We start from the raw sequence: 57,671 nt of genomic DNA on the forward strand, positions 1-57,671 counted from the left end.
CTTATTGAACATACTGACATTCAAAATGCCGCTAAATGCCGTTCTGATAAGGGTACTTTGTTACATATTTTTGGTAAAATCGCTACCGCTTTGTGCATTTACATCTTTTTCAACTCTTGATTCGCATAAATAGAGATAGTTTGGCTCAAGGTACTCCCCAAAGGCCAAACTTCTCTTTAGAGTAACTATTTACTTTTGTAGAAAACTCTTTATTTATATTTTGTAAAAATCAACCTAAAACCCCCAGCTATCTATTGATGAAAAGAAGAAGCTTTATAAAAAATTTGCCCTTGACTGCGATCGCCACAACCGCAGTGAGTAGCCCTAGTGCCAAAAAACCAGCTTTGACGATTGCGCACATTACGGATGTTCACATTCGACCCGATAGCAACGTTCCTGCACGTTTCATAAAATGCTTAGATGAAATCAAAACCAAAAAAATTGACTTTTTTCTTAATACAGGAGACTCTATCCATGCAGCCGACTATAAAGATATTACCAGAGAACGAGTTTTAGAACAATGGGCAACATGGGATGAATGTATCAAGCACCTTAGTGATTATGAGCTACATAGCTGCATCGGAAACCACGACCCTTGGTGGGCAGCGCCTTCTAAAGATGATGAAATGTATGGGGTAAAATACGCCGCCAAACGAGTTGGGATGCCTCATCGTTATTATAGTTTTGCCAAAAAGAATTGGCATTTTATGGTGTTGGACGGCAATAATCCGGGAGTGTCGCTTGATGAAGAGCAAATGCAATGGCTACGACAACAACTACAGGCTGTACCCACAGGTCACTATGTATTGCTGATGTCGCATTATCCTATTTTGACTGTCACTTCGGCCTGGGAAGGTGGGCAACATAAAGATCACGCGATTCTCAAAAAACTCTTTTATGAACACAAAGATAAAGTAAGAGTCTGCCTAAGTGGGCATCAGCATTTGTTAGATAGCTGTACTTACAACAATGTAAATTACTACTGCAATGGTGCCATGAGCGGGTTTTGGTGGGATAAAGGCGACACCAAATCTGCCCAACCTTATTATTATCAAGAGACGCCTCCTGGCTACGCAATCCTTAAATTATACGAAGATGGCAGGGTAGAGAACCAGTATTTTGAACATCATCACTGATTTCGCTTTTCTTTGACCATTTGGTCCATACTCACCCAAAAGCTTATTTCCCAGTTTGAGATAGCTTTTGGGTGAGTATTTTCATAACGTTGAGTATAGTTTTTATTCACTTTTTACCACTTTCAAAGTGGCTCTTTTGTCGTCGACTATCACTTGTATCAAGTAGGCCCCCGCACTCACCCCCTGCAACGAAATTCCTACCCGCTCCACTGACTCCTTCATCTTCAATTTATGACTACTCAATTCTTGCCCCCCTGCACTCAGCAAACGCCATTCAACCTCTTTGCCACTTTGCCCTTGAATCATCAACTCTGCTCGCTCCTTGATGATCGGATTCGGATATAAACTCACCCAGTCACCCTCTAACAACCCATCTGCATTTGATACTTTCTCTACACCTTCTCGCCCTGCACAGTTGCTCAACGTCACCGTTTTGGAACCACTCATCGTGCGGCTACATCCCGACAAGGCTTCTATACCCACAACCGTGTAAGTACCCACTGTAGTCTGATTGCCGAAGCTAAGGGCATTCCCCGTTCCCGCTACCACATCCCCCATGTTGACATTACTCCGACGTAGCTGATAATTGACCCCCACCTGTGAAGCACTCAAGCCAACAGCAACCCCCGTCCCACCACTGCAATAACTCCCGCCCCCACTTACAGAATAGGCTGTCGGCTGGCTGCCCATTACTACCGTACCCGACATACTACCACTTACATTATTACATTCTATTGTACCTACTACCGTGTAACTCCCCACTGACATTGGCACCACAAACGATAGTTTACTCCCCGTACCCAATAACGAATTGCCGATAGGATTACCATTTTTATGCAATTGATAGCTTACTCCCAACTGCGACCCAGATAATGATAAGGTCGCATTAGGAACATTGCCACCACCACTCAAGCACAAAGCAGTGGCACTACTCAATGTAAAGTTTGCCAAAGAAGTAATTACGCCCCACTCTGCCAAGGTCATATATTCGGTACCCATACAGGAAACGTCTCCACAATTGGCTCGGCGACCTTTGATGACGACCGAACTTGTGGCAGTGCTTCCTACCAAAGTACCTGCGGTATAAGCCACTGGACTACCCCCGTCGATAATCACTATAAAATCATCGCTACAGCCCACACCTCCACTGCCAGCTGTAAACGCAGCACTGACTGCCGTACCTATACATATCGTTGAGACATTAGGCGTCTTTGTATTCAAACTTGGTGCTACGGGCTGTGCATTTACTGTGACTGTTGCTGTGCCACCTTGGGTTTGGCTGCACTGAGTCAAGCTACCATCTTTAACACTCACTAAAGTATATATATAACCGCCTGTGTTGTTTGTACTTTGATTTACATCCACGCTATTACCATTAGTTGTTGCTACGGTCTGGTCGGTTCCATTATTGACTTTGTATGTAAATGTGTAGGGAGCTGTACCAGCAGCCCCTGTAAAGGTAATAGACCGCGAAGTTGCATTCTGGCAAACAGTGCCTCCGCCTGAAATAGTTGCTGTGGGCAAAGGGTTCACTGTAATCGTCCCCGTGGCGTTGACATTTCCACAACCACCTGTCAAGGGAATCGAATAGGTAAATATTCCCACTTCTGTCGGTGTGCCACTAATCGTAAGCATGTTCGACGCCCAAGCTGCCGAAACCCCAGAAGGCAAACCCGTAGCTGTGCCTATGCCCGTTGCACCCGTTGTAGTGTGAGTGATAGATGTTAAGCTTGTATTGATACACACAGTGGGCGTTGAAGATGCTGCACCATCTGTATTATTGGCTGCAACTGTAATACACACTGGCTCGCTGATGTCGTAACATTGCTCATCAAGACAAGCATCAATGATTTGTGCCAGAGTAAACCCAGCAACATTACCACAGCCATTATTTAACCCTAAATATGCTATGGTATAGACACAATACTGATTGGGAGCAGCAGTGAAAAAAAAAGCTTCTACTTCCTCTAGGGAGGCATAAGAGACGATTGCTACATTATTTTGAAAAATAAAAAAAGTGCTGGTACCTGTTTGTCCTACCTGCGTCATGTCCACACTTCCCCCCTGACAGATGCTTTCTACATTTGACGAGAGTGTACCAGCAGTGACATTGGGAGGCGAAGAAAGTACGACAGGATTGCTTCCGTAGCTTGTCTCGCAACTTGGGCTGCCCTGAGTACGTACCTTAATGTTGTAATCACCAGCAGAAAGACCGCTAAAAGTGCTGCCCACTTGCCAATCGGTGCCGTTGTTAATGCTGTATTCTAACGTACCAGTTCCTGTAGCGTTGACGACGACCGTCCCCGTGGGTGTGGCGCAGGTCGGCTGGGTGACCGAAGGAGCATTGATAGTAATAACTACAGGATCACTTTGACTCTCATACGCACCCAAATCTATCACTCCAAATTTGCGAGCATTGAAATCTAAATCGGCTGTAGTGTTATTATCGGCATCACTACCTGCATTGAGAGCGGGTGAACATGCCAACAAACGAAGATTTCCTGTAGAGGTAGGAGCAGCACTAAAATCAGGCTGAGTTACAAAACGTGGATTTTCTGTTCCCTCAAAACCTCCCACTGTCATTCCCTGTACAATCGTCTTTGTATAGGTAGGTGAGCTACTACTCAAGTTTTCAATCTGCGAATTATTTCCCCACAAAATACAGTTGGTCAAACTTGGATTTGACGCCCAGTTGGATATTCCACCTCCAGGATTACCATAATTTCCCGAAAAGCTGCAATTTTTCAGTGTCGGGAAAGAAGAATAATTGTGCATTCCGCCCCCAAATCCGTCTGCTTTATTTCCGAAGAAAATACAATTTGTTAGGGTAGGATTAGCATAATTCAAATTATGCATTCCACCTCCAGAACCTGAAGTAGAGTTTCCTATAAAAGCACAATTGGTCAAAATAGGGCTACAGGACGTGGGATTATACATTCCCCCTCCATAAAGAAGCCCGTAGTTACCCAAGAAATTACAATTCGTCACCGTGGGACTAGAAAACTCGTTATACATCCCTCCCCCAACGTTGTCATTACTTCCATTCGCATTTCCTGCCGTAATGGTAAAACCGTTAAGAATAGCAGTGTTGGTGAGAGTGGCACCCGAAGTGAATTTATTATAAACAACATGGTAGCTATTGCCATTGTCAAGGGTATTGTTTTGGTCAATATCACCACTAAGAGTGGTTTTGTTAGTCGTATGAATGAGTGTTAATACCCTGTCTGCCAAGGCTATCTCATTACCCGCAAAGCCTCCGTAGATGGCGAGATTGTTTTTCATCACAAAGGTTTTGGTACGTGGATCAGCAGGAGATAAACTACCCGAGGCATCAGCCGTGGGATGATACGTGCCGGCGGCCACCCAGATTTGAGTAATGTTGGAACAAGCATTGGCTGCCGAGAGGGCTTCTTGTAAGGTTTTGAAGGCGTTAGCCCAGCTTGTGCCATCGCCACTGCTGGCTATGGCTTGGTTGACGTACAAGGTAGGGGTAGGGCAACTCATGGTAAAGTTCAAACACCAGCCTCCAATGCTTCCTGTATTAGTAGCGGCATCATCTACTGCGTACAAATACCAAGTGCCATTTGGATTACTATTATTAAGAAGTGTTCCTAAAGATGTGGTGCTGGCGGAGTAATAAGGTCCCGCCGGAGCAGGGGCAGGAAAAACATCGGTATCTACCTCAAAATCGGTCGGTCTGAAAGTTCCGCTGACCAATGTCGTGTTGTCAGGTAATGCACTTGATGCACTTGAGTCGAAAATCAAATCAAGGTTTGTAACGGCATTTGTACCGCCAACATCAGACATAAAAACATATTTTTGACCGGTCGGAGAGTACAGCAGTAAGTCAATGTCATCAGGTGCAGTGTGCGTTAAGTTTTTCAGCGTAATCGTTACTTTCTGAATCGTACCCGTTAGACCCGATACAGAAATGCATGAGGGATAAGGCGTAGCCACCCCATTATCATTGATTGTAATGCCGCCTTCGTTACAAAAGGTAGTACCAGTGGTGACAGTACTACTTGAGCAATCCGCATCATCATTCGCTATTATTCCAATACCTTGGGCGTCCCTAACGTTTGCCCCCGTTACATTGGTAATATTGACAAAAAAAGATTCATCTGGTTTAAATTTCAAATCACCATTAACAGACACCGTAAAGGTATACGTAGAGTTACCTTCTGGAATCGTCTGACTTGTCAATGATTTTGCCGTATAATCATTATCCGCTGTGGTGGCTGTATTATCAGCCGTAGCAATATCGAAAGACACCCCACCTGCTGGTGCAGGTTCACTAAGAGTAACACTAAAAGTATAAATAGTATTTCCAGCATTGCCTTCCCATGTGCTGGTAAGATTGATACTAAGATTTGGGGTTGCCCTCCCCACATATTCAATCACCACTTGCCCGCTACTCCCTTTGCCATTTCCGGCACCTCCTCCCAGCAAACTCCCCTTGCCACCCGGTGCGCCAATCATTACAGCGCCAGCTCTGCCTACAGTTATACCTTCCTGAGCGCTTTTAGCAGCTATTTTAGTTCGGTATGGTCCACCGCTCGGCACCGTATAAATATCAGTAGAATAGGGGTTTGCACTCAAGATGTAAGGTGCAGGGCTTTGTATAACTGAGGTTTTAGCCCCGAACAGAACGCTACCAATTAAAAAAAAAGCAATCATATAGCTTTGTTGTAAATTTGCTATCATTGGAATAAAGTGATTAGGAAAAAATCTAAACTTGGAGGGGTAAAGAGAAAGGGCTTAAAACGGAACAAACAGTGCCTTCAAAAGTCGGAAGTATATCCCAAAAAGGCTTCGTGTATTGTGCCAAAAACTTAGTCTATTGTGTCAGGGCTTCGTGTATTGTGTCAAAATCGAATATTTTCTCCCAAAAATTCGCATTTTCATTATCCCAGCTCTGTGACTAGACGATTCTTGCTTTATGCTTGACTACGCTTTTTGAAAATGCAGCAGCTACCAATTTTGCCCTATTATCAAGTGAATAAAAGAACCATTTTTAGAAAAAAGCAATTGGATAAGCTGCCGAATATACTTTCTACGTTTTGGGCAAAAAAATTTCGCCTCACTGTCCGTAATCAATCCTTTTGGTGTCCGTTTACGGACATTTTCATTAGCACTAACAAAGACAACCATCTAAAAATCAGCTATCTAACAAAGTGGTACATAATTTGGGAGTTAAATTATTTTCGTTTGCATTACGTTCTCTCTCACTGAGCGCTTTGTCACAGGAGCGCTCAGTGAGAGAGTCGTCCAAGTTTATCATTGTCATCCTCCTTCCTAAACCTCATGCTACGAAATTATTTCAACGTTGCTTTAAGACAAATTCTTAAAAATAAGCTTTTCTCTTTTGTCAATTTTGCTGGATTAGCGGTAGGTCTTACTTTCTGCTTTCTTACCTTTATTTGGTATCGTTTCGAGCATTCTTATGACCAGCATTATCCTACGGCAAATAGGCTCTACCGAATGAATTATGAACTCAATTTTACGGGTTCGTCTTTTACACTTTCAAGAGCACCCGCTCCCTTTGCGCCTCTTCTTCAAAGTTATTTTCCTGAGATTGAGCAAGTAGCTCGTTTTTATACTCGTAGCTTAAGTGTCAAAATTCGTGACAAAAATCTTAATTTTGAGATTCCTGATGCCTTCTTCGTCGACTCTACCGCTATGCAGGTGTTTGGGTTCGAAGTGCTAGCTGGCAACCCAGACCGTGCTTTGCATACCCCTTTTTCAATAGTATTGACAGAAAAAAGCGCCTTACGATTTTTTGGCACCCAAGATTGTATTGGTAAGCAGCTTTTATTGGCCAATCGTGGCCCCTTCACTGTGAGAGGAATTGTACGTGCTCTACCTGAAAATGCTCATTTTCGGTTTGATTTTCTCGTTCCTTTCCGAAATATACCAGACGTTGAACCTGAATTTGCACGCATAAGCATCTTGGAAGCTATGGAAACTAATACCATAGCTTCTTACGCCTCTACCTATGTATTACTCAAACCAGGCACGCAACCTTCGTCGGTAAATACTCGATTTAAGGCATTTGTAATGAAATATGCCATGAGAGAAATGCGAGAAAAACAGAATTTGTCGCTATTTCCAATTAAAGATGTTCATCTCAAATCTACGGCTCAAGATGAGTTTATGCCCCCTGCCAATGCCGATTTCTTACGAATTTTTGCTCTGATAGGGGTATTGATTTTGACCATTGCTATTGTCAATTTTGTGAATCTCAGTACCGCTTCTCAATTGAGTCGTGTCAAGGAGATTGGAGTACGAAAAGCCCTTGGCTCGCAGTCTCAACAAATCATCAGGCAGCTTTTGGCCGAAACCTTCGTTTTGGGATTACCTGCCTTTTTGATAGCCTTGTTTGGGACTTCTTTGCTTTTAGACCAAATGAGCACTTTCTTTGGTAGAAGGCCTCACTTTTCTTGGGAACAGCACCTCGAAATGCTTCTGCTTTTTTTTGGGGTTTTTGTAGTAGCGTGTTTGCTAGCGGGGATTTATCCCGCACTTTTTGCTTCTCGTTTTAAAGCAACTGATATTTTCAGAGGAGCTGCCTCAGGCAAAGGGCAGGGCGGCAACTGGCTCACTAAAGGCCTTATTACCCTACAGTTTACAGTGACAGTCGCTTTACTAGCCGGAGCTGGCGTAGTATTTTGGCAAAACCACTTTATGAAAAATCGGCCCTTAGGATTTAATAGAGACATGGTTTTGAGAGTGCCATTATTTAGCCAAAATTTAAATAATCTTTTTTCACCTGGCAACCAAGAGCTTCGCAACCGTACCGATGCCTTTGAAGAAAAACTTCTCCAAAATCCGCATATCCAAGCTGTAACTTTGGCATCAAACTTGCCTGGTAGGGGCACTGTACGTTATCCCGTGGCTACCGACAAAATAAAAATGGAAGAAGGAGTAATGCTACCTGTAATTTCGGTCGATTATGATTTTGCCAAAACCTTCGGTCTTAACCTTATAGCAGGCCGAGACTTTGATAAAACGTATGGCACCGACCATATCGAAGGTTTTATAATCAATCGACAAGCCTTAAAGACCTTGCATTTTGGGTCAGCAGCTAATGCCATCGGAAAAATATTACATAGAGGAGGTAAAAAAGGGAAAGTGATAGGAGTAATAAATGATTTCCATACCGAAAATTTGAAATATGTCCTCACTCCTTTGATTATGGAAGTAAATACAGGGGCTTTTTCGGAGTTTGGCATCAAAATATCGAATGTCAACCCAACAGCTACGCTCGCTTTTATCGAAAAGGTATGGCAAGAGTTTTTTCCAGAAAAAGTATTTGAACATCGTTTCTTAGAAGATTCCATTTCCGATACTTACCTGGAAGAAACCCGCTTCGCCCTTCTTATTGGTTCGTTTGCGGGTGTTGCTATTTTTCTTTCCTGTTTCGGGTTGTTTGGGATGATTGCTTTTGTAGTACGCCAACGTACCAAAGAAATTGGTATTCGCAAAGTATTGGGGGCAAATGTAACTAGTGTAGTTACACTTCTCTCTAGCGATTTTATCAGGCTTATTCTTTTTGCCATTCTCTTGGCAAGTCCTATTGCCCATTATTTTCTTGATAAATGGCTAGCTGGATTTGCCTACCGTATCGAAATACAGTGGTGGATATACGCTTTGGCTGGATCAGTAACGATAGTAATTGCTTTGATAACCATCAGTTTTCATAGCATTAGAGCCGCATTGATGAATCCCGTAAAATCATTAAAAACAGAATAATTTGGTAGAGACGTTGCATGCGTGGAGACGTTGCATGCAACGTCTCTACCATTAATCAATTCAAAACCTATGTTGCGAAATTATCTTAAAATCGCTCTGCGAAATCTTTGGCGCCAAAAGATGTATAGCAGTCTAAACATAAGCGGGTTAGCAATAGGGCTAACGGCTTTTATCCTGATGTCGCTATATGCAAAGCATGAATTTACTTATGATGGCTTTTTCAAGGGAGCAGAGCGTATTGTCCGCATCACCTCTGAGCTCAAAACGCCAGAAGAGCCGATGCAGCTTGCCCTAAGTCCTGTGTTATTAACCGATGCCTTAAATCACGATTACCCCGCGATTCAGAAAGCGACTCGTCTTCAATCGATAGCGGCTACGGTCAAGTATGGCGACAAAATCTTCAACGAAGAGCATGTGTATTATACCGACCCTACCGTTTTTGAGGTATTTTCGTATCGCTTCAAAGAAGGAAGTAGTAAAGCGGCATTAGCTCATCCGAATACGATGATTGTGACAGAATCATTTGCCAAAAAATACGGAGGACAAACCCATATGCTTGGGCAAATCCTTTATATCAATCAAACCCCTTATACAATTACGGGAATCATTGAAGATTTACCTTCTAATACTGACCTAAAAATCAATGCTTTAGTATCACACAACTTTGCCACTACCAAAACATGGATAGAAGAAGACTTGTCGGTATTTACCTTTGCCCTTTTTAAAAATACCCCCAACCTGCGCTCACTAGAGCAACAACTCAATAAACTTAGCGAACAAAAAATAAGTCCAGAGTTAAAAAAAATGGGAGCTGAGGGATATTCCTTGGTTTTTCATGCTGAAATGCTGGCTGATGTTCATTATAGTCAGGGAAAACTAGAAGATACCCCTAAAGGCAATAAACAATACGGCTACTTATTCTTGTTTTTGGCCCTATTTGTATTAACGATTGCCTTGCTTAATTATATCAGTTTGCTCACAGCCCGCGCTGCCGAAAGAGCCAAAGAAGTAGGTGTTCGCAAAACCAACGGAGCACGGCGCAGTCAGATTATCCTTCAGTTTTTGTTTGAGGCCTTGCTTTTGAGCTTTTTTGCGGTCATTATCGGAATCGTAATGCTGGAGAGCTGCATTCCAGTAATCAATCAGTTGCTGGACATTCGCTTACAACTATCACTCAATGAAACGGTACTTTGGGCTATCTCTATTCTCATCTTTACAACCTTGCTTGGGGGCGGGTATCCGGCTCTCGTTTTATCAGACTTCAACCCTATCCAAGTACTGAAAGGGACTTTTAGTCAGTCAGGGCGGGCGTTAGGGTTTCGAAGATTCATCACTACTTTTCAGTTTACACTTACTGCTAGTATGATTGCGGGGGTATTGATTATTTATGCGCAAATGAATTTTCTCCAAAAACATCATTTAGGATTTGACAAAAACCAAGTGCTTGTGGTACAACTGCCGAGCGATTCAGCCTCGCGGGCCAAAGGGTACGTTTTGGCTGCTGCCTTACGGCAGCGCAGCGAAGTTAGCGACCTTACAGTTGGCACAGGGCTTCAGCCCGACGCTATGGGAAGTACTTCTTTCAAGGTAGAAGGCAAAGCAAGGGAGGTCATGACAAAGTATAGCTTTGTTGACCCCCGTTTTGTTCCGTTGTTGGATATGAAGCTCCTGACAGGACGCAACCTTTCTGATGATATTAGTACCGACAAAAAAGAAGCCTTTATCGTAAATGAAGCCTTCGTAAAAATGAGTGGATGGAAACAGCCTCTAGGCCAATCGATAAAAGGTTTTATGCACGATGGCAAAGTAGTAGGTGTTATAAAAAATTTCCATTATTACTCTCTCCACAATGCCGTCGAGCCGCTTGTTTTGGTGTATAGTCACATGGCTCCTAATAGCCTGATGCTTAAAATAAAGCCAGAACACTTGTCGGTGGTTAAGTCTCTTTGGCAAAATCACTATCCTGAATTTCCTTTCGAGTATTCGTTTTTAGACGCCACCCTCAATCTACAATACCAAAAAGAGGCTCTTATGATGAAACTATTCAATGCCTTTGCTTTTCTGACGATTTTAGTTTCTTGTTTAGGATTATTCAGTTTGGTGACATTCACCACTGAGCTACGAACCAAAGAAGTGGGCATTCGAAAAGTTTTAGGAGCTTCGGTAGGTAGTATTACGGCTTTGTTGACCCAAGACCTTTTAAAGCTGGTTTGCATTGCCATTGTTATGGCTACTCCTCTTAGTTTTTATGTAATGAGTAAGTGGCTAGAAGATTTTGCTTACCGCATCACAATTCCATACTGGATTTTTGGGGTTTCGGCTATCCTTACTTTTTCTATCGCTCTTTTTACGGTAAGTTTTCAGGTGATAAAGGCCGCACTGATGAATCCTGTAAAATCGTTAAAATCCGAATAATGTCCGTCGTCGAACAAAAAGTGTCCATATTCGGACAATGAATCACGACACCACATACACAACTCACTGATTATCAAAACCCCTATTAGTTGGTACAAGGTTTGAGGAGGTTTAGGTTTGAAGTTTGATAAAAGGATAAAAAACACAAAAGTATGGCACACATTGCGATTCCGATTCCGTCTCAACTAGGCAGACAAGACATCGAAATCGAGGTCTCTATCAACGGCCAAAAACAAATGCTACATTATAGAGTGGAGTTGTTTTATTGGAATGATTGTGGAATACCTACCGTCAACCGCGCCGAATGTTTGCGTCATATCCTTGCTACCTATGACCAAAATTGGCTCTTGTATTACATAGGTTCTCCCACGGAGCAATTTATCCCTATTACTTTTATCCGAAAAAAAGAAAACGTCTTGATATCTCCTTTTCTTTATTCGCTTCTAAACCTTTAAGAACATGGCACATATCGCTATTCCGATTCCGACCCAACTAGGCAAGCAAGACATCGAAATCGAAGTCACCATCAATGGCCAAAAGCAAGCGCTTCATTATAGAGTAGAATTGTTTTATTGGGATGACTGCGGCCTTCCAAGCGTAGATCGCGCCGATTGTTTGCGCCATATTTTATCCCAATACGACCACGATTGGACGTTGTATTATATTGGCTCTCCTACGGATGAGTTTGTGCCTATTACGTTTGTAAAAAAAGAAGACCTTATCAAACAGCGGCAACTCCTCACCAGCACTCCGACCTAATCATCTCACAATTAGCATTGGTTTAGAGAAAAAAAACCCAAATAATGGTTAATCGATAAACTATTAACTTAACATCCATGATACGCAATTATCTCAAAATAGCTTTCCGAAATTTGTGGAAAAACAAAACCTATTTGTTTATCAACCTCATTGGTCTTTCGGTCGCTTTTGGTGTCAGTATTTTATTGTTTTTGAGCGCTTACCTGTTATTGACTTATGATAATTTCCACGAACAAAACGGCGCTGTATATCGGGTATATCATAAGGTCAATTCGCCACAAGGTGAAGAGTACGGCAACTCCATGCCTTTGCCTATGCGCGGCGCTATGAAGGCCGAATACCCTGAAGTAAAGTTGGCCGTACGCGTGATGTCGGGCGCTGCTCAAATTCAGAAAAACGATAAGCTCATCAATCAAGGTATCATTTTTACTGACCCTGATTATCTGCAAGTTTTTGGGTATAAACTCCTAAAGGGCAACCCTCAAACCGCCCTCAATGATTTGAGCAGTGTGATATTGAGAGAAGATATTGCTAAAAATATTTTTGGAGAACAAGACCCCATCGGCAAAACCCTCAACATCAGCCACGGCGACAAAGAGGTTCCCTATGTTGTAAGCGGTATTATTGAAAAAGGGCCAGAAAATACCAGTATTCAGAATGAAATGTTGGTAAGAATCGAAACTGCAGGCGAATTTGCTGACAATAAAGACCGCTGGGACGCCGACCAACATGCTCTCTACGTAAAACTAGATGACCAAACAAATCCTGCTACTTTTGAAAAACGCTTAAAAGCATTTACGGCCAAATACTATAAAAGCAATATCGAACAACTCAAAAAAGAGGGGGCCAAAGCTGATGCTCAAGGTGATGTCATGAGCACTCGTATTATAGGGCTTTCAGAGAGTCACTTCGACAGTCGAATCGGCAATCAGGCTATCAGCAAAGTATATCCTTATACCCTACTGATTGTGGGAGTAATTATATTGCTCATTGCGGCCATCAATTTTATCAACTTGTCGATAGCTAAGTCTTTCACACGAGCCAAAGAAGTAGGAATGCGCAAAGCTTTAGGGGCTTTTAAAGGGCAAATTGTGGGGCAGTTTTGGGGTGAAGCTTTCTTGATATGTATAGCCGCCTTTGGTCTTGGGTTGTTTTTATCGTATGCATTGCTTCCTCATTACAATGCCATTTTTCGTTCTAGTTTATCTTTGAATCTGCTCCAAACACCGTCTTTGTTATTGAGCATTTTTGTATGTTTCGCCCTTGTAACCTTAGTAGCAGGGGGCTATCCTGCCTGGGCAGTGACGCGTTTTAATACCGTAGAAGTCCTCAAAGGCAAAGTAAAAGTCAGTGGTAGTTCGGGAGGGATTCGCAATACACTTATCATTTTTCAGTTTACAATGTCGGTACTGTTGATTGCGTGCACCCTGATTGTCTGGACTCAAATCAATTACTTACGCTCCAAACCACTCGGTTTTAATACAACCCAAGTGTATAGCATCCCTATTGGACATGAAGTATCGGGCAAGCGCCTTCTGAAACATTTCAGAAATCGTCTAGCCAATCAGCCTCGTATTTTGAGCATGACAGGCTCAGACGTAAATCTTGGACGAGGACTTGACGGTTCTTTTTCAAAATCGGTCTTAGGGTTTGAGCAAAATGGCAAAAGCTTAAAGACCAATATGCGCACCGCTGATTATGACTACACCAAAACCCTCGACCTCAAACTTTTACAAGGGCGGGAGTTTTCGGAGGCCTACGCCACCGACACAGCTTACTCAGTGATTATCAATGAAGCGATGGCAAAACAACTGGGTGTAAAAAATCCTTTAGGGGTGATTCTCAATACCGAGGAAAAACACAAAGTAATTGGAGTAGTTCAGGATTTTCATTTTGAATCCCTGCATCGACAGATAGAAGCCGTTTCATTCTTTATGAACGGGTTTTCTATCAATTATATTTTTGTAAAAATTGCCCCCGACCACGTTGATGAGACTATCGCATTGCTTAAGAAAACCTACGCAGAACTTGCTCCCAAATCTGAATTTCAGGGGTCATTTTTGGATGAAAACATCAATAAACAATATCAAAGAGAAGAACGCCTCTCAAAAATATTTTTTAGCGCCGCTACCCTAGCCATTATTCTTTCTTGTTTGGGCTTGTTTGCGATCGCCATCATGGTTATCTCCCAACGAACCAAAGAAATTGGGGTTCGCAAAGTACTTGGGGCTTCGGTTTTCAGCATTACGGCTTTATTATCTGCCGATTTCCTCAAAATGGTGGGAGTAGCTATTCTTATAGCCTCTCCGATAGCATGGTGGATTATGGATAAATGGCTCACCGATTTTGCGTATCGTACTTCTATCGAATGGTGGGTTTTTGTGGTGACTGCTCTCCTAGCGGTAGGAATTGCTATCGTTACCATAAGCTTCCAGGCTATCAAAGCAGCTCTTACCAACCCTACTTCTTCTTTGCGCTCGGAGTAGTTTTATTTGTAAATAAATGCCAAAAATCCCCCAGAAAATTTGCGAATTTTCTGGGGGATTTTTGTTTCATTCCAACTTTTCAAGAGCTACCTGCGTCTTATCCATACAAACGTTAACCTTTCTTAAAACAATGAAACCGATTATCTTTCTAAGTCTCTTTTTTGTCTTTGCCTCTGTTGCTTGTGATTCGAAGGTAAATCCAGAAGACACCAAAACTACTAAAGCTAAGTTGGTAAATGCTCTGCCAGTGGATGGTTGCGGGTGGCATTTTTCGATTGAATCTGACAAAGAAACCATCCAACTTTTGCCCAACAATGCTTCTAAAGAGAAAGTCAATACGCTCATTCAAAGTGCGGAAGCCACTCATGGAGTATATATGGTAGATGTAGAAATAACTTATCGATTGACAGGCCAAAAACAATCGGTACAATGTGGCTGGGGTAAAACTGGCGAGTTTGATGAAATCGATGTTCTCCAAATCAAATCTCTAAAATAGTCAAATGAAATCTTTGTTAGTAGTGATTTTACTGAGTGCTTTTTTGGGATGCGAAAAAGAAATCCCTAGTGATTGTATAGAAAAACCAACTCCCGATGTTGGGTGCACCTTTGAATATGCACCTGTATGCGGATGCAACGGCAAAACTTACGGAAACGCTTGTGCAGCTAGGATTGTCGGAATCAGGGTAGTGTATCAGGGTGAATGTAAAAGCAAATAAAAAGTTCTCAATAATAACATTTAATTAAAGTCATGAAATCATTATTTGTGGTGGTGTTTCTTGCCGTTTTAATAGGCTGTACCAAAGAAGAAACCATTGAAAACGATTGCGTAGAAAAGCCTAATCCAGACAGAGCATGTTATGCACTCTACGACCCCGTATGTGGATGCAATGGCAAAACCTACGGTAATGCTTGCGAGGCGGCCAATGTAGGTATTAGGGTGGTGTCGAAGGGAGAATGTAAAGCAAACTAAAAAGCTCAACATCAAACATTTAAGCTTTTTTAACAAACCCGACATGGGTTTTGTGCGTACCTTGCAAGGCCATTTTAAACGCACAAAACCATGCTTCAAAACTACTTCAAAATTGGTTGGCGCAACCTCCTTAAAAATAAGGTATTTACCCTTATCAATATCCTTGGCCTATCTGTTGGGCTTACTTTCGCGCTATTGATTGGCATTTTTATCTGGGATGAATCGCAGATAAATACTGATTTGAAAAATATCGACAATCAGTATGTACTACACAGCAAGTGGAAGCAGCCCAACATGGGTATGGAAATTACGACCTTAGCTCCTTTAGCCAAAACCCTTAAAGAGCAATATCCGAGTTTAGTCGAAAATTATTATCGTTTTGATGGCGTATCGACTACGGTTTCCAAAGCCAACAAAAACTTCAGAGAGGATATACAAATTGGAGATTCTACTTTGCTGACTATGTATGGCCTTCCGCTCTTGCACGGTGATGCGCGTACGGCTCTCAATAAGCCTTTTTCGGTCATTCTTTCTCAAAATACCGCCTTGAAATATTTTGGCAAAACGGATGTGGTAGGCCAAAACATTCAAATTGAATCTTTTTCAAGAGAAAGAAAAGATTTTATGGTAACAGGGGTGTTGGCTCCTATTCCTTACAACTCCGTGACCCAATTTGTAAGTACCGAAATACCCATCCTTCTACCAATGAGCAGTTTGGGGTATTTTGGACGTGATGCTTCTATTACCACTTGGGACAACGCCTACATCGTCAACTATGTAGAACTTAAAAAAGGAGTACGCCCTGCCGAACTTCAGAAACCGATTGCGCAGCTTATTGAGAGTCATGCGTCACCTTTGATAAAAGCTAATTTAGAAGTCACACTCAAACCCTTAAAGACGATATATCTCGATAGCAACAATGCCCTTATTCGCAAAACCTTGCTTACCCTGAGCCTCATAGCGGCGTTTATTGTCTTTATGGCCATTGTCAATTTTGTAAATATTTCCATAGGAAGCTCCTCGACCCGTCTCAAAGAAATTGGCGTTCGGAAAGTGTTGGGCAGTAAAAAAAATCAGGTAATGGGTCAATTTTTGACCGAATCCACCCTTCTGGCGCTTTTTAGTGCGTTTTTTTCCTTGGTACTATACCAACTTACACGCCCTATTTTTGGGGAAATTGTTGGTAAAGAAGTGCGTTCTATTTTCAGCGCTCTGCCCTTCTTTATGATAAGCGCTCTAGTACTCGGGCTCGTAGTGGGTCTGATAGCTGGTGCCTATCCTGCTTTTGTACTTTCTTCTTTGCCCTCGGTGGATTCTATAAAGGGAAAACTAAAAACTGTCAAAGAAAAACATTTCTTTAGGTATTCACTGATGAGTACCCAATTCTGCATTGCTTTGTTTGTGTTTGGGGCAGCGGTCATTATCTCTCAGCAAGTGAGTTATTTCTTCGACAAAGACTTGGGCTATTCAAAAGAGTCTATCATATGGGCAGCGGTACCGCGAGATTGGTCGGCGGCGGGAGTTGAAAAAATGCAAACCATTCGCAAAGAACTCACTCGCTTACCAGATGTACAGGAAGCAACTTTGTCTTTTGAGATTCCTAACGGAAGAGCAGGCTTTCAGGCAGGGCTTTTTCGAGTCGGGCAAGATTCTACCCAAGCCGCTTTTGTCCCTATTTTACAAACAGATGCCCATTTTGCAAGTACTTACCAAATTCCAATACTCAGTGGCTCTTTTTTTCGCCCTGTTGACTCCTCCAATCCTACCGACCACATTGTATTGAATGCCAAAGCTACCAAAGCCTTGAATTTTGCCTCTCCCGAAGCTGCCGTAGGGCAGCGAGTCAGGTTACAGGGATTTGCGCAGCCCTTCACAGTAATAGGCGTAAGCGACGACTTCCACTTCCAATCTATGCGCGACAATATCGCCCCTCTTGTTTTTATTCATCTCAATACTCTTAACAACTACCGCTATTTTTCATTCAAAATCAAATCGAAAGCCCTCAATAAGTCCATCGCTAGCATTCAAAAAAAGTGGAATGAATTGCTGCCTGGTGCGCCTTTTGAGTTTAGTTTTTTGGATAATATGCTTCAAAACTTATATCAGGCAGAAATAAGGCTAAAAAAAGCGGCGCAACTCTCCACTACGCTCGCTATTGTGATTGTGTTGTTAGGAGTCATCGGTATGGTATCGCTGAGTGTAGCTCGCCGCACCAAAGAACTCGGCATCCGCAAGGTATTGGGCGCCTCAAGCATCAGTTTGGTAATGTTGTTTTTGAAAGAATTTTTAATCGTCATTAGTATTGCCTCATTAGTGGCTTTGCCTTTGGTTTTTATTGTCATGAACCAATGGCTCCAAAACTACGCCTACCGCATCGATATTGGCTGGGTTTCTTTGATAAGCATTACGTCTACCTTAGGAATTTTGATTGTTTTTTTGGTAGTTCTTCAAACTTTCAAAAGTACTTTAATCAATCCTATAGAGTCTTTACGGTCAGAATAACAAACTTTTACATTTCGTTTACATTCTTTTACAGGGTATTTTCTTGTGTTTGGGAAGGGCAATCTATTTTTGTTTCGAACAAAATCAACCAACACAATGAAAACAATCAAAGCACTCATCGGAGGGATTTTTCTCTCTAGCCTGACCACCGTTTGGTGTCAGGGACAAAATCTTTTTAACAGCTGTTCGGCAGCTTTTTTGGACAACAAACTCGTCGTAAACGAATACTCTCCTACTGGTAAGTGTACACTTTCGCAAACCGCCAAAGGTACCCTTACCGTGGCTGAGGCTACCTACAAAAATAAGCAATGGCATCAAACTGCTCCTGTCGAATTTATGGTAGCAATCCGCGACAAAGACACCCACACCTTGACTAGCTTTTCAAAAGAGATTTATCGTTCGCTTGATATTCAAAACGTGATGAAACTCTGCCGGAAAGGTGACCGTATTGTACTTCTCACAACAAGTACTAAATATGCGCTGCCTCACAATGAAATTTTGGTTCAATAAATAAACTTTTATCTATATGAAATCATCCATGCATGCATGGGCTGTTGCGCTGTTAGTGACAATCACCCCTAGTGTTTTTGGCTTTACCGATGATTCAAACGACAATAAGCCTTTTGTAAGCTCGCTTGTTTTGAATGGAAAGCCCCTCGATTATGCCCATTTTTCGGTGATAAGCAAAGGCAAATTATCGCTTATCAAAGGCAACCCCTATGCTTTGGAATCCTCCACCAAAATTCCCTTTCGGATTTATCTCAAACGCGGCCATGAAAGTCTAAATGCGGGCTTATCGTCTACTACTCGTAAAGTATATGAGGTCGAAATAGCCCACATTTTAGATTTAGCCAGATTTGGTGATGAACTTGTCATCGAGCCCATTCATAAAAACCATCCTACTAAACATACGATTAAACTCACGCGTTTTTTTGCCAATGATATTTTTAGACCGCTTTTTTGGAAAAACAAAACAGGTGACGGTTGCTAAAAATTTCTGTTTTTGCTACATTTAACAAAGAATCAGATGTTGAGGGTCATAAAACTATGATGGATAAATTGGTAATAGTAGCTTCCTTTGTAGGGTTAAGTCTATTGTTTGGGGCCTCAATTTGGGATACTTCAAACAACCCAGCTCGGCTCGACGAAAAAGTAAATCTTGCCCTACGGCGTACGGGTCATTATCTATTGTTGGCTAGTGGCGATTCTACCTCCAAAATCCCTGTTGTAAAACAAACAAGTCCCACTGCTTTTGTTTTACAACTCAATAACACCTTCAATTACAATCAATTACCGTCTATTTTACAAGAATCTCTCAAGTTACATCAAATCTCGCTCAACTACGATGTAGTAGTGCGAGATTGTGACACGCAAGAGCTTCAATTAGGTTATAACTACCTAGACTATACCAAAAACCATGAAGTCCCTTGTGGCGGGCGCAACCAAGACAAGGGATGCTTTTATGTCCAAATAATTTTTGAAAATTCTAAACCTACCGCACCTGCGCCTCTAGCAAGCTGGTCGGCTCTAGGCTTAGGACTCATCATGCTAGGCGGCACTTATATGATTTGGCGAAAAAGACAACCTATACAGCCCTTTCTCTCTCCTATTGCTTCTTCTCTCACCTCTGAGCTTATCAATGTGGGTCAATCCACTTTTGATATTGAAAATCAAGTAATCTATACTAATGGCATTAAACATAATCTCACTTATAGAGAGGCCAAACTACTTCATTTGTTTGTGACCCACCCTAATCAAGTCCTAGAGCGAGATTTTATTCTCAAATCAGTATGGGAAGACGAAGGCATCATAGTAGGCCGTAGTATTGATGTCTTCGTATCGCGTTTGCGAAAATTGCTTCAAGAAGATACATCTCTCAAAATTGCGGCGGTCCACGGCGTAGGTTATCGATTCGAAACTACCTGACAATCTTCTCATTTCAACAATACACTTTCCTTAAAATAGGGAGGCGTGTATGTAAAAAGGTTTTTTTTAATGCGCAAATTTGCAACAATGTTGCAAAAACAAATTTTATCGTTTTATATTTGCAACATTGTTGCACAAATAAAACGTATCCATGAAAAAACATTTCTTACCTTATCTAACAGTCGCTTTAGCAAGTACACTTATCATAAGCTGTAACAAAACCAGCGAAGTAAATCCTTCTGATGATCCATTGGAATACAAACACTTGCGGGTAGTAGTCAATGATGAACTATCAAAAGAAGTCTTTTTGATAACTCCTCGAACGGGCGAAACCCAAAAATTTGAAACGGCATTTCCGAAAGCTTCACTTTATGTAACTGAGTCTGGACGGTATGCAAGTGTAGTACATCGGGAAAACAATCTTGTTCAATTCTTTGATTCAGGTCTTGAGTACCACGGTGACCACATTGATGTAAAAGGCACTCCTAAATGGGCTGCTATGACAGGAGAAAGTTTAGCACCTACTCATTTTAAAAGCAAAAGTGATGAAGTATTGCTCTTTAATGATGGCGACGGTACCTTGAGTGTAGGAAAAGAAACGGACTTCCATAACACGGGAGCCAAGCTCAAAACCATTAATGCTAGCAAAACGGCACACCATGGAGCGATGACCAAATTTAACAATGGCAACTATGCTGTTACCGAAAAAGACGGCTCTGTAGCTGGTGTTTTACCCGAAAGAGTACGCATTATCAATGCTTCTGGGCAGGAAATTTACAAATCTACTGTCCAGACAAAGGGAATCCACGGAAATGCTAGTGACGGCAATGTGTCAGTATTTGGTTCGGCTAGCGGAATTTTGGTAGTAACTCAAACTGGAGAGCAGCGCCTTATTGCACATCCTTCTGATTTTGGAACAGCCTGGTTTGGTACGATTTTAGAAGCCACCAAATCACAAAAATTCATTGGATATACCGCCGCCAAAGGGGCTTATGTGATTGACGTTGTTGCAAATACGGTAACTCCTATTGTACAAAGTACCGACATCATGCAATGCAAGGTGGATTATGCTGGCAATCGCCTTGTAGTATTGCTGCATAGCGGCGAAGTGCAGATTTTTAATTTGAGCAACAACACCTTGCTAAAAACAGGCAATGTGGTATCCGCCATCCAAAAAGACGAAGTACAAAAACCTCAATTGGAAGCAACTGATAAGTATTTGTATATCACTCAACCTAAAACAGGCGAGCTTCTACAAATTGAAATTGCCAATCTTACCAACAAAAAAACGATTAAAGTCTCCTCAACCCCTTACCGCCTCACGCTCCTCGGGCATGAAAGTAGTGAAGACCACTAATGTCCATGAAGCATAATCAATAAAAAAGCCACCTTCTTACGACAGGTGGCTTTTTTATTGATTATATTATTATCAACGGCCTAAACAGCAGGAGCAGAGTTCATCACTTCTGTTTGTTTACGAATAGAGGCCATGTGAATCAATTCAAACAATTCTTCCACAAAATCAGGATAAAGGTTCAATTGTTTTCCTAAATCTGCCCGATTTTTGCGAAGTTGACGCCAACGATCCATTTGTAAAACTGCTACGTTGTTGTCACGCTTGTACTCACCCAATTGCTCAACCAACGACATACGGTGGCTCAAAATTTCAAGCAACTCACGATCCAGATTATCAAGCTTGCCACGGAGGTTTTCCAAATTGCCTTGGTAATCAGTACCGTATTCAGCTTTACGAACGTGAAGTTCATGGAGCATTTCGCCTAGAGCGGCAGGGGTCAACTGTTGAGCAGCATCTGACCATGCTTTATCTGGATCGCGGTGCGATTCAATAATAAGCCCGTCGTAGTTCAAGTCTAAAGCACGTTGTGCTATTTCAAACAAGTAAGCGCGTTTTCCGGCCATGTGGCTAGGATCACCAATGATAGGCAATTCAGGAAACATCGTTTTCAATTCGATAGCGATATTCCACATGGGCGAGTTACGATACTTGGTTTCTTGGGCATTAGAAAACCCACGGTGAATCGCTCCCAGTTTTTTGATTCCAGCGCGATTGATACGCTCGAAAGCTCCAATCCAAAGAGCCAAGTCTGGATTGACAGGGTTTTTGATCAAAACAGGCACATCCACACCTTGCAACGCATCCGCTAAATCTTGAACATTGAAAGGATTAACGGTGGTACGAGCTCCTATCCACAGAATATCTATTCCATATTTGAGAGCTAGTTCTATATGTTGAGGGGTAGCTACTTCCACAGCCACAGGCAAACCTGTTTCTTTTTTTACAGCAGCGAGCCAAGGCAAAGCAGCCTCTCCCATACCTTCAAAACTTCCGGGGCGCGTGCGAGGTTTCCATACGCCTGCACGAATAACGTTTGCATACCCTTGAGCTTTGATTTGGGTTACGGTTTCCCAAACTTGCTCTTCGGTTTCGGCACTACATGGGCCGGCAATGACGAGCGGCTTACCTCCCGTATCAACCCACGTGCTCATCGGTAAAACTTCCAAGGTGGCACTCATAATAGAGAAAAATTAAAAGAATTAATTAAGTACAACAATCTGATATTAACAATTTGAATGCTAAGCACAACTTTTGTAATTTTGCATTTGTTTTATTGTTATAACAACAAACACAACTAAAAACTATGTCTATAAGTGTTGCTTCTCCCCAAAAGGGTGTTTCATTTGAAGACACTTCGGTAGCCTTTTCGTCTAAGTCAAATTTTCAGCTCAAAAAAACCTTTTGGCTATTTGCTTTGATGAATCGAACTTGGCTTGTAAAATTAGGAACTTTTTTTATAAAACTTGCTCTTTTATTACGACTTCCTATTAAAAATCTTATAAAATCAACTCTCTTTGGCCAATTTTGTGGAGGTGAAAATATAAAAGAGTGCGAAAAAACCATACAAAATTTGGCAAAATCCAAAATAGGCACTATTTTAGACTACTCTGTTGAAGGAGAAGACAATGAAAAGAGTTTTGATAAAACCACCAGCGAAATTCTGCTAACAATCGAAAAAGCCAGTCAATCAGACGCTATCCCTTTTTCTGTTTTTAAAGTAACGGGTATTGGCTCAACGGAGCTTCTTGAAAAAATCCAATCCGGTCATCCACTTAGCTCCGAAGAAGAGGCTGCTTACGACCGCCTCAAAGACAGGGTTGATTCTCTATGTAAAAAAGCGCATGATTTAAACGTCAAAATCTTCGTAGACGCCGAAGAAAGTTGGATACAGGGGGTGATTGATGACTTGACTTACAAGGCAATGGAAAAATATAACCTCGAAAAGCCCATTGTCTATAATACTTTCCAGATGTATCGTCACGATATGCTAGAAAACTTTCAGAAAGCTACTCGTGAAGCTAAATCCAATGGGTACTTTTTAGGAGCAAAACTAGTCAGAGGTGCTTATATCGAGAAAGAGCGCTTCCGCGCTCACGAAAATGAATACCAAGACCCTATCAATGCTACCAAAGCTGATACAGACGCAGACTATAACAAGGCTATTCTATTTTCTCTTGAAAATCGTGACACTGTTTCTATTTGCCTTGGCACTCATAATGAGTATAGCTGCTTGTATTGTATAGAATTGATGGATAAACTTAATATTCCACACAACGACCCACACGTATGGTTTGCCCAACTCCTCGGCATGAGTGACAACATCTCCTACAATCTCGCTCATGCTGGATATAATGTAGCAAAATACGTTCCTTATGGACCAGTGGAGGCCGTCATGCCCTATTTATTTCGCCGTGCAGCAGAGAATAAATCCATTGCAGGACAGAGTAGTAGAGAATTTTTGCTCATTAAACGCGAGGTACAACGTCGCCACCAACAGAAAGTTGTCCATTAACCAAAAGTCATGACTCAATCTCAGAAAAATCCTCTCAAGTATTTTTTATTTGCGCTCCTACTCATCGGATTAGACCAAGCCTCTAAACTGCTCGTTCATCATTATATGTCACCGGGCTTTGCTGGTCAAATCCGCCTCATTGGCGATTGGCTCAAGCTATATTATGTCACCAACCCTGGCATGGCATTTGGAATGCAAATCGACCACGAATATGGTAAACTTTTCCTGACGGTTTTTCGACTAGGGGCCATGGTCTTTATTGCATGGTATATGATTAAACTCGCTCAGAAGGGGGCATCTAGTGGTCTTCTTTGGGCAATGTCTATGATTTTGGCAGGTGCTATCGGCAACCTTGTAGATAGTATTTTTTATGGTGTTCTTATTGGAAATGCTCCTTATGGCTCGCCTACTCCTTGGTTTCATGGACAAGTAATCGATATGGTATTTGTAGACTTTTGGGAAGGATTTGTGCCAGAGTGGGTTCCTGTATGGGGCGGACAATACTATACTACACCTATCTTCAACTTTGCTGATGCTTGCATTTTTGTAGGGGTATGTATTATTTTGGTTTTTCAAGGCACTTTCTTCCCCAAATTGGAGGAAGAAGATGAAAAAGCCTCGACAGAAGACGAAATCACTTCAGAGGAGCCTTCTACCGAAAACACATCTGCTCATGTCTCATCTTCGGCAGAGCATGATATTTCTCTTGAATCTAATAAGTCGAGTCTGGCCTCGGAAACTCCAAAACCCGAAGAAATTTCTCATTTAGAAGAAAATAGTCCGGTCGTTTCCAATACTCCGCCACCCTTAACTGACGATACAAACAAGTAATATCTTAAGTATATACTGCTATTTCAAAAACCTGTATTACTGCTTAGGTAGAATACAGGTTTTTGGTATGGTTAATAGCATATTTTTGGGGGCAGCTTTTGATTTGTAGCTCAAAATCATTATCTATTTCTTCCCGTTTACGCTAGTTTTATGGCACTTCATCCCAATTTTATCTTATTTTTTTAAACAAAAAGGTAGGTTTGTATCGTTTTTATATAGAAAAAATACAAACTAATCAATTCTCCATGAGGGAACCATCAAAGTTAGATGTCATGAAATAGACCATCAAAAACTTTTATCATACAGCTATGAAACACTTATTATTCCTTTTTGCATTTTTTTCCACCACCCTTTTAGCCTACTCCCAAGAAAAAAAGACCATAAGTGGCTACATCAAAGATGCTACCAACGGAGAGAGTCTTATTGGCGTATCCGTATATGTCCGCGAAATTGGAAATGGTACCGTTGCCAATGATTACGGATATTATGCGCTCTCCCTCCCCTCAGGAAACTACACACTGATATTCAACTACTTAGGGTATGAAAAAGTAGAAAAGAAAATTGACTTAAAAAATGATTTGAAACTCAATATTGAGCTCAAAGATGAAAGCCTTAAACTTCAAGAAGTAGTAGTAAAAACGACCAAAGAAGACGAAAATGTAAAGAGTATAGAGATGTCGGTTAATAAAGTAGAGATGAAAACTATCCGACAAATGCCCGCTTTGCTCGGAGAAGTAGACATTATAAGAAGCATACAATTGTTGCCTGGTGTGACAAGTGTAGGAGAAGGAGCAAGTGGCTTCAATGTAAGAGGAGGAAATATCGACCAAAATCTAGTGTTGCTTGATGAAGCTCCCGTTTTTAACTCCTCTCACCTATTCGGCTTCTTTTCCGTTTTCAATCCTGATGCTATCAAAGATGTCAAACTTGTAAAAGGAGGAATCCCAGCCCAGTACGGTGGTCGCATCTCCTCTATTTTGGATGTACGACTCAAAGAAGGGAACGCCAAAACTAGGGAAATAAACGGTGGGATAGGGACTATTTTTTCAAGATTAAGCTATGAGCAGCCTTTTGCCAAAGGCAAAGGATCTTTTATTGTAGCGGGTCGCAGGTCTTACATAGACGTATTGGCAAAACCCTTTCTGAGTGGTGATTTAAAAAACTCTCGTTTTTATTTCTATGATCTCACCGCCAAAGCCAACTACCGTATCAATGATAAAAATACGATTTATGCGTCGGGCTATTTTGGGCGTGATGTATTCGGAGCAGACTTTGGGTTTGATTGGGGCAACCAAACAGCTACTGCCCGTTGGAATCACCTTTTTAATGACAAGCTCTTTCTCAACGCTACGACTTTTTATTCTAACTATGACTATGGATTGGAGTCAGATCGCAATAATACAAACACTTCTGGTGACAAATTCAAATGGAATTCCAATATCCAAACATGGAGTATAAAACCTGATTTTACGTATTATCTAACCCCCAACAATACAATCACTTTTGGAGGGCAGTATATCAACTATACCTCTAGGCCAGGTACAGCCCTTGCTCTTTCAAACGGGGAAGAGCGTACAATAACCCTAGACACTCGCTATGCCGACGAATCTGCGCTTTATGTTGGCAACGAGCAAAAAGTCAACAATTGGCTATCTTTCCAGTACGGCATTCGTTATTCCTATTTTCGTAATCTAGGCCCTGGCACCAGTTTTGAGTTTTTAGAAGTAGAAAAAGGCGAACGCAAAATTCCAATTTCAGAAAATAAATATGAAACAGGAGTTATCAATACTTATGGAAATTGGGAGCCTCGGTTTTCGGCCAAAATCGAAGTTTCACCAGCGGCTTCTATCAAAGTAAGTTACAACCGTACTGCTCAATATTTACATTTGCTCTCCAATACTGCTGCAAGTTCTCCGCTTGATGTATGGACCTTAAGTTCAAAAATCATCAAACCCCAAATTGCTGACCAAGTGGCATTAGGTTGGTTTCAAAACTTACAGGACAATATGTATGAGGCCTCATTAGAGATTTACTACAAAGATCTCCAAAATCAAATAGATTATGTCCGCAATTCGGACCTTTTATTGAATCGCTATCTTGAAGGGGATTTATTATTTGGCAATGGACGCGCTTATGGAACCGAATTTTATATAAAGAAAAATCGGGGTAAACTGACTGGCTGGCTTAGCTATACTTTGGCCCGCACTGAACGTAAAATAGAAGGCATCAACAGAAATGATTGGTTTCCGGCACGTTTTGACAAAACCCATAACCTATCCGTGGTGGGTCTATATCAACTTAATGACCGCTGGAGTTTTTCTACTAACTTTGCTTTTAATACAGGTACACCTGCTACTTTCCCTACCAATCGATTTGAATGGGGCGAGTGGGCTCTCCCACACAATGTCAACGATTCGCGAAATGCCGCCCGGATTCCATCTTATCATCGCCTTGACCTAGGTGCTACTCTCAAATCCAAAAAGAAACTTTTTGGAAAAGGCCAGGGTGAGTGGGTATTCAGTGTATATAATGTGTACAATCGCCGTAATCCTTTTTCGACTTACCTCCGCCAAAACGAAAATAATAATCTTCAAACCGAAGCAGTGCGGTATTCAATTATTGGAAGTGTAATACCCGCTGTTACCTATAATTTCAAATTTTAAGCAATCTTTCAAGATTTCAACCATATACATAGCCATGAAAAACAGACTCGCATCTCTCTTTATTTTATTGCTTGCTTTGGGGAGCCTCGCAAGCTGCGAAGATGTGATAGATTTAGATATCAAATCAGGTGACCCACAACTAGTTGTAGACGGATGGATTACGAATCAAGCAATCGAACACAGTATTCGCTTGACAGAATCAGCACCTTATTTTGACAATAGTCCAGCTAAACCAATCTTGAACGCCTCGGTGGTAGTCACTGATGATAAAGGGGGAATTTTTAATTTCAAAGATGCAAAAAACAATGGAGTTTATATATGGAAGCCAAGCACTTCTACCGATACTTTGGGCCATATAGGAAGGACATATACCCTCAATGTCAAGTTTGGCAATGAAGAATATACCGCAGTAAGTAAGCTAAATCGGGTTCCTAAGATTGATTCTTTAACCTACTTTTTTGATAAACTCCCTGTAGCGCCTTCAGATGGCAAGCCCCAACAAGGATATAAGCCTGAGTTTTTTGCCCGAGACCCCGTGGGAGCGGGTGATTGCTATTGGATCAAATCATTCAAAAACGGCAAGTATTTCAATAAAGCAAGTCAGATTTCTACAGCCTACGATGCGGGCTTTAGCCCCGGAGGCAATAGTGACGGATTGATTTTTGTTTTACCTATCCGCCAATCCATTGTTCCTTTTGATGAGTTTTTGGTAGAAAAAGACACTATAAAAGTAGAGCTTCATAGCTTAACGCTTGAAGGGTATTATTTTATCAATCAAATCAGGATAGAATCTACTAACGGCGGGCTGTTTGCGACACCACCTTCTAATATTTTTAGTAACATCAAAAATTCAAATCCGAATGGCCGTAAAGCCTTAGGTTTTTTTGGTGCTGCGGGCGTAAGTTCTTTTCAGACGGTAGTCGATCCCAAACAAGCGCGTCCTAATATTTATTAAACCACTTTGCCCTCTGCCAATCTCAAAGTGTGGGTAACACAGCTTGGAATTTCGTGAGGATAATGGGATACGTAAATCAACGTACGCTCAGAAGAAGCACAAATAGTATCTACGACGGTTTTGAAGTGTTCTACTGTGGCAAAATCTAAACCCTGACAAGGCTCATCTAAAATAAGAAGGGGGGGATTTTTGACCAGTGCTCTCGCCAACAACACCAACCGCTGTTGACCTTTAGAAAGATTTTTAAAAAGCTTTTCCAACAAATCTGCCACTTGGAGCCACTCCGCTACAAGGTGGGTTTGTTGGATCTGTTGTTCGGTCAGTTTACGAAAATAAATGCCCGTCGCATCAAAAAAACCTGAGGCAATGGTTTTAAAAACCGTCGTTTCTTGCGGAAAATAAAGGTGCAACTCTGGCGAAACATGCCCTATTTTACTTTTGACATCCCACATGGAGGGTCCACCGCGCTTTTGGTCAAACAAATCATAATCATTGGCAAAACGTTGAGGATTGTCGGCGGTGAGGATACTGAGTAAAGTAGATTTTCCCGAACCATTAGGCCCCACCAAAGCCCATTTTTCACCTTTCTTCACCTTCCAGTTTACATTATCTAGTACTTTTTGGGAGCCATAGGTCACGTTGATATTTCGGAGATTTACAGCATATTCAAAAGCTAAACTTTGAAGATTTAGAGTTGTGCTGCTGTGAAGTTGAGGGAGTTTGATTTCTGTGGCTTTAATCTCTTGTTTTTCAGAAGATTCATGGTTTTGGTTGTGCAGCTTCTGGGATTTTATTTTACCATGATCTAATTCCAAAATATGAGTTACGCTCTCAGGGATTTCAGATGTGGATGTTACAAAAATCACCAATACCCCCGCTTCCTTGAGTTGTTGTAAAGCACTTCGCAATACATCTCTAGAGTGCACATCAAGCCCCGCAAACGGATTATCTAAAAGCAGGATTTTGGGCATTTTGAGCAACGACCTACATAGCATCATCCGCCGGGTTTCGCCATTGGAAAGCGTCACAAAAGGGCGTTCTAATAAATGATTTATAGAGAGTAGCTCTGTCAATCGGAGCAATTCTAATTCACTTATTTCTGAAGGTGCTAATACGACCGACTGCTCATCGACCGTACCTACGGGTTTGAGTTGATTGGTGAGCACCTCTCTTACCGAAGGAGCTATGGCTGCTTCATAGCTATGAAAACGTTGTTGATAATATTGAGCAGCTGATTTTACAATTCGATTAAAAGAATAATCAGACGGAACCAACTCTGCTACTTTCGATAACAAAACACCTCCATAATCATGTGTAATTTTACCTCGCCATACGGGCCATTTACCAGCCAAAACCTCAATGAGCGAAGACTTACCACTGCCGTTGGGACCTATGATAGCCCATTGCTCACCCGTCTTAAAAGTCACCTCTAATTCTGAAAGCACCACTGTATCGTAGCGACGTACAAAAGCATTTTGAAGAGAAATAAACATCAGTACCTAACTTGAAATTAGGGGGTAAAATTAGGCCAAATACTTGATTATATCTTGCTAACTCAGATTTCTAGTAGCGTTTTTACGTAAATTTTGCCTTCAGTAGATTAAAGTATAAGGAATTCATTTGACCGATTTTTCTTCCTTTTTCCAACTATTTTATTTTTTATATTTGGAAAAATATTCGGCACGCATAATAAACCCTTGCCTTATCTATGGAACCAATTTTTGCGACGGAACGCACTCTGAAACTGTTGCCCCAAATCAAAGCCTTTATCGAAAACGAGCTTTATCCCTTAGAAACACCTCATTTTTTGACCCATAATTTTTCGGAGGTAGAGCCTATCCTCCAGCAAAAACGGCAATTGGTCAAAAAAGCAGGTCTATGGGGGCTTCATTTACCCAAAGAAGACGGCGGCCTTGAACTCACTCTCTGCGAATTTGGACAAATCAGCGAAGTGTTAGCAAGTTCTCCTTTCGGGCATTTTGTGTTTAACACCCAAGCGCCTGACATCGGCAATACCGAATTGATGCATAAGTACGCTCACCAGCACCTAAAAGAACGTTATCTCAAACCTCTCATGGAAGGCGAAATAAGGAGTTGTTTTAGCATGACCGAGCCCGAATTCGCAGGTTCGAATCCTACTCGTATGGGGACTACGGCTCTCAAAGAAGGGAGTGATTATGTCATCAATGGTCATAAATGGTTTACGAGTTCGGCAGACGGGGCGGCTTTTGCCGTAGTGATGGCCGTCACCAATCCTGACGCCGCTCCTCACAAACGGGCTAGTCAGATTTTGGTTCCTATGGATACCCCTGGCGTAACCCTCGTCAGAAACATTCCAATCATGGGTCATGCGGGAGATAGCTGGGCAAGTCATGCCGAAATGCTTTATGAAAACGTAAGAGTACCTCTAAACAATCTTATCGGAACCGAAGGAAGTGGTTTTTTACTGGCACAAGAGCGATTAGGACCTGGTCGGATTCACCACTGCATGCGTTTTATTGGAATAGCGGAGCGAAGTTTCGATTTGATGTGCCGCTATGCCGCCAAACGCGAACTCGAAGAAGGCAAAATGCTAGGCGATACCCAGTTTATACAAGGGTTTATTGCCGAAAGTCGTGCCGAAATCGATGCCGCGCGGCTACTTGTTTTGCGTACAGCCCACAATATCGATTTGTCGGGGGCAGCGTCGGTACGGGATGAAATCTCAATGATTAAGTTTTTTACGGCCAATATGATGCTCCGAGTTATTGACCGCGCTATCCAAACCCACGGAGGTTTGGGAATGACAAGCGATATTTTGCTTTCGTATTGGTACACCCACGAGCGCGCTGCTCGTATCTACGACGGAGCCGACGAAGTCCATAAATCAGCCCTTGCTAGAAGTATCCTCAAAAATTACGGTTTAGACGTTCGTCGTAAAGCATAAAAAGCCCAAGCGTTTTGGAAACGCTTGGGCTTTTTAAAAGATTATCTCAGTTATTTGATTCTAAAAGTAGCATTCATCCGGTAGCTGTACTTGATTTTTTGATATTCAAGGGCATCACCACCTTCAGGAGCAGCGTCAGCAGCCATTAAGCGTACGTTGTATTGGGCTTGTTTGTACATCGGATATACACTGCCTTCTTCTACTTCATGAATTTCAAGAACTTCGCCCAATTTTTCACCAATTGATTCTAACAAATAGCCCGCTTTTTCTTTGGCAGCTTTGAGTGCATTGATTTTCACTTGTTTGCGAAACTCCTCTTTCTTTGAATGCTCAACACGGCTCATGTTTACATACTCTACTCCACGGTCATCTACTTTGGCCATCAAGTCGTTGATGTTATTAGCATTTGAGAGCTTGAGTTGGAATTGTTTTGCTGCCAAAAAATGTTGGGGTTTCTTTTTACCCGTCCATTCGCGATAGCCCGTCACTCCACTCACCGATAGGTTTTCTTTGGGAAGACCCGCACTTTTGACGGCATCTATAAGCTGCTTCTCAAGCACTTCTAGTGCCACTTTATCTTTCTGATTTTTTTCGTCTTTAAAATACTCTTTCAGCGAAATCGTGAAATAAAGCTCGTCAGGTACGATTTCGAGTTCGGCGGTGCCAGTTACTTCAATTTTTTTGATAGGTTCTTTGTCCACGGCTGTAGTAGTTTGAGCAAAAATAGAAGTGCTATAGGCAATCAATAAAGCACTTAATACGAATCGTTTCATGGTAATTATAAAATTTGTTTGTGCGCTTTCAACGAAAAAATCAGTGCAAATCTTGCCTTTCTTTTGTTAATGATTCCTAACGCTTCAAAATAATCTTCGCCGTTTTTTGGGTTTCACCGGCCATCAGACGCGCATAATAAACGCCATCACTTAAAAACTGTCCATTGAACTTTACAGAATAAGTACCTGCTTGTTGGGGTTGGTTAACAACCAACGCCCCCACACGTGTGCCTCGGGTATCATACACATAAAGAGAGACTTCTGCGGCGGCGGGTAAGCGATAACGAATACCTATTTGTTGATTAAAGGGATTTGGAAATATTTGCAAAAACTCATCTTGAGTTTCATTTTCTTGAGAAGCCGCCGCAACAGTTTCTTTTTCATCAGTAGCTGCAAGTTCTTCGGGCTCTTCTGTTGCCTCTTCTTCTTCATCCATAACTGCGGCAGCTACCGACTCCATAGGTGCTTCTGTTTCGGTAGGTACTTGCAATTGAGTAGCTATAGGCAAAATTGGTTTTTGTGGTTCTTCCTCTATTTCTACTTCCCGCTGCCCTGTCATAATACTCACTACCTCTGTGGGAGGGCTTTCGTTGTGAAGACGATTAAACGCACTTACCGTATAATTATACTTAGTGCGAGGTTTGACATTTTTATCAACAAAACTAAAAGATGTTTTTCCTTCTTCTCTCACCACTATAGTCCGAATGGCCTGTGCTGTTCGGAGGTCAATAGAAGCGTGATTAGCACTGCGATAAATCACAAAATAGCGCGCTTTGTCGCGTTCGGAGTTGGTTTTATAAGGATAAGACCACTGCAATGTCACAGTATTATTGTCATTGAGAGAGGTAGTTACTTCTTCTGGTTTGGGGGGAGGAGTCGTATTTTTCCAAGGCATAGTTGGCACAAGGGCAGGTGCTTGGTACACATCTTCACACAAGGCATCACAAAAACGATTAGGGTTGTTGCGAAGGATTTTGGCACTAAACAAAATACTACCATGCACATTTTGAAATGTCCGATTGTATTTGATTTGGTTAGGGACTTCTTGGGGGCGGCGCCAATTGGCGTCACTATTGACTTTATACACCCCATGACCGATGTACAGGTGTTGGTCAGAAACGTTGTCGTTCCACCAAGGTACGATGTGAGTATAGTTAGCGGAGTTGTTGCCCATACTCCAGTATACCTGAGGTGCAATATAATCTACCCACCCTTCCTGAATCCACTTACGAGAATCGGAGAAATTGCCCGAATATGCTTCAAAACCGCGAGAATTAGAACCTTCAGAAGAACTACTACGATTGCGCCAAATTCCAAAGGGCGATACGCCGAATTTGACCCAAGGCTTGACCTGCTGAATACTATCTGCTACGGTTTTGATAAGCAGGTTGATATTGTCACGACGCCAATCGGCCTTATCTGTAAAACCACGATTGTATTCTTCAAAAGTAGCATCATCTTTGAGTTTGAGACCCGCTTGAGGATATGGGTAAAAATAATCGTCGAAGTGAATCCCGTCAATATCATAACGACGCACTACATCCATCACTACCTTGGTCACAAACGATCGCACTTCGGGTCTTCCTGGATCAAGAAGACGTAGAGGCCCATACGCCAGTAACACATCAGGGCGGGTTTTTGCGACGTGATTAGGCGCAATCGACGCCCTCCTAATGTCCGTAACCGCACGGTAGGGATTCATCCAAGCATGGATTTCGATATTACGCTTACGACATTCCTGAATGGCAAAAGCAAGTGGGTCATAGCCTGGGGAGCGCCCTTGCTGCCCCGTGAGCCACTCCGACCACGGTTCTAGTTTACTATCATAAACAGCGTCGCAAGCATTACGAATCTGAAAAAAAACAGCATTGAGTCCACGTCGCTGAATCATATCTAGCAAGTCTCGTAATTCTTGCTGTTGTTGAGCAGCTGGGAGTCCTTTGGCCGAAGGCCAATCTACATTGCCGACATTGGCAATCCACACACCTCTAAATTCCCTTTTAGGCTGCGCCCATAAAGAGAAACTTACCAAAAACAGAAGTAAAATCTTTTTCAACGGCATCGGTTCAACGTTCATACTGCACCTTTCCTCAGATTTTCTAAGAAACGAGTAACCCTTATTCTTTAGCAAAAATCGTACAAAAGTAACGTCCATCTTCTAAAATATAATACGTAGTTGATAACAAACCTCTATGAATAACCTTTTGAGAGGGCACTTCTATGCAAAGGATATTCGTAACAATCCCCAAAACATCATCAAATACGTAAGAAAACAACGGAAATGATATAATACTTTTGGCCGATAGTGTTATTTTTGGATTAGGTTACTACTTTTCTACTCACAATACTTTATGGCTCAAAAAAGCAAAACCACTGAACTCAAAAAGTACCTTGCCGAAATGAATGAGGAGGCACTTCGCGCAGAAATCTTGAAATTGTACCAAAAGCTGCCGCAAGTGAAGGATTACTATAACCAAGATTTGATGAGCGAATCAGAACGGCAAGCGATGCTAGACACTTACAAAAAGAAAATCTATCGTCAGTTTTGGACGCCTTCTGGCAACCCCAAAGACCCAAGCAACGCCGAAATCAAGACATTGGTGTCCGAATTTGAGAAAGTAGCCGCTTTTCCTTATGATATTATTGATTTGTTGCTGTATCGCGTAGAACTCACAACTGAGCACGCCAATGAATTTGGTGGAGCAGCCGATGCCAACTATAATGCTTCTACGACGATGTTTAAGAAAGCAATGAAACTCATTCAGGCAAACGGCTATTTGTCGTATTTCCAGCAGCGAATAGAAGCTCTTTTCCAGTTCGACAATCTTGATTACTGGTACATTATGGACTTGGAGAGTGTGTATGAGGAGTTGAAGGGGGAATAATTTTAATTAATCTATTGGGGTTTTTGTATTTCTTTCTTAAAATCAGCCCAAGTGCGTTTTGGTATCTTTCCCTCTTTCATTAGTTTTACCTGCTTTAGGCTTTCCTCAATCTCTTGCATAAGCGTGGGGGATTGGCCTTGACTGTCTTCGTTGATAATCAGCGCTTTGAGTTCTTCACGGACACGTTTGGGGAGAACTTTGTATTGTTCGTAAATAATTTGTGCAGTGCTCATGGTTTGTCTGTTTTATCTAAACAAAGATAATGGGAAATCTTTTAAATTTCTTCTGGATAGGTTACTCTTCCCAGCCTTTGGGAGCCAAATCAAAATAGGTAGGATAGCCGACGTGCTAATCGGCATTTCTTCCAACAAGTCCGCCGCTTTGGGGTCTTTGGTAATGTAGTAGCGCGTACCGCCTTTGGGAGTTGCTACCGCTCTGATATAGGCCGTAGAGCCTTGGCGGTTCGTGTGGGAGAGGTAGTGGGGCATGGCTAAATGGCTATTTCCAGAGTAAAGAAAGGGCAGAGAGCGAGTAATTAGGTTAGGAGTGGATTAGTAAGAGGAGCACCTATTTTAGTTGTGGAAGAATTACTAACAAGGCCTTTTATTGTCTCAAGCATTTGAGAGGCTATTTCTGACCACTTCGTATCATTATATATGCAAGCATGTGAATTTAAATTTAGAATTGTTGGGCTATTTAGTTTTACACTTCCATTTGCGTCAAAATAATTATTGAAAGAGTTTCCAGAAGTAATAAACTGACTGTTTGTTATAATTACCCTATCATGAAAATTTGACCTCGAATTTAATTTTATTACAGAAGCATTTTTTAAGGAGTCAAATTTTGAGTTTTTCAATAATTTTTCAATTTCATTACAAGTATGGATTTTTGGTATACTTTTTTTATCTTTATAGGAATCTTCAAAGTAAATAAATGTTATATCAACAGGATTGAATGGTAAGAGATTTTCAACCATAGAAATAGCTGATTTTGTTTGCCATGGATTTGCAAATAAATAATTATCAACAATCACTAATGAATGAAAAGGCAGTAACTTCTTTTTTAAGTATCTCCAACTATTAAGTCTATTGCTAAAATTTGGGTTATTTGTTACAGGAATTGCTTCATAACCAGTAATTTGTTTTAATGTTTGTGTATTTTTAAGCTGATAGCTTGGTAACCCTTTTTGATTGAGTTGAGTTTTTAAAGTGTTGTTGAGAGATGTTATAAAAAAGAAAGGAAAAGGTTTGGTATTTAATGGTAATTCTTCTTTTTCCCAGTTCTTAAATTTGATAGAGTCATCACCTTGAAGATATCTATCTATCAAATTCCTAACCAACCCATCTGTTTGTATTAAATCAATATAATCCTCTTTTTTCCCACTCAATGCCACATCGGTATGCCTATCTAAAAAACGATAAAGAGCTATACTCGCAAGGAACTCATCTGCAAAGAAGTCACGCGGAAAGGTTTCGATAAATTCTTTCAAAAAACCTTCAGACAAAAAAGAAGTAATATTAGCCATTAGTTTAAATATTCACCAGTTAGTAAACTTGCCATTAAGCGTCCTGCCTCATCTAAAAATCCTTTGCCAAACCCATCCGTTAAGCGACCATCTTTTTTAATTTCAATCTTTTTAACTAAGAATTCGTCGGAAGTATCATTTGGGTCTTTAAAATAATAAACTACAATATCTTCAGGTCTTACCTCACCCTTCAAAACCAAATACTGAAACTTACGAATCATGTATTCGCTGTGTGTTTCAATTAAAAATTGTGTATTGGTTTGCTTTGAAACGGATGAAAATAAATCAGCAAGCTTGCTTTGTAGATTAGGGTGTAGGTTTATTTCAGGTTCTTCTAACATTATTATTGAATCATTTTCAAAAATTTCCCCATTATAGCTTACTTGATTTTTATGAGTGTGAATCATCAGTTTAAAAAATAAAGATATAAGCTGTGTGTAACCATAACCAAAATTAGTAAGAGCAAAATCGTCGATATTAGGAAAATAACTACCTTGCTCCTGATTGAATAATGAACCAACTTTTCCCTGTATACCGAAGTATTTAGTAAACCCATCAAAAACATTTTTAACTTCTGTGTTTTGCGACGCTTTGTGGAAATCTATAAGCAGTTGTTTGAATTTTGAGTTGTCACTTTCGGTATATATTCTTTTTTGTTCATTTTGACTGCTTGACCAATAATCTATTCGTTTAAAGTAGTTTTCAATGGCTTTACAGGAATAACTATTGTCAATATTTTCATTAATACCCATAGTATGTAATACTCTATCAGCAAGTTTTTTAATGTCTCCTTCAAAGTGATTTTTTGAAAACCAGTATTGAAATGATACTCCAGCAAAGCTATGCACTTCATTTTTAAAGCCGTCGGGAATATTTTCAATTTTATCTCCATCCGACACAAGCTCATTATAAAATTCAACATTAAAAAATATAGAATCTGGATTAATTCTCAGAAGACTCTTTTTGGTAGAGATATTCGAGTCAAATATCTCTATTTTATGGCTTATATTTGCTTCATCTTTTTTCGAGTCAATTTTAAGTGTAAGCTTATAAATTAAAGTTTTTTTATTAATCTCATATGGAATCTCAAAACATATTTCATTGTTACTACTACCTCGAAATTTAGTACCTTTAGGGCTATTTAATCCATGTATATTTCCGTTAAATTCAAGATTTTTGGAATCAAACCTTTCGTGGTATGAAGGTCTAATAGTTGCTTCTGCAAAAATAAACCCATTTTCATTCTTATCTGTTACAATCCTATTGTCACTGTATCCATTGTAAGTGGAATCAAACTTTGGTGGGAGTAAATCCTTATCAAAGTTATCTTTTAATAATAAAAATGCTTTTAGTAAGGAACTCTTACCACTATTATTTGGCCCTGTCAGCACGGTAATAGGTGCAAAGTCAAACCATGTATAATCTTTAAATACGCGGAAGTTTTCTAATCCAAATCCTTTGAGGTAGGTTTCCATGATTTCTATATAAAGAATTCAAAATTGACGTGTTTATAAAAAATGCTATTTTGAGCTGCTTGGCACTCATTTATGTCAAAAAGGTCGGCAGCGAAACCTTCTTTTAAAATAGCCTCAAGGGCCGTTTTGAATGTTGGTAAGTCATTACTAACCACATCGAAAACCATTTCATAGTCTATTCCAGTGTAATCATGCGCTATTCGGTTGCGAAGACCACGAACTTGCCTCCAAGGAATAGACGAATACTTTGTTTTTATTTCATCTGATATTTTACCGACATACTCGCCAATGTTAGAGAGCAAAAGTAAACTGGCATTAAATCTCACTTGGTCGTCTGCCATGAAGAAATCTTGGGCATTGTGAAAATCTTTAGAATATACCGAAATTTTTCCTATTGATTCCAATATGACGAGTAGTGGTAATAAATCTCTATTTCTATTTTCGGACATACTTCAACTCTTTTTGGGCACGATAAAGAATGATAGGGTCAGCGTATTTGCTTGGAACAAGGTCTATTTTTAGTCCTAAAATCTTGGTTAGCCGCCTTTTGAGCTTTTGCCGCATGTTAAAATCTAAATCTTGTTCTAACAAAAAGTCAATGTCATGGTAATCTTCACCACGTGCAAATGACCCAAAAACGCCCAGTTCGGTTATACCAAAAACTTCGAATACCTTTTGTTGTCGTAATATACTTTCGAGCTCTTGTAATGTCATAGGTATAGCATCCTTATTTTTACTCAAATATACATCTTTTCACTACGCCGCGTAGCGATGCGCCCCGTTGGTGAAAAGCGCGCGTCTTGCCCGCGTGATACCCGTGTAAAGAAAGCGTAAGTCCAACTCTATCATCTTCGTGTTCATAATCACCGTATCCCACTCGCTGCCTTGCGCTTTGTGTACGGTGAGGGCGTGGCCGTAGTTGAGCTGCAACGCACTTAGATAACGGCTCTCTCGGATGTCTTTACTTTCCCGAAACGCCTTGTTTTCACGCATTTCGGAAGCGTAAAGGGCTCTGCGCTGTTCCTTGGTCAGTTTGCTAACCAAGGAATTTGCCAAGACCAACGACAGAATGCTGAACTCTTTGTTGTGTTCGTCTTTGAAGGCGATTTCAGCCTCGACAAATTCCAAATCGGCTACTCGATGACGTTTGGTGTCAACGGCTTTTACTACACCTACCTCACCATTAGCTACGTAATGTTGACCCATGTGCGTTTGGGTAAGAACGACGGTATCGTTCGTTGCCAAACACCCCATTAACCCTAATTCCTGACGAATGAGCGCGTTACATCTGTCGCGGTAGCTGTTGCTAAGTGACAAAATCGCTACGCGCTCGTGCAGACCTTGCTCAAAACGCTCCAAATAAAGGCGTACAGCCTCTTGATCGCCTCGGTAAAGTTGACCGATGTAGTTTGGCATCATCAACCGTCGTGTTTCCATGCTTTGGCGGAGTTGGTGAGCGACCTGCAAAATAGGAGAGCCATTGGCTTGACGTTTTACCTCTGACAATTCTACCGAGCTTCCGCGCAACCCGTAGCGTTGTTGTAGGTGTGAGGCAAGGAGCGCAGGTGCCTCTTCGTGAGCGCCGTAACCCACAGGAGGTAATTGGTAGGCGTCGCCCACAAAAATGATTTTGTTTTGCGCGTGCCCTTGTTGTACAAAGTCCACAAAATCAGCCAACAATGGATTGGCAGCCACAAAATCTCCCGAAACATCAAGTCGGTCGCTGACCATGGAGCTTTCGTCGGCAATAAATACCTGTAACGTAGTACAGTCATTTGTGCGACGAACTAGACGGACGACGGCCTGTTCTACGTCCGTTTGAGGGGTGTAAAAACAGCTGTGCATGGTGCGAGCAGGAAGCCCCATTTTACGACCCAGGTTTTTGGCAGCACGTCCTGTCGGTCCAAGAGGCACAGGAACAATACTTTTACTGGCCAAGTACTGCGTAACGGCGCTCATAATACTCGTCTTGCCTGTTCCCGCTGCTCCTCTGACAATCAAAAAATGGTCGTCGCTGTTGATAAACGACTCAATGCTACGGAGTGCGTTGGCTTGTTCGGTAGTAGGAGCAAAAGGGAGGAAAGAGAGTAAAGTAGTCATAGCAGTGGGGGCTTTTGGTTAGAAGCCGCTGCAAAAGTCGTATCTTTGACGGCAGAGTAAGTTCCGTTATCAAAAAATATGGACAAAAAACGCTTAGAACGGCTGTTTGCTATTCATCAAAAACTACGAACCATGCAGGGCTATACCGCCCAAATGCTGATTGAAGCAATTGCCGAAAAAGTAGAACAACATATTTCAGACCGAACGCTACGCGATGACATCGAAGATTTACGAAATATGGGAGCCGAAATCCCCAAACGGGCCAAAAGTTATCGTTATGTAGTCCCTTTTTCGTTTTTGGAGAAATTGGACGACAGTTACTATGGCTCACTCAATGAAGCGGTGGCACTGCTGCGGCAGGTATCTAAGACCAAAGAGTTTTTAGGATTGGAGGATATTTTATTGCGTTTGGAACAACGGCTATCGCTTACCGAAGCAGAAAAAAACACGGCGATTGCTTTTGAAGAAGTGGAGTTAAAAGGAAAAGCGCATCTGCCAAAACTGTATCAAGCTATTCAGAAACAGCGATTTATCCGCGTTGATTATGAGCCTTTTGGGAAAATAGTTTACCAAAGACATATCTTTCCCCTGTTGCTCAAAGAATATAACAATCGTTGGTTTTTAATTGGGTGGGAAAATGAGAAAAACGACATCCAAAACTTGCCGCTCGACCGCATGGCGCAGTTCCACGAAACACATGAGGGCTTTAGCTATGATAAGCCTTTCAATTGGCGTGAGCGATTCAACAACATGATTGGAACAACGCTGGAAGGGACGTTGGAAATAGTTCATCTGCGATTCAGTGAAAGCCGTTTTCCGTATGTAATGACCAAAAAACTGCATCATAGTCAGCAACTTGTGGGCGAACGAACGATTTCCATTCGGGTTTATACCAACCGCGAGTTGAAAGCCAAAATCCTTGAATATGGTGCCGATGTGGAGGTACTTTCTCCTGATTCGTTACGGAAAGAAATAGCCGAGACCCTTCGCAGAGCCTCGGCTTGGTATGAAGTAAAAGAGGAATAGTAATTAAAACGAAATAGTATTTACGGTAGCTGAGCTTGACGTCGTTGTGGTGGACTTAAGCGTAGCGCCCGAAGTAGAGTAAGTTCCTCCCGTGTACAATCCCCACCCTGAAGAACCACCTACAAAACTTCCACCCGTGTAACTTCCTCCGAAATAGATTTTATACTGGGTATTTTTGGCTAGACTTGGGTTTGAGAAATGAAAATAATAATTAGCATTTTTGGGCTTAAAAGTTACCATTTCTTTGCCCGAAGCATCTTCAATGTGCAATACCGAACTTGCCGCCACTTGCGCACTTGCGGTGATATACATACTTACTTGGGTAGAGCTTGTACTCATGGCTTTAGTCATTCGAGCATTCGAACCACCCGAAATCAAGATTCCACCGTTGACAAGGAAGTTTCCATTTACATCTATTCCCTCTTCGGGTTGGCTGGTTGGGCCACCTACGATTATGGTTCCGCCCGTAATGGTAATATTTCCATTGCTATCGATTCCGTCACTTCCTACGACAATCAAGATTCCACCTTTTACGTAGATGTTACTGCCGTCGTTTGATTCTGTACCGCCCGACACAGTTCCCATACTCGCATTGACTCCATCATTGGAAGAGGTAACATTAGTTATTCCTCCCGCAAAAGTAATCGTCGGTGCTTCTATCCCTTCGGTCGATTTTGTGATGGTGACGGTACTGCCTTCATTTACTGTAATTGACGTTTCTGACTTGATACCATCATCAGTAGCAGCGATGGTTAGCTCTCCATTGGTGATTGAGAAAGCACCATCACTTTTAAACCCTTTGGCTTCACTGGTATTTGCTGTATTGTAGGTGTATTTTGTGCCTGTAGCAGAAATATTTGTTGTGCCACCACTGATAGTAGCCGTGCCATCTACCGAAATCCCCTTAGCTCCCGAACCTGTGCTAGTAACCGTCAGCGTGCCGCCTTTGATCGCTAAGTTTTTGTCACAATTAATCCCTGCCGGTGCTGCAATATCCGAATCGGAAGTATCATAAAAAGCGGCACCAGAAGTTGTGATTTTTAATGTACCAGCAGTCAAAGTAAAATCGCCACCGGTTTTTATACCTTTAGCGCCTTTACCCGACACATTCAGCGTTATCACATCTGATGTGCCGATAGTAGTGTAGCTTTCACTTTTTATGGCGTTTCCTTTGTCTCCTGTGGTGGTGACAGTTATTTTCCCACCTTTGACCACAACATAAGGCGTAATTGTAGCATCTGTACCCTCATAAGAAGCCGTAATTCCGTCATTTACACTGTTGACAGTGATGCTTCCACCATTTATTGCTACAAAACCTTCTTCGGCTTCAATACCATTGCTACCCGCCGCAGATACCGTAATGCTTCCATTGTCCATTGCAAAATAATCATTGGCATGAATACCATCGCTTACGGCTGATTTTATGATGATAGTAGCCTCACTTACATAAATATAATCATCTGATACGATACCATGTTTGTAGTTGGCGGTGACGTTCAATGTTCCGGTCCCCATAAAACTCAATTGACCTTCACTGAAAAGCGTTCCTTTTTGGTCTTCTGTACTTGTGGTATAAGTGGCTCCGTCTATTAAGGTATTGGTGCCAACAACATTGATAGTGGCTTTTTTGCTTGATTGAATATTTATTGCTGGGCCAGAGCTATTGGTAATACTAACACCTTTTAGTGTGATATTGAACTTGTAGTCGCTATAAATCTTGAAACTTCCTTTGCTGGCCGTACCTGATAAAAGATACACAATTTCTTTAGAAGTATTGGTGGATTTTACGGTTACATCTGCACCACTTGTGGTGACAGTAACACCGTCATTTTGAAAAGCATTGCTAAAAGAAGCACTGGTACCGGAGTAAGTAATAACGACCGTGTCTTTGGCGGTAGAGGTTGCTCCTGACGCGCTTACGGCTATCGAAATAGTGCAAGTTTGTCCTCCAAAACTCAAGTTAAAAACAGCAGTACCTGCCGACGTAGGTGTACCTGCAATGGTATAGACTAGCTTTCCAGAACCACTTGTAAGAGTGCCTGCTGCTAAAGTAGCTGTCAAACCTTCCACACCCGTAGATGAAGCGGTGGAAGCATCATAAGTGCCACCGTTGCTACCTGTATATTCTAATGTTGCGGTACCCGAATAAGCAGTACCATTTATGGCTGTGGCAGGTGTCACAGTGCCAGTAAGCGAAGAAACACTGGCTTTAGAAGCTACTACAGGCAAAGACAATGTACAGGATTGTCCACCCAATTCAATTGAAAATGTAGCAGTACCAGCGGCAGAAGGCGTTCCTGTAATCACAAAACTAGCTGAGCCATTCCCATTTTCTAATGTCCCTGCCGATAGTTTTGCAGTCAACCCCGTAACACCAGATGAGGCCACAGCCGTACCTTCGGGATATGTTACACCATTTCCACCGGTATACGGTACAGTAGCAGTAGCTGTGTACGATGTTCCACTTGTAGCACTTGCAGAAAAGATTACAGAGGCACAATCAAGCCCTGTGACAGTAGCGGATTTCTCGGCTGTTATGTCAGGGTCTTTACAAGATTGAAACATCAAGACAAAAGTTATCACAGCACCCACAAGGGCGCTTTTTTTTCTATTCATCATATTGGTTCTAATAAAGATATATTGAAGAGGGATACAACAATTTTTAAATGGATGCAAGGCCTTGCTAAGAAAGAAGATTTCTATTTTACTTTTGATAAATTAGGATTTCTTTCTGTTCACATATCTCATTATACGCTTGTCTATTTGACTGCGTTGCAGAAGCGTTTTTGCTGAGGCATCAGTTTATCAAAAAAATTGAAGCCAAAGCCTAAAATTCTGTAATAAAACACTAAGGCGAAGCACTGTAAAGTACCTCGCCTTGCCTTACTATACAACCTAAAGTTTTTTAATTCTCGTCAGGTGAAATATAACGAGTAGGTCGCCAAGTGTTGTTACGGGGATTGATATCGGGGAGTTGAGAATCGGGGTCAATCGTTACCGACTTCAAAAGCCCTTTGGTAGGAGCCTTAAATGTCCAAGTGCTGCCACGCTGCCATATTTCTACGGGCATCGAAACGCGCGTTTTTTTACCACCTGCTTCTTCCAATTCAATTACCGCAGGCATGGCCCACTGTTCGAGGTTTTCAAGGGTGATGATGGAGCCTTTTGCAGGGCTTTGTTCTACATATTGCACTTCTTTTATGCCTTGATCAAGTTTATAGTTTTCATAAAACCAACCTTTCCAAAACCATCCTAAATCTTCGCCTGCTGCATCTTCCATGGTACGGAAGAAATCAAAGGGAGTAGGATGCTTAAAAGCCCAACGCTTTACGTATTGTTTGAACGCATAATCAAAGCGGTCACGTCCTAGTACCGTTTCGCGGAGCATTTTAAGACCTATTGCAGGCTTATAATAAGCATCCCAACCGATATTTGGGATTTTGATAACATCTGGAATGGTCAAAATAGGATCTGCGCCTTCTCTAAAAAGGGTAGGAGCCAGGTTTTGCATATCATCGAGGCGGTCGCGATTGTATTCGCCATCGTTGAAAGCCTCCGCCGAAAGCATGTTGATAAAAGTGTTAAATCCTTCATCCATCCACGCAAATTTACGTTCGTTATTGCCCACAATCATTGGAAACCAAGTATGTCCAAACTCATGGTCAGTTACGCCCCAAAGCGCATCTTTTTTGTCGTTGTGAGCACAAAATACAATCCCGGGATATTCCATTCCTCCCACGATTCCGGCCACATTGGTAGCAACAGGGTAGGGGTATTCCATCAAATATTTTGAATAAAACTCCAAGCAACCTTTTACATATTCGGTAGAGCGTCCCCAGCTATCGTTACCGCTATTTTCGGCGGTATAAAGTGATTGTGCCAGAGCTGGTTTACCACTTGGAAGATTCATTTTGGCGGCATCCCACACAAACGCCCGAGAAGTGGCCCATGCCACATCACGGGCATTTTGACAGCGAAACTTCCAAGTAATCATGCCCGAATCTTTGGGGCGAGATTTCTTATCTTTGATTTCTTTTTCGCCTCTAATCATCACGGTCTTATCACTTTTTCGGGCATCTTCCATGCGTTTGAGCTGCTCTGAAGTCATTACATCAGAAGGATTGAGCAATTCGCCTGAGCCTCCTACGATATGATCCCAAGGTACCGTAACACTATATTCATAATCACCATAATCGAGGTAAAACTCTCCCGCTCCCACGTAAGGAAGTACATTCCAGCCTTCAATATCATCAAATACGCACATACGCGGATACCACTGTGCTATTTCATAAATGATACCATTTTTGGTCTCTAGCTTACCCATACGGTCGGAAGCATAAGTAGGTATTTTGAAAGCGTAAGTGATTTTTATTTTTAAGATATCACCCGCTGGTTTTACAACTTCGGCCAAACGGATTTGCATACGAGTATCTTCAATGATGAATTCGGCGGGGGCAAATTTCCCTTTTCCTTGCTGAATACTTACCGAACTAATACTATATCCCCCTTCAAAGCCCATGTTTCCATACCGACCTCCATTGAGTGGAGTAGTTTTTCCGCTACGGGAATTGTCGTTGAAAGCATTTTGATCCAACTGAAGCCATACAAAAGGGAGCGCTTCGGGGCTATTGTTAGTATAAGTGATTTCGACTTCTCCAGATAAGCTGTTAGCTGCTTCGTCGAGAGTAGCCGCTATTTTATAATCTGCACGATTTTGCCAATATTTAGGACCAGGTGTTCCACTCCCAGAGCGAAACTCATTGGCAGGCTGATAATTGAATAAGGGATTAAATAATACATGAGGTTCATATTTGCTACTAGGGTTTTGGGCGGGTGCCGATAAAACCCAACCCAAAAAAAATAAAAAAAATAGTTGGCGAAACATTAGAAATGAATTTACGGTGTGCACTTAAGTATATGTGATTTTGTAATCTATTTGTTTAAAATCGTCGTGATTGATTTAATTACTCCAAATTTGCTGAAAAACGAAGGTAAGACAGATTTGTTGTATAAAGTAAAAACACAAACATAATCAACAAAATTGAGCTTACTTTCACCCAATTTGGAGGAAAACTGAATCTGTAAGTTCAATATTTGGTTGTATAATCAAAATAAAAGCGTTTGTTATGACTTTAAATAAAATTCCGGTCAATCTGATTACTGGTTTTTTGGGAGTAGGCAAAACTACTACCCTCCAAAATATCCTCAAACGTAAACCTGCTGATGAGCGCTGGGCGGTCATTATCAATGAATTTGGGGCAGTCTCTATCGACCATACTCCTTTTGCGGGAGCCGATGAAAATGGTCTTGTTGTTAAGGAAGTAGCCGGCGGGTGTATCTGTTGTAGTGCCAATCTTCCGATGCAAATGACACTCACCCTCGTATTGCGTCAAGTAAAGCCACACCGCATCTTAATTGAGCCTACTGGCATGGGGCATCCAGAAGCTATTTTGGATATGCTACGGGGGAAGTTTCTTAAAGATGTATTAGATATTCGTGCTACGGTCTGTTTGGTAGACCCACGTCAGTGGGAAAATGAAGATTATCGCGAACACGAAACGTTTATCGACCAAATCACTCTGGCGGATGTATTGATTGCCAACAAAATTGACTTGGCAGGAGAGACTCTAACTAAAGATTTTCTGGAATGGGCGAAAGCACTTTTCCCTCCTAAAATTTTGATTGGTGCTGTCGAACATGGCGATATTGACCCTAATTGGCTTAACGTAGAACCTTTTCCTCAGCGAAAAGCATTACATCCCCATGCTCACGAGCACGAGCATCATCATCACCATCATCATATAGACGAACTTCCCATTCCTGAGATAGGTAAGCCTCTTATGCGCGAAAGTCACGGCTTGGGTAGGTACAGTTGTGGATGGGTGTTTTCGCCTGATGAGGTTTTTGAACTTCCTTCCCTCAAAAAATGGGTATCTTCTCTTCAAAATATTGATAGAATCAAAGGTGCGTTCAGAATCGGCACGGATTGGGTACTTATCAATGCTGTAAGCGGAGAGTTTTCGATTGAATATTTAGCTTACCGGCGCGATAGTCGGGTGGAATGTATTTCGGTCAATCCTCTTCCGTGGAAGACTTTGGAAGATGGCCTCAAAAATTGTTTAATCAAAGAGCCAACTACTCAGGCAGTCTAATTCGTCTTTACCGATAAAGAAATCCCAACATCATGAAACGTAACATTACGATAGCGCTTATTTCTTTATCGGTATGGATATGCACTGCCTGCGATAAATGTAAAGACATTGTTTGCTTTACACCTCCCACCGATTTTGTATTCAAAATAGTAGATAAAAACAACCAAAACATTTCTTCTTCTTTTTCAGAATTCACCTTGAAGTATTCTAAAAACGGTACTGCCAAAGAAGAAAAACTCTCAAAAATCACCACCGCAAGCCAACAAGCAGCCTTTAGAGCCGTGAACTTGGGCTGGGAGAGTACCGATGGCATTTTGGCCGATGTAGTGCTGGATGGGAATGTGAGAGGAAAATTGTTTTGTAAAATGGCGGAAAAAAATGAAGATTGCTGTTCATTTTTTGAGTTAGAAAAATTGACATTCAACGAACAGGCTATTTCGAACTCCAAAGACCAAGAGTACAGTTATTTGCTCGTGGTTCCCTGACCGAAAAGCCTCCTATAAAATGGAAGCAAAAAGGCACTGGTGGACAATCTTCATTTTGACAGCGGTAGTTTATATAATATATGCTCATATCCAGCCTATTTATACCTATGCCTTGCTAGACCCTCGTTTTGACGCGCATCAATACACCAAGATTTATCATTTTTTCAAACATTCACTCCCCAACTATCAAGTTTCTTTTCCTTTCAATACCCGCATTTTAGCACCTTGGTTAGCGTCTCTTTTGCCATTTGCGGAGCCATTCACCAATTTTATTTGGCTCAATGGCTTCTTCGTATTACTAACGGTAGGGCTATTAAGTATTATTTGGCAACGCCTCCACATCCGACCTTTTTGGAGAGTAGCAGGTATTTTTTGGATATTATTTCATTGGAAGGGTATCATAAGAATGTACCTTCCTGACCCAATCAATGCTGACATCGGAGGTTTTTTATGGCTCAGTTTTCTTCTGGGAATTGTATGGCTATCTACTGCGCAAAAACCCTTTTATCGATATTCCCCTTGGGTCATCGCCGCTTCATTTATGTTGGTAGCGATTGTGGGTACCTTGCAAAAAGAATCATTTATGGCAGCATTGGGTATCAATGCGGTTGTTTTTTTTATGAGCAGAAAAAGACTCAACGACCCCTCTACACTTCTATTTACTTTGATTGCTTTGGGAGTATCTATAGGTGTTTATTATTGGGTTAGTGTAATTTTTCCACCAGCTCATTCAGACTGGCGAAACTCTGCTTTCGTCAGTGTATTGCGGGGGATGAATCGCTATTTTCAGGCGCCTGAGTTATTTCTCAAACTTCCTATAAGTTGGCTGTTTGCTTTTGGTGGATTGTGGCTAGCTCTTATTACTCCTTTCAACACTCAAATCAATGCCACTCCATTTTTATTATTTCTACGCCTTGAGTTTTGGCTTTGGATGGTTTTGAGTATCGTGGGTGGGGGAGATACCACACGCATTTTGTTTAATGGCATGCCCTTTATACTGACCTATTTTTTGCTAAGGCTCAATCATCAGCCTTTATGGGTAGCTATATACATTTGTCTGACTTCCTTGCCTTTGATGCGACTCTACACCTTAGAACCTGATTTGGGGCGCTATCCCACTCAAATGACTGATTGGTGTGTCGAATGCTGGGAGTTAAGTAGAAGTTGGGTATATGGAGCGTATGCGATAGTGGTATTAGCGGGTTATCATTATCTTCTGACTCGCAACTTCTCCTTCAGTAGAAACAAATCGAACGATATAAACTCCCATCGCTAATTTGCTTACATCAAAAGCCGCTTCAACTCCTGCTTTTAAGGAAGATTGGTGCGCTACTAATTGGCCCGTCACTGAATATAAATCAATTTGACCATCCGTAGGGATTTGTGCGTACAAAAAAAGAGAGGTGGGATTTGGATAAGCAATAAATGTCAACGGCTCTCCCGGAATTACCACTTTGGTCGAAGTATTTTTCAAAAATTTGATTCCACCCGTATTGCTTCCAATCAGCAGTTCAGGAAGCCCATCACCGTCCAAATCACCCGCCGCTGGAAACAAACCTACTCCTATTTTCAGGAACTCAGATTGGTTTGTAAAAACATTAAATATAAGATTGCTATCGCTTTTCAAAGTTGTGTTTGGCTCCGTAAAGTTTTGATAAACTCTCAACTGCCCCAACAAATCTCCCATAATAAGTTCTGGCTTGCGGTCGCCATTCAAATCTGCCACTACCATGCCTTGAGAACGTTTGTCAAAATCTACGTCTAGTCCACCAAAAGCTTCGGTTTGGCGTTGATATTGCGGTGCTAAGGTTGTCCCTATATTTCTATGATATTCTACATTTCCAGTATTTTTGGCTACCAAAACATCCAATTTCCCGTCTTGATCAATGTCATAATAAAGAAGGTTTTCTCCGTTTGCAAAATTGTTTGGATTTGGTAATTTGCTTAAACGCGTAGTATCTAGCTGCATCGCTCTTCCACGGGGAGCACTGTTTGGTAAAAACCTAATATCCATCCCCTTGAAAGTATTGGCCCAAAAACCCAAATCCAGTGTACCATCTCCATTGAGGTCTGCTATAAAAGGTTTGGTATTGACTAAAAACACATTTTCACTTGCGGCCAAACGACTACTTAAATTCAGATAATCGTCTGTCACAAACTCAAATGCTGCTTGGGCAATATTTCCTACATTTCTATAAAAATAAATACCTCCTCGATAGCCATTAGACATACGTGTTCCTCCATAACCCACCAACAAATCTAAGTCCCCATCGCCATCTATATCTACCAGCACCGGAGCGGCGTTTTCGCCTAAATCAATCATTTCGGATTGTAAAAAATCAGATTGCTGATAAACAAACTTCGGTTGAAGGCTGGTCCCTTCATTGCGATACAACCAATTTGAATGTCGAAGATTGATAAGTACATTACTAGCAGCATCGGTACTACTTGGAGACGCTACCAAATCTAGTAGGCCATCACCGTCAAAATCCTCTACATAAGCTGACGGGAACAGCGGAAAATTGATTGGCTTCTGAGCCGGAAAATTTGCCTCGACACTTCCAAAAAGTGCCGCCATTCCATTTCCTCCCACATTTTTAAGTTTGGCCACATTGTCACATGCAATATGCCCGTGTAAAAAATCTTTTCGTCCATCACCATCTACATCACCCACCCATAAGGTATTACCAGCATGATTCAGCTTGGCATTGGTAGTAGGCGCTAAGATTTCACCTAATGAAAACAGATTTGTCTGTAGCGTTTCTTGTAGGGGCGCATCGGCGGGTTCGAGATTAAAAATATATTCATTGCAAAAAGATGTAGCCGCAAAACGTCCCCAATTCGTGGTTACTTTACGAAATACAAATGGTTGGGTACTTTTTTGATCCTTACTGAGATTTTGGTGAAGCTCAACAGATGCACCAGTAAAATCAAAAGTGAGAATGTCAATATCACCGTCATCGTCTATATCAACAATAGCTGGCAAATCTGTGGATGGTACGTACAAATTGATATTTCCCGAAAAACCTTGGGTAAGAAGTGGGTCGGCAATCAATTGCCACTCAAAACCATTAGAAGTAGCTATATTTTTAAATACTCTGATACCTGCGGTGGTACTTGTAAATAAATCTTTGCGACCGTCTTGGTCATAATCTAACAAAAGCATCCAATGAAGCATACTCGGAAATTTGGCTTCGTATTGGGGTGCATATTTCCATTGGACTTTATCTCCTTCTTTAATGCCCAAAAATGTAGCGACTTGATGATTGCTTCTATCAAATATGACCAAATCTTCTATCCCGTCATTATCAAGGTGCATTTTTGAAAATTGTGCGCTATTTTGGCCACCTGCCCAGGGGTTTATTAGTTCTTTATCACCTACTTTTACTTTGACGGAGGCATCCCAACGAAAAGAAAAAGATTGAGCAGCGCTCTCTCCTCTTGAGCCTATAATGCAGCAATACCATATTCCTACAAAAAGAAGTTTTTTTAAGTCACCTATTTTTGTTAGTATAATCTGCATCATGCTTTGTCAATTTTTTTTAGAATAAACCGTTTTAAACAAAAAACGTTTTTATGATTCAAAAAGTGTTTTTGTATCTCAGCAAATATTGTCTCATTTACAGCCTTTTTCTCTATTCTTTTTCCGTTTTTTCTCAAAAAAAATACCACAACCTTGTCTTGGAAGGAGGAGGTATCAGAGGGATTGCCTACTGTGGAGCCATTCAAGAACTCGAACAACGAGGGCTACTCAAAGACATCAGACGATTGGGAGGAACTTCAGCGGGTGCGATTCAGGCATCTTTGCTAGCGGTAGGCTACTCGGCAGCCGAACTTACGGATTTGGTAGCCACTATGAAAATACAATCATTTAACGATGGTCAATACATTTTTGTGGGCGGAACCCAACGTCTCATCGAACGATTTGGATGGTACCGAGGAGATGCTTTTAAAAAGTGGATTGGCGAAAAAATCGAACGCAAAACAGGAAATGCTAGTTTGACTTTTGGCCAACTTCATAACCTTACCCAACAGGATAGTTGTTTTAAAGATTTATATGTAACCGTGACTAACCTTACGCAACAAAAAGCGATGGTATTGTCTCACGAGCATTTTTCAGATTTGACAATTGCCGATGCCGTAAGAGCCTCTATGTCGATTCCGTTGTATTATTGTGCGGTTTTTATGGATAGCACTGGCAAGTTTTATGAACGCCCTCCTCGCAATATCGCGGCTGATGTACTGGTAGACGGAGGACTCTTGATGAACTATCCGATTGGTCTGTTTGATCAAAATCGTTTTTTGAGTGCTCCCAACCCTTACATTAGTCCCGAATCACCTGTTTTCAATGCCGAAACCATAGGTCTGCGACTAGAAAGTGCGGAACAAATCAAAGCCGACGCTCAAAATTTTGGACTTGCTCCTTATCCCATTCGTAGTTTTAAGACCTATATGGGGGCGTTTTACAATTTAGTTTCAGAAGCCGCTAATCGGTACAACTTTCGCCCTGAAGACCTTCAGCGTACTATCTCCATAGATTTCAAAAATGTGGGAGCTAAAGTCAGAAAACTATCAGAAATAGAAAAAAAGACGCTAATTGATAGCGGAAAAGAATGTGTCGGAGATTTTTGCCAGCCTATTTCTTCTTTACAACACTGATTTTAGCTCTTCTAAATGCTGAATGTCGTAAGTAGGTTTTGTTTCAAAAGCTAATTTTTTAGGATTATAATAAGCTGCATCCATTCCAAATCGCATAGCACCCATTACATCGGCTTCCCAGTTGTCTCCAATCATCAAGCTCTCTTCTTGGCGAGCTTTAGCAGCATTTAAAGCAAACATAAAAATCTGAGCATCTGGCTTTTTAGCCCCCGCTTTTTCGTTGGTTATGACATGCTGAAAATAATGCTGAATCCCTGCACTTTCCATTTTGGATGCCTGAATAGAATCAAAACCATTGGTCACGATGTGCAGTTGATAATTTCTTTCGGCACAATAATCCAACAAAGCTACCGCCCCATCCAACAGGTGTGACTTTTGGGGTAATAATCGTAAATACTCTTCTCCCATATCTTTCCCAAATGCTAGCTGTGGTATTTTGAGTGCTTCAAAAACGAGTCTAAACCGATGCTCTCTGATATAGCCATGCGCAATACGTCCTTGGTCAAAATCAGCCCATAAACTTGTATTGATTTCGATAAAAGTTTTAACAAAATCCCCCAATGAAACTACTCCATGATTCACAAGCTCGAAATCATGATAAATCTCCGTCAAAGACTCAGCTGAATTGCGTTCAAAATCCCAGAGTGTATGATCAAGATCAAAAAATAAGTGTTTGTAGTTTGGCATCGAATAACGAGTTTTGTGCAAATCTACGAACTAGAATGACGTCTCCTCTTATACTTTCCGAAATCTTCATCTATCCTGTTAAGTCGCTATCAGGGATTCGCCTCTCAGAGGCAATTGTAGAAGAACGTGGTCTTCGCCATGATCGCCGATGGTTAATTATTGATGATAATAATCTTTTTGTGACCCAACGCCAACATCCTCACATGGCTCTTATTGATGTATCTTTAGGTTCAGAGGGTTTATTTTTACGGCATCGTACTCGTGATTTGGGTGAGTTGGCTGTACCGTTTCTGCCTCAAACCTCTGATAAAGTGAATGTCACCGTTTGGGATGACCAAATGGAGGCCATAATAGTGAGCGATAGCGCCAATGAGTGGTTAAGTCAAACGCTCGGATTTTCAGTTCGCTTGGTTTATTTGCCAGAGACTTCTCCCCGACTGGCTGACCGACGTTATTCTCCTCTGGATATCAATGTAAGTTTTGCGGATGGATATCCTTTTTTGGTGGTTGGACAATCTTCTTTGGATGACTTAAACGTTCGTTTGCCGCAGCCTATTTCTATCTTAAGATTTAGGCCTAATTTGGTATTTGAAGGTGGACTCGCGTATGATGAAGACCAATGGTATGAGTTTTCGATAGGAGATCTTTCTTTTTATGGTGTAAAACCCTGTGCGCGTTGTGTCCTTACTACAGTAGACCCCGAAAAAGGAGAAATCGCAGGTAAAGAACCGCTTCGTACTTTATCTACCTATCGAAAGCATAACAATAAGATTTTCTTTGGTCAAAATGTAATTACAGCTCAAACCGGGATTATTCGAGTAGGGGATGAGATAATTGTATCAAGCAGGCAACAACGCCAAACAATGTCTGTTTAAAATGGTTTGATATTGCAGGGTTTGTTTTGTTAAACTTTGTTGCGGAGGGGTTAAATTAATTGATTTCTAAATTTTCACGGACGGGTTAAATCGATTCGTCTCTAAATTTTCACAGGCAGATTAACTCAATTTACTTCTAAATTTTTACGGACGGGTCGTCCGTGCCACAGAATGAAAAAAGCGGCAGTTATCGGGGCTGGCATTGCTGGCATTGCTTCAAGTATAAGACTAGCCAATAAAGGCTATGAAGTGCATATTTTTGAAGCAAATTTGTATCCAGGGGGCAAATTATCAAGTTTTGAGTTAAAAAGGTTTCGATTTGATGCGGGACCGTCTCTGTTTACGATGCCCCATTTGGTAGATGAGTTGTTTCGAATTTCAGGAAAAAACCCGCAAGATTATTTTGATTATATTCGCTTAGATGAAGCTTGTCGGTATTTTTGGGATGATGATACCCAGCTTATAGCTTACGCTACTCAGCAAGCATTTGCGAAAGAAATAGAAGAAAAACTAGGGGAACCTGCCCAACATGTTTTAAATCATTTAAAAGACAGTGCCCTGAAATACGAGGTTACTGAAAAGCTATTTCTTCATCGTTCACTCCACAAAATAGGTACTTATTTCAATCGAGATGCCCTGAAAGGCTACCTCAACTTGCATCATTTAGAGGCATTTACAACCATGAATCGTGCCAATGAAAAACGTTTCCAAAATCCTCGCGTAGTGCAGTTGTTTAATCGTTATGCCACCTACAATGGCTCCAATCCTTATCAAACACCTGCTACGATGAATATTATTCCTCATTTAGAATATAACATCGGAGCTTTTTTTCCCAAAAAAGGAATGGTCTCCATTACTGAGAGCTTGGTGCAGCTCGCTAAAGAATTAGGCGTCGAGTTCCACTTCAATACCTTAATATCAAAAATTGAAACCCGTACTGATAGAGTGCAGTCCTTAGTTATTTCAGATGGCTCATCACTTAATTTTGATATAGTGGTAAGCAATATGGACATTGTTAATACTTTCAGAAAACTGTTGCCTCAAGCTCGTCAACCCGAACGCATTCTGGACCAACCTAAATCTAGTTCTGCTTTGATTTTTTATTGGGGTATCAATCACTCCTTCTCACAACTTGGGTTGCACAATATTTTTTTCTCAAACGACTACCCAACTGAGTTTCAACATTTATTTCAACAAAAAACTATTTATTCTGACCCAACAGTCTACGTCAATATCACGTCCAAACACAAACCCGACGATGCTCCCGCAGGAAAAGAAAACTGGTTTGTAATGGTGAATGCGCCCAACAATGAAGGACAAAACTGGGATGATTTAATAAAGCAAACACGTCAAAATATCCAGAAAAAATTGGGAGAAGTGCTCAAAAAAGATTTGTCAACACTTATTGAATGTGAAGAGGTTTTGGACCCTCGCAGTATAGAAACAAAGACTTCTAGTTCGCAAGGGTCATTGTACGGCAACAGTTCCAACAATCGTTTTGCGGCATTTTTACGTCACGCAAATTTTTCAAGCCAATTCAAAAACCTTTACTTTGTAGGGGGAAGTGTGCACCCTGGTGGCGGAATTCCTCTGGCTATCTTGTCGGCCAAAATTGCTACTGACCTAATCCCCAAAGCCTAAAAAGACATTTAGGCTCGATTTTTGCTTGAAAATATTCAGTCTTTTTCTTTTTTTAATTGAAAAAACTTAGATTCCTTATATATCATTTCATTCTATCCACTCTACGGTTATCCTGTAGAGCCATTTTTTTATTGTGGATAGGCAGTCCTTACCTATCTCAGGCCCAACAATTGCCCCAATACGCTCAGTATATTCAAAACAATTTTTTGATTAATCCTGCCCTTGCTGGTATTGAAAACTATGCCGATGCCCGCTTGGGATATCGACAACAATGGGCTGGCCTTGCTGACGCACCTCGCACTTTTTACGTGACAGCTCACTTGCCTATCGGAAATCCTGATTTTGAAATCGAACCTGCTTCCCCTCGTTTTAGCTTTGGTCGTACTCCTGTCGTCACCTTGCCTGATGCCCACGCAGGAGCAGGGCTATCTCTTGTCCGGGACCAAATAGGCCCTTGGTCGAGGTTTTCTTTTAGTGCAAGCGCGGCTTATCACTATCCTATCAACGACGATTGGCAAATTAGCGGAGGCCTTGCCGCTGGAATCACCCAGCATACGCTTGATTTTGATTACATCAAACTAGCCAATACGCAAGACCCATTATTAACCGTGGGCAAAATCAGCACCTTACGACCCGACCTACATATGGGTATCTGGGCGTATTCTCCCGATTTTTTTGCAGGTTTTTCTGTGCAACAGATTTTGGGGACGAAATTAAAATTTCAACGTAGCAACTATGATTGGCAAGGCAAATTAGTCCCTCACTATTTTATCACTGCCGGCTATCGGCTTAGCCTTTTTGACGATTGGGACTTTACACCTTCTGTTTTGTTCAAAAAATCAACCGACGGGCCACTTTCTTGGGACTTAAATTTGAAGTTTAGCTATCTAAATCAATTTTGGTTTGGAGTTTCATATCGCCAAAGAGACGCTTTTTTGGGGTGGGTAGGAGCCCGCCTTGCCCAAAAGTTCACCTTTACCTATACTTACGAATATGGCATTTCGTCCCTTTCTTCAAGTACTCGTGGCTCTCACGAACTGACCTTAGGTGTCACTTTCGGCAATCGAAATCACTATACTTCTCCGAGGAGTTTTTGGTAAAAACGTTTTGTTTTTTTATAATAAAACGAATCTCTCACCAACTAAGGAACTCCAAAAAGTGTTGTAGAAACAGTGGCATCACCCAAACTCTTATTTTCTAATCATTATGAAAGCTGCACTTATTCCTGAAATCAATCGGGCTGTAACTATCCAAGAAGTTGAAAAACCAACACCTGGACAAGGAGAAGTGATTGTTAAAATAAAAGCAGCGTCCCTCAATCACCGCGATGTGTTTGTCCAACAAGGCAAATATCCTGGTATGAAACTCCCCGTAATCATTGGTTCAGATGGCGCGGGTACAGTGGTCGAAATAGGAGAGGGACTCTCAGATACCTGGCTTGGCAAAGACGTCATCATCAACCCATCTCATAATTGGGGAGATGACGACCGTTTTTACAGTAAATCTTTCAAAATCTTAGGAATGCCTGATAATGGCACCTTTGCCGAGTATGTCAAAGTAGAAGCCAAGTATCTGCATATCAAGCCTACACACTTAAGTTTTGAAGCCGCAGCAGCACTTCCGCTTGGGGGGCTTACCGCTTGGCGCGCACTTATGTCAAGGGCTGGCCTCAAAGCAAATGAAAAAGTACTTGTGACTGGCATAGGGGGAGGGGTAGCTTTATTTACCTTGCAATTTGCGACAGCAGCGGGTGCCGAAGTATGGGTCACATCAAGTTCTGATGAAAAAATCAGCAAAGCAATTGAATTGGGTGCCAAAGGAGGTATTAATTATAAAGACCCCAATTGGGCCAAAAATTTGATAAATGCCACTGGCGGCGACCGCAGCGGGTATTTTGATGTCATCATTGATAGTGCATGTGGGCCTGGTTTTGCCAAGCTTATTGATTTAGCAAAACCAGGCGGCCGTATTTGTTTTTTTGGCGGCACCACAGGCAATATCACGGATATAGCACCAAGTAAAGTGTTTTTTAAACAACTCAATATTTATGGTTCTACCATGGGTACCGAAGCCGAATTTGAAGCCATGGTTAGGTTTGTAGAAACACACCAAATTCAACCTATCATAGACCAAACTTTTTCTTTGGAAGAGACAGAAACGGCATTAAGAAAAATGGATCATGGAACACAGTTTGGTAA

At 41.4% G+C, this 57,671-nt stretch carries 45 protein-coding genes (1 of these 45 running past the window's edge); 29 read left to right on the top strand and 16 right to left on the bottom strand.

Annotated elements, in window-relative coordinates; genetic code table 11:
• Positions 1 to 284 precede the first annotated feature (284 nt).
• Entirely contained in the window at positions 285 to 1,136 is an 852-nt protein-coding gene (locus P1X15_RS29940; RefSeq protein ID WP_277341809.1) for a metallophosphoesterase, read from the top strand.
• A 102-nt stretch (positions 1,137 to 1,238) separates the two neighbouring features.
• Here the strand turns inward: P1X15_RS29940 and P1X15_RS29945 are convergent, their stop codons facing one another.
• Entirely contained in the window at positions 1,239 to 5,840 is a 4,602-nt protein-coding gene (locus P1X15_RS29945) for a T9SS type A sorting domain-containing protein (RefSeq protein ID WP_277341810.1), read from the bottom strand.
• A gap of 600 nt (positions 5,841 to 6,440) precedes the next feature.
• Here P1X15_RS29945 and P1X15_RS29950 point away from each other — a divergent pair.
• The 13 genes from P1X15_RS29950 (at position 6,441) to P1X15_RS30010 (ending at position 21,303) form a co-directional block, all read left to right on the top strand.
• Positions 6,441 to 8,888: an FtsX-like permease family protein gene (locus P1X15_RS29950; protein ID WP_277341811.1), complete on the top strand. Its 2,448-nt coding sequence runs from the start codon at positions 6,441 to 6,443 to the stop codon at positions 8,886 to 8,888.
• A 69-nt stretch (positions 8,889 to 8,957) separates the two neighbouring features.
• A complete protein-coding gene (locus tag P1X15_RS29955) occupies positions 8,958 to 11,303 on the top strand; it encodes an ABC transporter permease (RefSeq protein ID WP_277341812.1) in 2,346 nt (781 codons plus the stop codon).
• A gap of 152 nt (positions 11,304 to 11,455) precedes the next feature.
• Positions 11,456 to 11,758, top strand: a complete 303-nt coding sequence (locus tag P1X15_RS29960) for a hypothetical protein (RefSeq protein ID WP_028664190.1) — start codon at positions 11,456 to 11,458, stop codon at positions 11,756 to 11,758.
• Positions 11,759 to 11,762: 4 nt separating this feature from the next.
• On the top strand, positions 11,763 to 12,062 hold the full coding sequence (locus P1X15_RS29965; protein ID WP_277341813.1) for a hypothetical protein: 300 nt from the start codon (positions 11,763 to 11,765) through the stop codon (positions 12,060 to 12,062).
• Positions 12,063 to 12,139: 77 nt separating this feature from the next.
• Positions 12,140 to 14,548, top strand: a complete 2,409-nt coding sequence (locus tag P1X15_RS29970; protein WP_277341814.1) for an ABC transporter permease — start codon at positions 12,140 to 12,142, stop codon at positions 14,546 to 14,548.
• Between the two features lie 130 nt (positions 14,549 to 14,678).
• Positions 14,679 to 15,044: a hypothetical protein gene (locus P1X15_RS29975; protein ID WP_277341815.1), complete on the top strand. Its 366-nt coding sequence runs from the start codon at positions 14,679 to 14,681 to the stop codon at positions 15,042 to 15,044.
• A 4-nt stretch (positions 15,045 to 15,048) separates the two neighbouring features.
• Complete coding sequence (locus P1X15_RS29980; RefSeq protein ID WP_277341816.1) at positions 15,049 to 15,264, top strand: Kazal-type serine protease inhibitor family protein; 216 nt, start codon at positions 15,049 to 15,051, stop codon at positions 15,262 to 15,264.
• A gap of 32 nt (positions 15,265 to 15,296) precedes the next feature.
• Positions 15,297 to 15,518 carry a Kazal-type serine protease inhibitor domain-containing protein gene (locus P1X15_RS29985; RefSeq protein WP_277341817.1) on the top strand — a complete coding sequence of 74 codons (222 nt, stop codon included), beginning with the start codon at positions 15,297 to 15,299 and terminating at the stop codon, positions 15,516 to 15,518.
• 90 nt (positions 15,519 to 15,608) lie between these two features.
• Positions 15,609 to 18,020, top strand: a complete 2,412-nt coding sequence (locus tag P1X15_RS29990) for an ABC transporter permease (RefSeq protein WP_277341818.1) — start codon at positions 15,609 to 15,611, stop codon at positions 18,018 to 18,020.
• Positions 18,021 to 18,116: 96 nt separating this feature from the next.
• Positions 18,117 to 18,530: a hypothetical protein gene (locus tag P1X15_RS29995; protein ID WP_277341819.1), complete on the top strand. Its 414-nt coding sequence runs from the start codon at positions 18,117 to 18,119 to the stop codon at positions 18,528 to 18,530.
• Positions 18,531 to 18,546: 16 nt separating this feature from the next.
• The gene (locus tag P1X15_RS30000; protein WP_277341820.1) at positions 18,547 to 19,011 is read left to right on the top strand and encodes a hypothetical protein; all 465 of its coding nucleotides are present in this window, start codon (positions 18,547 to 18,549) and stop codon (positions 19,009 to 19,011) included.
• A 56-nt stretch (positions 19,012 to 19,067) separates the two neighbouring features.
• Entirely contained in the window at positions 19,068 to 19,946 is an 879-nt protein-coding gene (locus P1X15_RS30005; RefSeq protein WP_277341821.1) for a winged helix-turn-helix domain-containing protein, read from the top strand.
• 151 nt (positions 19,947 to 20,097) lie between these two features.
• Positions 20,098 to 21,303 carry a hypothetical protein gene (locus tag P1X15_RS30010; RefSeq protein ID WP_277341822.1) on the top strand — a complete coding sequence of 402 codons (1,206 nt, stop codon included), beginning with the start codon at positions 20,098 to 20,100 and terminating at the stop codon, positions 21,301 to 21,303.
• Positions 21,304 to 21,383: 80 nt separating this feature from the next.
• Here P1X15_RS30010 and P1X15_RS30015 read toward each other — a convergent pair whose 3' ends face one another.
• A complete protein-coding gene (locus tag P1X15_RS30015) occupies positions 21,384 to 22,481 on the bottom strand; it encodes a chorismate mutase (RefSeq protein ID WP_028664200.1) in 1,098 nt (365 codons plus the stop codon).
• Positions 22,482 to 22,606: 125 nt separating this feature from the next.
• Between P1X15_RS30015 and P1X15_RS30020 the strand changes: the two genes are divergently transcribed.
• From P1X15_RS30020 to P1X15_RS30035, 4 genes are all read left to right on the top strand, one after another.
• Positions 22,607 to 23,815 (top strand): proline dehydrogenase family protein, encoded by a 1,209-nt coding sequence (locus P1X15_RS30020; RefSeq protein ID WP_277341823.1) that lies wholly within the window; start codon positions 22,607 to 22,609, stop codon positions 23,813 to 23,815.
• A 9-nt stretch (positions 23,816 to 23,824) separates the two neighbouring features.
• The gene (locus tag P1X15_RS30025) at positions 23,825 to 24,646 is read left to right on the top strand and encodes a lipoprotein signal peptidase (protein ID WP_277341824.1); all 822 of its coding nucleotides are present in this window, start codon (positions 23,825 to 23,827) and stop codon (positions 24,644 to 24,646) included.
• A 308-nt stretch (positions 24,647 to 24,954) separates the two neighbouring features.
• Positions 24,955 to 27,309: a TonB-dependent receptor gene (locus P1X15_RS30030; RefSeq protein WP_277341825.1), complete on the top strand. Its 2,355-nt coding sequence runs from the start codon at positions 24,955 to 24,957 to the stop codon at positions 27,307 to 27,309.
• A gap of 34 nt (positions 27,310 to 27,343) precedes the next feature.
• Positions 27,344 to 28,264 (top strand): DUF4249 domain-containing protein, encoded by a 921-nt coding sequence (locus P1X15_RS30035; RefSeq protein ID WP_277341826.1) that lies wholly within the window; start codon positions 27,344 to 27,346, stop codon positions 28,262 to 28,264.
• Here P1X15_RS30035 and P1X15_RS30040 read toward each other — a convergent pair.
• Positions 28,261 to 29,757, bottom strand: a complete 1,497-nt coding sequence (locus tag P1X15_RS30040; protein WP_277341827.1) for an ATP-binding cassette domain-containing protein — start codon at positions 29,755 to 29,757, stop codon at positions 28,261 to 28,263. The genes P1X15_RS30035 and P1X15_RS30040 overlap by 4 nt on opposite strands.
• Positions 29,758 to 29,972: 215 nt before the next feature.
• On the opposite strand from P1X15_RS30040, the gene P1X15_RS30045 reads away from it, so the two are divergent.
• Positions 29,973 to 31,190 carry an acyl-CoA dehydrogenase family protein gene (locus P1X15_RS30045; protein ID WP_277341828.1) on the top strand — a complete coding sequence of 406 codons (1,218 nt, stop codon included), beginning with the start codon at positions 29,973 to 29,975 and terminating at the stop codon, positions 31,188 to 31,190.
• Between the two features lie 50 nt (positions 31,191 to 31,240).
• Here P1X15_RS30045 and P1X15_RS30050 read toward each other — a convergent pair whose 3' ends face one another.
• Both P1X15_RS30050 and P1X15_RS30055 read right to left on the bottom strand, forming a co-directional pair.
• Positions 31,241 to 31,963: an SIMPL domain-containing protein gene (locus P1X15_RS30050; protein WP_277341829.1), complete on the bottom strand. Its 723-nt coding sequence runs from the start codon at positions 31,961 to 31,963 to the stop codon at positions 31,241 to 31,243.
• A 76-nt stretch (positions 31,964 to 32,039) separates the two neighbouring features.
• Positions 32,040 to 34,019: a family 10 glycosylhydrolase gene (locus P1X15_RS30055; protein WP_277341830.1), complete on the bottom strand. Its 1,980-nt coding sequence runs from the start codon at positions 34,017 to 34,019 to the stop codon at positions 32,040 to 32,042.
• A gap of 295 nt (positions 34,020 to 34,314) precedes the next feature.
• On the opposite strand from P1X15_RS30055, the gene P1X15_RS30060 reads away from it, so the two are divergent.
• Positions 34,315 to 34,848 (top strand): DUF6155 family protein, encoded by a 534-nt coding sequence (locus P1X15_RS30060; RefSeq protein WP_277341831.1) that lies wholly within the window; start codon positions 34,315 to 34,317, stop codon positions 34,846 to 34,848.
• Positions 34,849 to 34,859: 11 nt separating this feature from the next.
• Here the strand turns inward: P1X15_RS30060 and P1X15_RS30065 are convergent, their stop codons facing one another.
• Genes P1X15_RS30065 through P1X15_RS30095 form a run of 7 tightly spaced genes read right to left on the bottom strand, consistent with a single transcriptional unit; the run spans position 34,860 to position 39,948 of the window.
• Positions 34,860 to 35,081: a hypothetical protein gene (locus P1X15_RS30065; protein WP_277341832.1), complete on the bottom strand. Its 222-nt coding sequence runs from the start codon at positions 35,079 to 35,081 to the stop codon at positions 34,860 to 34,862.
• 12 nt (positions 35,082 to 35,093) lie between these two features.
• On the bottom strand, positions 35,094 to 35,336 hold the full coding sequence (locus P1X15_RS30070; protein ID WP_277341833.1) for a hypothetical protein: 243 nt from the start codon (positions 35,334 to 35,336) through the stop codon (positions 35,094 to 35,096).
• A gap of 47 nt (positions 35,337 to 35,383) precedes the next feature.
• Positions 35,384 to 36,373 carry a hypothetical protein gene (locus P1X15_RS30075; protein WP_277341834.1) on the bottom strand — a complete coding sequence of 330 codons (990 nt, stop codon included), beginning with the start codon at positions 36,371 to 36,373 and terminating at the stop codon, positions 35,384 to 35,386.
• Positions 36,373 to 37,848 (bottom strand): DUF3696 domain-containing protein, encoded by a 1,476-nt coding sequence (locus P1X15_RS30080; protein ID WP_277341835.1) that lies wholly within the window; start codon positions 37,846 to 37,848, stop codon positions 36,373 to 36,375. The genes P1X15_RS30075 and P1X15_RS30080 overlap by 1 nt, the downstream gene beginning before the upstream one ends.
• Positions 37,849 to 37,853: 5 nt before the next feature.
• A complete protein-coding gene (locus P1X15_RS30085) occupies positions 37,854 to 38,297 on the bottom strand; it encodes a DUF86 domain-containing protein (protein WP_277341836.1) in 444 nt (147 codons plus the stop codon).
• Entirely contained in the window at positions 38,284 to 38,562 is a 279-nt protein-coding gene (locus P1X15_RS30090; RefSeq protein WP_277341837.1) for a nucleotidyltransferase family protein, read from the bottom strand. Before P1X15_RS30090 ends, P1X15_RS30085 begins: the two co-directional genes overlap by 14 nt.
• A 42-nt stretch (positions 38,563 to 38,604) precedes the next feature.
• Positions 38,605 to 39,948, bottom strand: coding sequence for an ATP-dependent RecD-like DNA helicase (locus P1X15_RS30095; RefSeq protein WP_277341838.1), 1,344 nt, complete (start codon positions 39,946 to 39,948; stop codon positions 38,605 to 38,607).
• A 78-nt stretch (positions 39,949 to 40,026) separates the two neighbouring features.
• Here P1X15_RS30095 and P1X15_RS30100 point away from each other — a divergent pair, with 78 nt between their 5' ends.
• Positions 40,027 to 40,974, top strand: coding sequence for a YafY family protein (locus tag P1X15_RS30100; RefSeq protein ID WP_277341839.1), 948 nt, complete (start codon positions 40,027 to 40,029; stop codon positions 40,972 to 40,974).
• A gap of 3 nt (positions 40,975 to 40,977) precedes the next feature.
• Here the strand turns inward: P1X15_RS30100 and P1X15_RS30105 are convergent, their stop codons facing one another.
• Together P1X15_RS30105 and P1X15_RS30110 are read right to left on the bottom strand one after the other, a co-directional pair.
• A complete protein-coding gene (locus P1X15_RS30105) occupies positions 40,978 to 43,539 on the bottom strand; it encodes a carbohydrate-binding domain-containing protein (protein WP_277341840.1) in 2,562 nt (853 codons plus the stop codon).
• Positions 43,540 to 43,879: 340 nt separating this feature from the next.
• The gene (locus P1X15_RS30110) at positions 43,880 to 45,859 is read right to left on the bottom strand and encodes a M1 family metallopeptidase (protein ID WP_277341841.1); all 1,980 of its coding nucleotides are present in this window, start codon (positions 45,857 to 45,859) and stop codon (positions 43,880 to 43,882) included.
• A gap of 241 nt (positions 45,860 to 46,100) precedes the next feature.
• On the opposite strand from P1X15_RS30110, the gene P1X15_RS30115 reads away from it, so the two are divergent.
• The 3 genes from P1X15_RS30115 to P1X15_RS30125 are packed head-to-tail and all read left to right on the top strand — an operon-like array spanning position 46,101 to position 48,887.
• The gene (locus P1X15_RS30115; protein ID WP_277341842.1) at positions 46,101 to 47,126 is read left to right on the top strand and encodes a GTP-binding protein; all 1,026 of its coding nucleotides are present in this window, start codon (positions 46,101 to 46,103) and stop codon (positions 47,124 to 47,126) included.
• A 32-nt stretch (positions 47,127 to 47,158) separates the two neighbouring features.
• On the top strand, positions 47,159 to 47,611 hold the full coding sequence (locus tag P1X15_RS30120) for a hypothetical protein (protein WP_277341843.1): 453 nt from the start codon (positions 47,159 to 47,161) through the stop codon (positions 47,609 to 47,611).
• A gap of 19 nt (positions 47,612 to 47,630) precedes the next feature.
• Positions 47,631 to 48,887, top strand: coding sequence for a hypothetical protein (locus P1X15_RS30125; RefSeq protein WP_277341844.1), 1,257 nt, complete (start codon positions 47,631 to 47,633; stop codon positions 48,885 to 48,887).
• On the opposite strand, the gene P1X15_RS30130 is transcribed toward P1X15_RS30125, so the two are convergent.
• Complete coding sequence (locus P1X15_RS30130; protein ID WP_277341845.1) at positions 48,807 to 51,137, bottom strand: T9SS type A sorting domain-containing protein; 2,331 nt, start codon at positions 51,135 to 51,137, stop codon at positions 48,807 to 48,809. The two genes, P1X15_RS30125 and P1X15_RS30130, sit on opposite strands and share 81 nt — an antisense overlap.
• Positions 51,138 to 51,187: 50 nt before the next feature.
• On the opposite strand from P1X15_RS30130, the gene P1X15_RS30135 reads away from it, so the two are divergent.
• Entirely contained in the window at positions 51,188 to 52,270 is a 1,083-nt protein-coding gene (locus P1X15_RS30135; RefSeq protein WP_277341846.1) for a patatin-like phospholipase family protein, read from the top strand.
• Here P1X15_RS30135 and P1X15_RS30140 read toward each other — a convergent pair.
• A complete protein-coding gene (locus P1X15_RS30140) occupies positions 52,259 to 52,957 on the bottom strand; it encodes a YjjG family noncanonical pyrimidine nucleotidase (RefSeq protein WP_277341847.1) in 699 nt (232 codons plus the stop codon). The genes P1X15_RS30135 and P1X15_RS30140 overlap by 12 nt on opposite strands.
• A 35-nt stretch (positions 52,958 to 52,992) precedes the next feature.
• Between P1X15_RS30140 and P1X15_RS30145 the strand changes: the two genes are divergently transcribed.
• From P1X15_RS30145 to P1X15_RS30160, 4 genes are all read left to right on the top strand, one after another.
• A complete protein-coding gene (locus P1X15_RS30145) occupies positions 52,993 to 53,832 on the top strand; it encodes an MOSC domain-containing protein (RefSeq protein ID WP_277341848.1) in 840 nt (279 codons plus the stop codon).
• 171 nt (positions 53,833 to 54,003) lie between these two features.
• Positions 54,004 to 55,473 carry a 1-hydroxycarotenoid 3,4-desaturase CrtD gene (gene crtD / locus P1X15_RS30150; protein WP_277341849.1) on the top strand — a complete coding sequence of 490 codons (1,470 nt, stop codon included), beginning with the start codon at positions 54,004 to 54,006 and terminating at the stop codon, positions 55,471 to 55,473.
• Positions 55,474 to 55,604: 131 nt separating this feature from the next.
• Positions 55,605 to 56,573 (top strand): type IX secretion system membrane protein PorP/SprF, encoded by a 969-nt coding sequence (locus P1X15_RS30155; protein WP_277341850.1) that lies wholly within the window; start codon positions 55,605 to 55,607, stop codon positions 56,571 to 56,573.
• A gap of 106 nt (positions 56,574 to 56,679) precedes the next feature.
• A protein-coding gene (locus P1X15_RS30160) for a zinc-binding dehydrogenase (RefSeq protein WP_277341851.1) crosses the window boundary here: on the top strand, positions 56,680 to 57,671 show its 5' portion. 22 nt of this gene lie beyond the right edge of the window; 992 of the gene's 1,014 nt are visible here — the first part of the coding sequence; it begins with the start codon at positions 56,680 to 56,682; the stop codon falls past the right edge of the window.

Origin of the sequence: Runella sp. MFBS21 (assembly GCF_029433105.1) — a bacterium.
Lineage (GTDB): Bacteria > Bacteroidota > Bacteroidia > Cytophagales > Spirosomataceae > Runella.

Excerpts from the sequence above, each read along its gene's own strand:
- P1X15_RS30020 (WP_277341823.1), top strand. The coding sequence starts at position 22,607 with ATGTCTATAAGTGTTGCTTCTCCCCAAAAGGGTGTTTCATTTGAAGAC.
- P1X15_RS29995 (WP_277341819.1), top strand. The coding sequence starts at position 18,117 with ATGAAAACAATCAAAGCACTCATCGGAGGGATTTTTCTCTCTAGCCTG.
- P1X15_RS30010 (WP_277341822.1), top strand. The coding sequence starts at position 20,098 with ATGAAAAAACATTTCTTACCTTATCTAACAGTCGCTTTAGCAAGTACA.
- P1X15_RS30035 (WP_277341826.1), top strand. The coding sequence starts at position 27,344 with ATGAAAAACAGACTCGCATCTCTCTTTATTTTATTGCTTGCTTTGGGG.
- P1X15_RS30040 (WP_277341827.1), bottom strand. The coding sequence starts at position 29,757 with ATGTTTATTTCTCTTCAAAATGCTTTTGTACGTCGCTACGATACAGTG.
- P1X15_RS30065 (WP_277341832.1), bottom strand. The coding sequence starts at position 35,081 with ATGAGCACTGCACAAATTATTTACGAACAATACAAAGTTCTCCCCAAA.
- P1X15_RS30070 (WP_277341833.1), bottom strand. The coding sequence starts at position 35,336 with ATGCCCCACTACCTCTCCCACACGAACCGCCAAGGCTCTACGGCCTAT.
- P1X15_RS30025 (WP_277341824.1), top strand. The coding sequence starts at position 23,825 with ATGACTCAATCTCAGAAAAATCCTCTCAAGTATTTTTTATTTGCGCTC.
- P1X15_RS30125 (WP_277341844.1), top strand. The coding sequence starts at position 47,631 with ATGGAAGCAAAAAGGCACTGGTGGACAATCTTCATTTTGACAGCGGTA.
- P1X15_RS30140 (WP_277341847.1), bottom strand. The coding sequence starts at position 52,957 with ATGCCAAACTACAAACACTTATTTTTTGATCTTGATCATACACTCTGG.
- P1X15_RS29990 (WP_277341818.1), top strand. The coding sequence starts at position 15,609 with ATGCTTCAAAACTACTTCAAAATTGGTTGGCGCAACCTCCTTAAAAAT.
- P1X15_RS30005 (WP_277341821.1), top strand. The coding sequence starts at position 19,068 with ATGATGGATAAATTGGTAATAGTAGCTTCCTTTGTAGGGTTAAGTCTA.
- P1X15_RS30030 (WP_277341825.1), top strand. The coding sequence starts at position 24,955 with ATGAAACACTTATTATTCCTTTTTGCATTTTTTTCCACCACCCTTTTA.
- P1X15_RS30135 (WP_277341846.1), top strand. The coding sequence starts at position 51,188 with ATGATTCAAAAAGTGTTTTTGTATCTCAGCAAATATTGTCTCATTTAC.
- P1X15_RS29985 (WP_277341817.1), top strand. The coding sequence starts at position 15,297 with ATGAAATCATTATTTGTGGTGGTGTTTCTTGCCGTTTTAATAGGCTGT.
- P1X15_RS30145 (WP_277341848.1), top strand. The coding sequence starts at position 52,993 with ATGACGTCTCCTCTTATACTTTCCGAAATCTTCATCTATCCTGTTAAG.
- P1X15_RS30090 (WP_277341837.1), bottom strand. The coding sequence starts at position 38,562 with ATGACATTACAAGAGCTCGAAAGTATATTACGACAACAAAAGGTATTC.
- P1X15_RS29970 (WP_277341814.1), top strand. The coding sequence starts at position 12,140 with ATGATACGCAATTATCTCAAAATAGCTTTCCGAAATTTGTGGAAAAAC.
- P1X15_RS30105 (WP_277341840.1), bottom strand. The coding sequence starts at position 43,539 with ATGTTTCAATCTTGTAAAGACCCTGACATAACAGCCGAGAAATCCGCT.
- P1X15_RS30015 (WP_028664200.1), bottom strand. The coding sequence starts at position 22,481 with ATGAGTGCCACCTTGGAAGTTTTACCGATGAGCACGTGGGTTGATACG.
- P1X15_RS29950 (WP_277341811.1), top strand. The coding sequence starts at position 6,441 with ATGCTACGAAATTATTTCAACGTTGCTTTAAGACAAATTCTTAAAAAT.
- P1X15_RS30115 (WP_277341842.1), top strand. The coding sequence starts at position 46,101 with ATGACTTTAAATAAAATTCCGGTCAATCTGATTACTGGTTTTTTGGGA.
- P1X15_RS30130 (WP_277341845.1), bottom strand. The coding sequence starts at position 51,137 with ATGATGCAGATTATACTAACAAAAATAGGTGACTTAAAAAAACTTCTT.
- P1X15_RS30095 (WP_277341838.1), bottom strand. The coding sequence starts at position 39,948 with ATGACTACTTTACTCTCTTTCCTCCCTTTTGCTCCTACTACCGAACAA.
- P1X15_RS29945 (WP_277341810.1), bottom strand. The coding sequence starts at position 5,840 with ATGATAGCAAATTTACAACAAAGCTATATGATTGCTTTTTTTTTAATT.
- P1X15_RS30080 (WP_277341835.1), bottom strand. The coding sequence starts at position 37,848 with ATGGAAACCTACCTCAAAGGATTTGGATTAGAAAACTTCCGCGTATTT.
- P1X15_RS30085 (WP_277341836.1), bottom strand. The coding sequence starts at position 38,297 with ATGTCCGAAAATAGAAATAGAGATTTATTACCACTACTCGTCATATTG.
- P1X15_RS30060 (WP_277341831.1), top strand. The coding sequence starts at position 34,315 with ATGGCTCAAAAAAGCAAAACCACTGAACTCAAAAAGTACCTTGCCGAA.
- P1X15_RS29960 (WP_028664190.1), top strand. The coding sequence starts at position 11,456 with ATGGCACACATTGCGATTCCGATTCCGTCTCAACTAGGCAGACAAGAC.
- crtD (WP_277341849.1), top strand. The coding sequence starts at position 54,004 with ATGAAAAAAGCGGCAGTTATCGGGGCTGGCATTGCTGGCATTGCTTCA.
- P1X15_RS29955 (WP_277341812.1), top strand. The coding sequence starts at position 8,958 with ATGTTGCGAAATTATCTTAAAATCGCTCTGCGAAATCTTTGGCGCCAA.
- P1X15_RS30100 (WP_277341839.1), top strand. The coding sequence starts at position 40,027 with ATGGACAAAAAACGCTTAGAACGGCTGTTTGCTATTCATCAAAAACTA.
- P1X15_RS29965 (WP_277341813.1), top strand. The coding sequence starts at position 11,763 with ATGGCACATATCGCTATTCCGATTCCGACCCAACTAGGCAAGCAAGAC.
- P1X15_RS30000 (WP_277341820.1), top strand. The coding sequence starts at position 18,547 with ATGAAATCATCCATGCATGCATGGGCTGTTGCGCTGTTAGTGACAATC.
- P1X15_RS29980 (WP_277341816.1), top strand. The coding sequence starts at position 15,049 with ATGAAATCTTTGTTAGTAGTGATTTTACTGAGTGCTTTTTTGGGATGC.
- P1X15_RS30045 (WP_277341828.1), top strand. The coding sequence starts at position 29,973 with ATGGAACCAATTTTTGCGACGGAACGCACTCTGAAACTGTTGCCCCAA.
- P1X15_RS30075 (WP_277341834.1), bottom strand. The coding sequence starts at position 36,373 with ATGGCTAATATTACTTCTTTTTTGTCTGAAGGTTTTTTGAAAGAATTT.
- P1X15_RS30110 (WP_277341841.1), bottom strand. The coding sequence starts at position 45,859 with ATGTTTCGCCAACTATTTTTTTTATTTTTTTTGGGTTGGGTTTTATCG.
- P1X15_RS29975 (WP_277341815.1), top strand. The coding sequence starts at position 14,679 with ATGAAACCGATTATCTTTCTAAGTCTCTTTTTTGTCTTTGCCTCTGTT.
- P1X15_RS30120 (WP_277341843.1), top strand. The coding sequence starts at position 47,159 with ATGAAACGTAACATTACGATAGCGCTTATTTCTTTATCGGTATGGATA.
- P1X15_RS30050 (WP_277341829.1), bottom strand. The coding sequence starts at position 31,963 with ATGAAACGATTCGTATTAAGTGCTTTATTGATTGCCTATAGCACTTCT.